At 65.7% G+C, this 57,413-nt stretch carries 51 protein-coding genes (1 of these 51 running past the window's edge); 30 read left to right on the top strand and 21 right to left on the bottom strand.

Features of this window, described 5'->3' with window-relative positions; genetic code table 11:
• From ELY13_RS07310 to ELY13_RS07285, 6 genes are all read right to left on the bottom strand, one after another.
• Positions 1–191, bottom strand: the 5' portion of a protein-coding gene (locus ELY13_RS07310; protein WP_126173248.1) for a M48 family metalloprotease. 1,165 nt of this gene lie to the left of the window's left edge; 191 of the gene's 1,356 nt are visible here — the first part of the coding sequence; its start codon is at positions 189–191; its stop codon lies beyond the left edge, outside the window.
• Between the two features lie 64 nt (positions 192–255).
• Positions 256–705 (bottom strand): DUF2141 domain-containing protein, encoded by a 450-nt coding sequence (locus ELY13_RS07305; RefSeq protein WP_241233588.1) that lies wholly within the window; start codon positions 703–705, stop codon positions 256–258.
• A complete protein-coding gene (locus ELY13_RS07300; protein WP_126173246.1) occupies positions 672–1,379 on the bottom strand; it encodes a sterol desaturase family protein in 708 nt (235 codons plus the stop codon). Before ELY13_RS07300 ends, ELY13_RS07305 begins: the two co-directional genes overlap by 34 nt.
• A 21-nt stretch (positions 1,380–1,400) precedes the next feature.
• Positions 1,401–1,910, bottom strand: coding sequence for an MmcB family DNA repair protein (locus ELY13_RS07295; RefSeq protein ID WP_126173245.1), 510 nt, complete (start codon positions 1,908–1,910; stop codon positions 1,401–1,403).
• Positions 1,911–2,000: 90 nt separating this feature from the next.
• Positions 2,001–2,516, bottom strand: a complete 516-nt coding sequence (locus tag ELY13_RS07290) for a hypothetical protein (protein WP_126173244.1) — start codon at positions 2,514–2,516, stop codon at positions 2,001–2,003.
• Positions 2,517–2,612: 96 nt separating this feature from the next.
• Positions 2,613–3,605 (bottom strand): alpha/beta hydrolase, encoded by a 993-nt coding sequence (locus ELY13_RS07285; RefSeq protein ID WP_126173243.1) that lies wholly within the window; start codon positions 3,603–3,605, stop codon positions 2,613–2,615.
• A 181-nt stretch (positions 3,606–3,786) separates the two neighbouring features.
• On the opposite strand from ELY13_RS07285, the gene ELY13_RS07280 reads away from it, so the two are divergent.
• Positions 3,787–5,307, top strand: coding sequence for a sensor histidine kinase (locus ELY13_RS07280; protein WP_126173242.1), 1,521 nt, complete (start codon positions 3,787–3,789; stop codon positions 5,305–5,307).
• A gap of 102 nt (positions 5,308–5,409) precedes the next feature.
• On the opposite strand, the gene ELY13_RS07275 is transcribed toward ELY13_RS07280, so the two are convergent.
• On the bottom strand, positions 5,410–6,465 hold the full coding sequence (locus ELY13_RS07275; protein ID WP_126173241.1) for a class I SAM-dependent methyltransferase: 1,056 nt from the start codon (positions 6,463–6,465) through the stop codon (positions 5,410–5,412).
• A complete protein-coding gene (lgt, locus tag ELY13_RS07270) occupies positions 6,462–7,340 on the bottom strand; it encodes a prolipoprotein diacylglyceryl transferase (RefSeq protein WP_126173240.1) in 879 nt (292 codons plus the stop codon). The genes ELY13_RS07275 and lgt overlap by 4 nt, the downstream gene beginning before the upstream one ends.
• A gap of 127 nt (positions 7,341–7,467) precedes the next feature.
• Here lgt and ELY13_RS07265 point away from each other — a divergent pair, with 127 nt between their 5' ends.
• Positions 7,468–10,224, top strand: a complete 2,757-nt coding sequence (locus ELY13_RS07265) for a [protein-PII] uridylyltransferase (protein WP_126173239.1) — start codon at positions 7,468–7,470, stop codon at positions 10,222–10,224.
• Here ELY13_RS07265 and ELY13_RS07260 read toward each other — a convergent pair.
• Positions 10,221–10,883: a YggS family pyridoxal phosphate-dependent enzyme gene (locus ELY13_RS07260; protein WP_126173238.1), complete on the bottom strand. Its 663-nt coding sequence runs from the start codon at positions 10,881–10,883 to the stop codon at positions 10,221–10,223. The two genes, ELY13_RS07265 and ELY13_RS07260, sit on opposite strands and share 4 nt — an antisense overlap.
• A gap of 23 nt (positions 10,884–10,906) precedes the next feature.
• Here ELY13_RS07260 and ELY13_RS07255 point away from each other — a divergent pair, with 23 nt between their 5' ends.
• The 4 genes from ELY13_RS07255 to ELY13_RS07240 are packed head-to-tail and all read left to right on the top strand — an operon-like array spanning position 10,907 to position 15,974.
• Positions 10,907–11,443 (top strand): thiamine phosphate synthase, encoded by a 537-nt coding sequence (locus ELY13_RS07255; protein WP_126173237.1) that lies wholly within the window; start codon positions 10,907–10,909, stop codon positions 11,441–11,443.
• A gap of 52 nt (positions 11,444–11,495) precedes the next feature.
• Complete coding sequence (locus ELY13_RS07250; RefSeq protein ID WP_126173236.1) at positions 11,496–13,859, top strand: DNA translocase FtsK; 2,364 nt, start codon at positions 11,496–11,498, stop codon at positions 13,857–13,859.
• The gene (locus ELY13_RS07245; RefSeq protein WP_126173235.1) at positions 13,843–15,450 is read left to right on the top strand and encodes a DUF389 domain-containing protein; all 1,608 of its coding nucleotides are present in this window, start codon (positions 13,843–13,845) and stop codon (positions 15,448–15,450) included. Before ELY13_RS07250 ends, ELY13_RS07245 begins: the two co-directional genes overlap by 17 nt.
• Before the next feature lie 2 nt (positions 15,451–15,452).
• A complete protein-coding gene (locus ELY13_RS07240; RefSeq protein WP_126173234.1) occupies positions 15,453–15,974 on the top strand; it encodes a hypothetical protein in 522 nt (173 codons plus the stop codon).
• Here ELY13_RS07240 and ELY13_RS07235 read toward each other — a convergent pair.
• Entirely contained in the window at positions 15,971–16,459 is a 489-nt protein-coding gene (locus tag ELY13_RS07235) for a VTT domain-containing protein (protein WP_126173233.1), read from the bottom strand. The two genes, ELY13_RS07240 and ELY13_RS07235, sit on opposite strands and share 4 nt — an antisense overlap.
• Positions 16,460–16,599: 140 nt before the next feature.
• On the bottom strand, positions 16,600–16,860 hold the full coding sequence (locus ELY13_RS07230) for a hypothetical protein (RefSeq protein WP_126173232.1): 261 nt from the start codon (positions 16,858–16,860) through the stop codon (positions 16,600–16,602).
• Between the two features lie 151 nt (positions 16,861–17,011).
• On the opposite strand from ELY13_RS07230, the gene ald reads away from it, so the two are divergent.
• Positions 17,012–18,127, top strand: coding sequence for an alanine dehydrogenase (gene ald, locus ELY13_RS07225; protein ID WP_126173433.1), 1,116 nt, complete (start codon positions 17,012–17,014; stop codon positions 18,125–18,127).
• Here ald and ELY13_RS07220 read toward each other — a convergent pair.
• Complete coding sequence (locus ELY13_RS07220; RefSeq protein ID WP_126173231.1) at positions 18,091–18,519, bottom strand: acyl-CoA thioesterase; 429 nt, start codon at positions 18,517–18,519, stop codon at positions 18,091–18,093. The two genes, ald and ELY13_RS07220, sit on opposite strands and share 37 nt — an antisense overlap.
• Positions 18,516–20,591 (bottom strand): S9 family peptidase, encoded by a 2,076-nt coding sequence (locus tag ELY13_RS07215; RefSeq protein WP_126173230.1) that lies wholly within the window; start codon positions 20,589–20,591, stop codon positions 18,516–18,518. The genes ELY13_RS07220 and ELY13_RS07215 overlap by 4 nt, the downstream gene beginning before the upstream one ends.
• A gap of 66 nt (positions 20,592–20,657) precedes the next feature.
• On the opposite strand from ELY13_RS07215, the gene ELY13_RS07210 reads away from it, so the two are divergent.
• The 4 genes from ELY13_RS07210 (at position 20,658) to ELY13_RS07195 (ending at position 25,330) form a co-directional block, all read left to right on the top strand.
• Entirely contained in the window at positions 20,658–22,463 is a 1,806-nt protein-coding gene (locus ELY13_RS07210; protein ID WP_126173229.1) for an aminopeptidase P family protein, read from the top strand.
• A gap of 184 nt (positions 22,464–22,647) precedes the next feature.
• Positions 22,648–23,178 carry an EF-hand domain-containing protein gene (locus tag ELY13_RS07205; protein ID WP_164549736.1) on the top strand — a complete coding sequence of 177 codons (531 nt, stop codon included), beginning with the start codon at positions 22,648–22,650 and terminating at the stop codon, positions 23,176–23,178.
• 17 nt (positions 23,179–23,195) lie between these two features.
• Positions 23,196–23,930, top strand: coding sequence for a response regulator (locus ELY13_RS07200; RefSeq protein ID WP_126173227.1), 735 nt, complete (start codon positions 23,196–23,198; stop codon positions 23,928–23,930).
• Entirely contained in the window at positions 23,927–25,330 is a 1,404-nt protein-coding gene (locus tag ELY13_RS07195; protein WP_338142323.1) for a sensor histidine kinase, read from the top strand. The genes ELY13_RS07200 and ELY13_RS07195 overlap by 4 nt, the downstream gene beginning before the upstream one ends.
• A 17-nt stretch (positions 25,331–25,347) precedes the next feature.
• On the opposite strand, the gene ELY13_RS07190 is transcribed toward ELY13_RS07195, so the two are convergent.
• Entirely contained in the window at positions 25,348–28,020 is a 2,673-nt protein-coding gene (locus tag ELY13_RS07190) for a M1 family metallopeptidase (RefSeq protein WP_126173226.1), read from the bottom strand.
• A gap of 162 nt (positions 28,021–28,182) precedes the next feature.
• Here ELY13_RS07190 and pabB point away from each other — a divergent pair, with 162 nt between their 5' ends.
• The 9 genes from pabB to ELY13_RS07145 all read left to right on the top strand — a co-directional run bounded on the left by pabB (position 28,183) and on the right by ELY13_RS07145 (position 35,754).
• The gene (gene pabB, locus ELY13_RS07185; RefSeq protein WP_126173225.1) at positions 28,183–29,973 is read left to right on the top strand and encodes an aminodeoxychorismate synthase component I; all 1,791 of its coding nucleotides are present in this window, start codon (positions 28,183–28,185) and stop codon (positions 29,971–29,973) included.
• A gap of 56 nt (positions 29,974–30,029) precedes the next feature.
• Entirely contained in the window at positions 30,030–31,145 is a 1,116-nt protein-coding gene (locus ELY13_RS07180; RefSeq protein ID WP_126173224.1) for a pyridoxal phosphate-dependent aminotransferase, read from the top strand.
• Positions 31,142–31,795 carry an RluA family pseudouridine synthase gene (locus ELY13_RS07175; protein WP_126173223.1) on the top strand — a complete coding sequence of 218 codons (654 nt, stop codon included), beginning with the start codon at positions 31,142–31,144 and terminating at the stop codon, positions 31,793–31,795. The genes ELY13_RS07180 and ELY13_RS07175 overlap by 4 nt, the downstream gene beginning before the upstream one ends.
• Positions 31,788–32,192, top strand: coding sequence for an alternative ribosome rescue aminoacyl-tRNA hydrolase ArfB (gene arfB / locus ELY13_RS07170; RefSeq protein WP_126173222.1), 405 nt, complete (start codon positions 31,788–31,790; stop codon positions 32,190–32,192). Before ELY13_RS07175 ends, arfB begins: the two co-directional genes overlap by 8 nt.
• 113 nt (positions 32,193–32,305) lie before the next feature.
• Positions 32,306–32,473: a 50S ribosomal protein L33 gene (gene rpmG, locus ELY13_RS07165; protein WP_126173221.1), complete on the top strand. Its 168-nt coding sequence runs from the start codon at positions 32,306–32,308 to the stop codon at positions 32,471–32,473.
• 78 nt (positions 32,474–32,551) lie between these two features.
• Positions 32,552–33,214 carry a LolA family protein gene (locus tag ELY13_RS07160; protein ID WP_126173220.1) on the top strand — a complete coding sequence of 221 codons (663 nt, stop codon included), beginning with the start codon at positions 32,552–32,554 and terminating at the stop codon, positions 33,212–33,214.
• A gap of 252 nt (positions 33,215–33,466) precedes the next feature.
• Positions 33,467–34,258 (top strand): exodeoxyribonuclease III, encoded by a 792-nt coding sequence (gene xth / locus ELY13_RS07155; protein WP_126173219.1) that lies wholly within the window; start codon positions 33,467–33,469, stop codon positions 34,256–34,258.
• A 62-nt stretch (positions 34,259–34,320) separates the two neighbouring features.
• Entirely contained in the window at positions 34,321–35,337 is a 1,017-nt protein-coding gene (ribA, locus tag ELY13_RS07150; RefSeq protein ID WP_126173218.1) for a GTP cyclohydrolase II, read from the top strand.
• Between the two features lie 90 nt (positions 35,338–35,427).
• Positions 35,428–35,754, top strand: a complete 327-nt coding sequence (locus tag ELY13_RS07145) for a hypothetical protein (protein WP_126173217.1) — start codon at positions 35,428–35,430, stop codon at positions 35,752–35,754.
• 40 nt (positions 35,755–35,794) lie between these two features.
• Here ELY13_RS07145 and ELY13_RS07140 read toward each other — a convergent pair whose 3' ends face one another.
• The 4 genes from ELY13_RS07140 to ELY13_RS07125 form a co-directional block, all read right to left on the bottom strand.
• Entirely contained in the window at positions 35,795–36,064 is a 270-nt protein-coding gene (locus ELY13_RS07140) for a GlsB/YeaQ/YmgE family stress response membrane protein (RefSeq protein WP_126173216.1), read from the bottom strand.
• A gap of 84 nt (positions 36,065–36,148) precedes the next feature.
• Positions 36,149–36,955 carry an undecaprenyl-diphosphate phosphatase gene (locus ELY13_RS07135; RefSeq protein WP_126173215.1) on the bottom strand — a complete coding sequence of 269 codons (807 nt, stop codon included), beginning with the start codon at positions 36,953–36,955 and terminating at the stop codon, positions 36,149–36,151.
• 70 nt (positions 36,956–37,025) lie between these two features.
• The gene (locus ELY13_RS07130; RefSeq protein ID WP_126173214.1) at positions 37,026–39,143 is read right to left on the bottom strand and encodes a M13 family metallopeptidase; all 2,118 of its coding nucleotides are present in this window, start codon (positions 39,141–39,143) and stop codon (positions 37,026–37,028) included.
• Between the two features lie 145 nt (positions 39,144–39,288).
• Complete coding sequence (locus ELY13_RS07125; protein ID WP_126173213.1) at positions 39,289–41,076, bottom strand: ABC transporter transmembrane domain-containing protein; 1,788 nt, start codon at positions 41,074–41,076, stop codon at positions 39,289–39,291.
• A 156-nt stretch (positions 41,077–41,232) separates the two neighbouring features.
• Between ELY13_RS07125 and ELY13_RS07120 the strand changes: the two genes are divergently transcribed.
• The 4 genes from ELY13_RS07120 (at position 41,233) to ELY13_RS07105 (ending at position 49,737) form a co-directional block, all read left to right on the top strand.
• Entirely contained in the window at positions 41,233–42,468 is a 1,236-nt protein-coding gene (locus ELY13_RS07120) for a polyhydroxyalkanoate depolymerase (protein ID WP_126173212.1), read from the top strand.
• Between the two features lie 200 nt (positions 42,469–42,668).
• On the top strand, positions 42,669–47,312 hold the full coding sequence (gene gltB / locus ELY13_RS07115; RefSeq protein ID WP_241233587.1) for a glutamate synthase large subunit: 4,644 nt from the start codon (positions 42,669–42,671) through the stop codon (positions 47,310–47,312).
• A gap of 11 nt (positions 47,313–47,323) precedes the next feature.
• A complete protein-coding gene (locus ELY13_RS07110) occupies positions 47,324–48,760 on the top strand; it encodes a glutamate synthase subunit beta (protein WP_126173210.1) in 1,437 nt (478 codons plus the stop codon).
• A gap of 29 nt (positions 48,761–48,789) precedes the next feature.
• The gene (locus tag ELY13_RS07105) at positions 48,790–49,737 is read left to right on the top strand and encodes a 1-phosphofructokinase family hexose kinase (protein ID WP_126173209.1); all 948 of its coding nucleotides are present in this window, start codon (positions 48,790–48,792) and stop codon (positions 49,735–49,737) included.
• A gap of 44 nt (positions 49,738–49,781) precedes the next feature.
• On the opposite strand, the gene ELY13_RS07100 is transcribed toward ELY13_RS07105, so the two are convergent.
• Positions 49,782–50,306, bottom strand: coding sequence for a MarR family winged helix-turn-helix transcriptional regulator (locus ELY13_RS07100; RefSeq protein ID WP_126173208.1), 525 nt, complete (start codon positions 50,304–50,306; stop codon positions 49,782–49,784).
• A gap of 66 nt (positions 50,307–50,372) precedes the next feature.
• The gene (locus ELY13_RS07095; protein ID WP_126173207.1) at positions 50,373–51,053 is read right to left on the bottom strand and encodes a uracil-DNA glycosylase; all 681 of its coding nucleotides are present in this window, start codon (positions 51,051–51,053) and stop codon (positions 50,373–50,375) included.
• Between the two features lie 80 nt (positions 51,054–51,133).
• On the opposite strand from ELY13_RS07095, the gene ELY13_RS07090 reads away from it, so the two are divergent.
• The 6 genes from ELY13_RS07090 (at position 51,134) to fcl (ending at position 57,002) form a co-directional block, all read left to right on the top strand.
• Positions 51,134–51,751: a ribonuclease D gene (locus tag ELY13_RS07090; RefSeq protein ID WP_126173206.1), complete on the top strand. Its 618-nt coding sequence runs from the start codon at positions 51,134–51,136 to the stop codon at positions 51,749–51,751.
• A gap of 26 nt (positions 51,752–51,777) precedes the next feature.
• On the top strand, positions 51,778–52,422 hold the full coding sequence (locus tag ELY13_RS07085) for an LPS export ABC transporter periplasmic protein LptC (protein ID WP_126173205.1): 645 nt from the start codon (positions 51,778–51,780) through the stop codon (positions 52,420–52,422).
• A gap of 41 nt (positions 52,423–52,463) precedes the next feature.
• The gene (locus ELY13_RS07080; protein ID WP_126173431.1) at positions 52,464–53,021 is read left to right on the top strand and encodes an LptA/OstA family protein; all 558 of its coding nucleotides are present in this window, start codon (positions 52,464–52,466) and stop codon (positions 53,019–53,021) included.
• Positions 53,022–53,177: 156 nt separating this feature from the next.
• Positions 53,178–54,251 carry a GDP-mannose 4,6-dehydratase gene (gene gmd / locus ELY13_RS07075; RefSeq protein ID WP_126173204.1) on the top strand — a complete coding sequence of 358 codons (1,074 nt, stop codon included), beginning with the start codon at positions 53,178–53,180 and terminating at the stop codon, positions 54,249–54,251.
• An 88-nt stretch (positions 54,252–54,339) separates the two neighbouring features.
• A complete protein-coding gene (locus ELY13_RS07070) occupies positions 54,340–55,566 on the top strand; it encodes a glycosyltransferase family 4 protein (RefSeq protein WP_164549735.1) in 1,227 nt (408 codons plus the stop codon).
• 479 nt (positions 55,567–56,045) lie between these two features.
• A complete protein-coding gene (gene fcl, locus ELY13_RS07065; RefSeq protein ID WP_277600644.1) occupies positions 56,046–57,002 on the top strand; it encodes a GDP-L-fucose synthase in 957 nt (318 codons plus the stop codon).
• 160 nt (positions 57,003–57,162) lie between these two features.
• Here fcl and ELY13_RS07060 read toward each other — a convergent pair.
• Positions 57,163–57,413 (bottom strand): transposase (locus ELY13_RS07060; RefSeq protein WP_164549734.1); only part of this gene is annotated, 251 nt, incomplete at its 5' end.

Here is a 57,413-nt window from a genome sequence, read left to right as displayed (position 1 = left end):
ATCTGGGGATCGTTGATCAGCACGACGTCGACCGCGCCCCTTTGCAGGCCCGCGGCTTCGACCAGCGGATCGACCATGTCCTGCAGCAGCTGTTCGGTTTCCGCATCGCGCAGGATGCTTTGGGCAAGGGCCGGCTGGGCGGCGAGCGAGAGCGCCGCGATCGCGGCGAGAATCCGGGCAAGCAGGCGCATCACCGCCGTTGATGGCCCTTGTGCGGCTGAACCGCGGCTGAAGCACGTCCCGGCACCTGCGCTGTCACAGCATGTACCGCATCTGGATCGTCTGGCGCACGGGGCCGGTGCTTACCTGAAATGCGGCGGTGTCGAACCGCGGCGGACCAAACCGCACCGGCGCATCGCGGGAGAAACCGAACCCTTCGCGCGGGATCATTCGCAGCGCGCGGTCGACCTTGCCGTTGCCGTTCTCATCATGCAGCAACGCGATTGCGTAGCGGCCGGGCGGCACTCCGTAGAAATCGAACGTACCGGCCTGCGCTGCGGGGATCGTGAGCCGGTAATCCCCTTGCTCCTCCCGGCAATCCGGGAAGCGATCAGGGGCGGAGCTGAGGCAGGCCAGCACCACGCCTTGCGCGGAGCGCAGCCCGGTGACGGTAACCCCCACCTTCGCAGCCGGGCCCGCGCCGAGCAGCAGGGGCGCGGCAAGGGCAAGAGTCAGGGCGGCGAAAGGCCGCGGTCCGTGCCGCACAGGCGATCCCAGAACCGGAAATACAGACCATAATTGCATCGATACTGCTCATGATGGCGCTGGTGATGACTGGCGGTTATCAGCCAGTCTCCGGCCCGGGAATGGACCAGCGCGCGAGGAAACATTTCCCAGCCCATGTGATTGGTGACGCCCATCACCGTCATCACCATCAACACGGCACCCAGCAACGCAACATGAATGGGCACCAGAAACACGAGCAGCGGGATCACGATCGCCCCGCTCAACGCCTCAATCGGATGGAAGCTCATCGCCGCCCAGGCCGTCGGCGGGCGGCTGGCGTGGTGGACCGCGTGGGCCGCCCGGAACCAGCGCGGGCGATGGAACAGGCGGTGGGTCCAGTAGAACCAGGTGTCGTGGGCGAACAGGTAGATCAGCGGGGCGAGCGGCAGGTACCACAGCGGGTAGTCGTTCCAGCCGGTGTAGATCTGCGTCCAGCCGCGTTCCTGCCAGCCCCAGGCGACGATCCCGGCCGGAATCGCATAGATCGCGGCGGACAGCAGCGACCAGCCGATCTCACGCCGGATCTGGGCATCAAGCCCGGTGTAGAGCCCTGGCCGCACCCGCTTGGTGGCGAGCGCGAACAAGCCGCTTGCCGCCAGATAGCGGACCGCGACGATCAGCGTCATCGCGAGGATCGAGTACAGCAGCACCATGGTAGCTAGATCCTGGCCATTTCAGCCGTCCCGGCCCCATTCGGCACATCCGGGATCGAGCGCGACCAGCTGACGGCGCAGGGCCGTGCGGGCGAGCCGTTCGACTTCCACCTTCCGGCGGGCTGCGGGCAACGGGCGGGACGGGGCCGGGCGGACGAACTCCGCATCATAGGCATCGGCGACGATCACTCCGCAGCAATCGGGGCGGTACGCGTCTTCATCGAGCGGAGACCGATCGAGTTCCGGGGGCAGGCCCCAGAAGAACCGGTCGCAGAAGTCGAGATAGTCGGGCCACTTGCCATCGCCCAGCAAATCCGAGCGGGCAGTCTTGATTTCGACGATCACCACGCGCCCCTTGGCATCGATCCCCATCAAGTCGGCGCGGCGGCCGTTGCGCAGCGGCATCTCGGCAAGGCACCAGATGCCGTTGCGGGCAAACAGGCGCCCGATACCGCGCGCGACAGCCGCCGAACGGCGCTCACCGGGCGAAGGGTCTGAAACGACAAGGGAAAGCACGGCGGAATCGGCCATGCTCTTATGGTGGGGCCGCCTCCCGGCGGGGTCAAGCGGTTCCCCGGCAGGGGCGCAAGGTCCGTGCCGTGCGTCCTGCCGGAAAAGCGACTAGGACGGATCGGCCGGAGCGGTCACCGCTGCGGGGGCAGCAGCCGTTCCCGTAGCCGGAGTGGCGCCCGGAGGCGTCATCTGGCTGACGTCGCGCCGGTACTCCCCTTCCATCGTGATCTCGTTGTAGGGCGTGCTTTCGCTCGGCAGCCGGTAGATCGCGCCGTTCCCGACCGAGAACCACGCCGGCCCGCCTTCGAAGTCTTCAAGCCGGATGCGGCTGCCGTCTTCCATTCGGCTGTAGGTACCGGTGATCGCCTGGCCATTGGCCGTGGTGTATTCGTAGGTGTTGTCCTCGTTCAGCGTGAGGCGCCGGATTTCCCCGTCGGCCCCGGCCTGGCTGTAGCTGCCGCTGTACTGGACCGTGGTTGTCGAATTGACCGGGATCGTCGGCAGTTCCACCGGCACTTCGGCCGTCGGCATCGGCTCGGGCGTTACCTCGTCGGCCGGGGTCGTCTCCCCGCAGGCGGCCAGAGCCAGGACCAGCGGCGCGGCAAGGGCGATCGAAATGCGCATGAATATCTCCTGTTGTTCACCGTTCCTACGAACGGACCCGCCGGGTGGTTTCGATCCCGCGGCGGGTCTGTCCTCTAAAACTTACGTTCTGTACGCCTACCTGGCGAGATTCTTCCCGAAGAAAGGCAGAACCTTCGTGCGCGTGCGCTCCGTCAGCCGGTTGACGTGGTCCCCTGCATAGACTTCCCACTGGTGAGGCACGCCGAACCGATCGAGCTCCTCGTGCATCCAGGTGTCGTCCCGCACGAGGGTGTCCTTGTCCCCGACATCGAGCGCGATCGCCTTCATGGTCTTCAGCCCGGAAACGTACTGCGGCAGCATGGCGATCGGGGAGGCAGCATAGGTCCGCGCCTGCACCAGCGGATCCACCGTCCCGTCCTTCACGCCTGCATCGAAGTAGTTCGGTCCTTCGGGTGAGGGGGACCATGCCGCCAGCGAGGCGAGCGCCGCGGCATCGCCGAAGCTGGCTTTCTTCTGTTCCTCCACGCTCATCGCCGAAAGCCGGTTCAGCTCCTCGGTGGACCAGGTGCGCGGCGACAGGCAGCACGCGCTCATCGCGTAAAGGCTGGAGAATACGTCCGGGTTCTTCTGCCCGATCCGGAGCGTGCCGTACCCGCCCATAGAATGGCCCGCGAGACCGCGGCTCGCCCGATCGGGGATCGTCCGATAGCGGCCATCGACGTAGGACACGAGGTCGCGGGCGACGAATCGCTCCCAGTTGCCGGTGGTCGGGGAATCCGAATACATGGCCCCGCGCTGCCGGGTCATCGCGTCAGGCAGGACGAGGATCAGCTCGTTGCCGGCTGCCGCAGCCTCATTCACCGCATCCTCCATCTTGACGTAGTCGGCATAGGTCTGGTCGGTCAGGGCGAAGCCGTGGAGGAAATAGACCACCGGGTACCGCTTGTCCGGATCGGCATCATAATTCGGGGGCAGGAACACCATGACGCTGCGGTCCGGCGAGTTCCCTTCGTAATTGCCCTCCAGCGACGGCCCGTGAACCGTGACCTTCTCAACCCGCGCCTGTGCGGGCACGGCAGCGAGGGCAAGCGCTGCAAGCGCGCCGAGGCCAGCCAGAAATGTCTTCATTATCCTCTCCCGTCGATGCCGCCGGGTGCGTGCCGATCGGCTTTGGCCGGTTTTTGCCCGTAACACGGTCGATGTCGAGCCGTTTGGAACCACGAGTGGATGCACCCTCCGATCCGGGAGGAGAGCGCCCTTGGAAATGCCGCCGCATTCAGCTAGTTGAATACACAGAGGACTCCATTTGTTGAAAACGCCTGAACTTGTCCCCTGGCCCGGCGGGTCATCTCAATCGCCCGCGACTGGCGAAGGGGAAAGCCGCACCCAGGTGCTGGCGAGTTACGGCCTTGACGAACTGGAAGACGATCCCGAGCTTGAGCGGATCGTTCGCTTCGCCGCGCGATTGTGCGAAACGCCGATCGCGATCATCAGCATGGTCGAAAAAGAACGGCAGCGGTTCCTCGCCCTGAAGGGTCTGAAGGAGAGGGAGACTCCGCGCTCCGTTTCCTTCTGCGCCTACGCAATGCTGGCCGGGGAGGTGATGGAAGTCGCCGATGCCACGCAGGATCCGCGATTCGCGGATAATGCGCTGGTCACCGGAGACCCCAGCATCCGGTTCTATGCCGGGCAACCGCTGGTTTCCGATGACGGTGTACCGCTCGGTTCGCTGTGCGTGATCGACACCGCTCCCCGTCCGCACGGGCTGACGGCCCTGCAGCGCGAAGGCCTGGAAGTGCTCGGGCTTGCCGTGATGCGCCGGCTCGGTAGCCGGCGGGCCGATCTGGAGGCCCGCGCCGAGCTGGAGCAGAGCGAAGCCCAATTGCGAGCGCTGGCCGATTCAATCCCGGCAATCGCCTGGTCGGCCGACGAGAACGGGAAGTTCGACTACTTCAACAAGCACCTGCTGGATTTCACCGGGCGGGAGGAAAACTACCACGGCGAGGCTTTCCACCCGGAAGACCTGAAGGCCGCATCGGTCGCCTGGCAGGAATCGCTGCGAACCGGCGAGCCTTACGAGATCGAGCACCGGATGTGCCGTCACGATGGCGAATATCGCTGGATGATCGCCCGCGCGGTCCCGTTGCGCGATCAGCAGGGGAAGATCATCCGCTGGTTCGGCACTGCAGTCGACATCCACGACCTGCACGCCATGGCCGACGCGCGCGATTTGCTGGCGCGAGAATTGTCGCACCGGATCAAGAACATCTTCGCAGTGGTCTGCGGGCTCATCACGCTTTCGGTTCGCAAGCATCCGGAGCACGCAGAATTCGCCGAAGGCTTGATGGGCCGGATTCGCGCGCTCGGCCGGGCGCACGAATTCGTTCGTCCCGGAGACACCGAGGGGCCGCGTGACACCTTGGGGGGGCTGCTCCAGCAATTGTTCGCGCCCTACGGCTCCGGCGATTACGGGCGGGTGCGCATCGACGGCTACGACTTGCCGATCAATCCGCGCGCGGCAACCCCGCTGGCGCTGGTCTTCCATGAACTGGCGACCAATTCGGCCAAGTACGGCGCGTTGTCGACCGACGCCGGCCATATCGACCTGGACGTGCGCGACGGGGGCGACACGGTGTTTTTCTGCTGGAACGAGGTCGGCGGACCGCCTCCCCCCAAGGACATCGATCAGGCCACGGGTTTCGGCACCCGTCTGGTCGATACCAGCATCACCGGCCAGCTTGGCGGGCAATGGGAGCGCAAGTGGCGCGAAGACGGCTTGCTGGTCGAAATCGAGGTGTCTCGGAAGGTACTGGCTGCCAGCGGCAGCTGAGCGGCTTGGGCGGCTCTGGATCGGAGGCTGCGTCCGATCGCCCGCTCCGGATTTCTGTTCTTCGAAGATTTCAGGAGCCGGAGGTTTTCCGCCGCACTCGCTCTAGCGCGGCGGAAAACCGGCCCCGTCGGGCCAGCCGGGGGCGGCCAGCCCCATTACCTTGAACAGCAGGCCCATCTGGTCATCGCCGGTCAGCCGGTCCTTCGCCTGACGCAACGCTTCCGCCTTGCCCGGCGTAACCTGCGCCAGCGCCTCGGCGCGCTGGTCAATCCCCAGCGCGCGCAGGAACGCGCCGTGGGGCGCCGTGCCCAGCCATTTTGCACCGCCCGCTTCGGCCATCTGGGCCAGAGTGGCGAAATCGACGTGCGCGGTCAGGTCCGCTTCACCCGGCGCGGCCAAGGCGTCGACCTTTCGATGTTGCCGGACTGCTTGCAGGGTCGAGCCGGTGCGGAAGCGATCGTGTCCGTAATCGATGAACAAGGCCGCGCCGCCCTGAGCCACGAGCCGCCCGGCGACCTCGTCCACCACTGCGGCCGCACCGGGGCAGGTTTCCAGCACCGTGCCCGGTTCCGCCTCGCGCCAGTCCTGCGGCACGGCAGCGTCCATCGGCAGCGGGCCGGGCGCATAGGCAAAGCCGTCTTCCGCTGCCGCGACCATCATCTCGCGCCAGCCGCCCTCGATCCTGACCAACTGGCGGATAGGCAAGGCGTCCAGGAACTCGTTGGCCACCAGCAGGATCGGCGCGTCCGTCGGGATGTCCCCCAGATCCGCATGGAAGCGCGCCTGCGGCAGCGCTGCGCGCTGGATCGCCTGCAAGGCCGGGGAGCTTTCGACCAGGTGCACCTCCGGCGATAGCCCGAACCGGCCCATCGCCCGCAGCGCGTCGCGGGCCAGTGTTCCGCGCCCGGGTCCAAGTTCGACATAGCGGACCGGGCCTGGCTTGCCGGCGCGCATCCAGATGTCGGCCAGCCACAGCCCGATCAACTCCCCGAACATCTGGCTGATTTCCGGCGCGGTGACGAAATCGCCCGCCGTGCCGAGCGGGTCCTTCCCGGCGTAGTAGCGGGCGTTCGATTCGCCCATGAACTGCTGCACGCTGATCGGCCCGGAGGTGGCGATCAAGCGGCGGAAAATCTCCGTCAGGCTCGGTCCGCTCATCCAGCGGCGCGCGCCGGATCGGAGGCGGGCGCATCGGCATCGGCATCGACCGGCGGGCGGAGGATCGACCACACGATCAGCCCGATGCCGAGGAGAATCAGCGGAATCGTCAGCCACTGACCCATGTTGAGCCCGGTGCGGGCGGCAAATTCGGCCAGCTGCGCGTCCGGTTCCCGGTAGAATTCGACCGTGAAGCGCCCCAGCGAGATTCCGGTCACGAAGATCCCGGTCAGCAGGCCGACCCGGAAGCGGGCGCGCGTCCGCCAGAAGGCGAACAGCATGATGATGATCAGGACGAAGCCTTCCAGCGCCGCCTCGTACAGCTGACTGGGATGGCGCGGCAGCGGTCCGGCGCCGGGAAAGATCACCGCCCACGACGCGTCCGGCCCGGCCGGGCGGCCCCACAACTCGCCATTGATGAAGTTGGCGATCCGCCCGAACATCATCCCGAACGGCACATTGACCGCGACGTAGTCCGTGACGCGGATGAAACGCAGGTTGCCTTGCCAGGACACCCACGCAATCGCGATGACGGTGCCGATCAGGCCGCCGTGGAAGCTCATCCCGCCTTCCCAGACCTTGAACAGATCGAGGCTGGTCCACAGGTGCGGCTGGTAGAACGTCGCATAGCCGAGCCGGCCGCCGATGATCACGCCCAGTGTGCAGTAGAAGAACAAGTCGTCGACGTGGCGCTGCTCCATCGGCGCGCCGGGTGCCTTCACCATCTTCGACAAGTGCCAGTACCCCAGCACGATCCCGGCAAGATAGGCCAGCGAGTAGAAGCGCAAGGTGAAGAAGCCGAGGTCGATCCCCGGCCTCAGCCCCAGATCCTCCCAACGGATCGCGCTGCTTGCGGTGGCGAGAAAATCGAGCATGCGAATGGGTGTCCCTGGCGTTTCGGCGCCGCTGCGGCTTCGTCCAGCCCGTTTGGCACAGCGGCGGCCGGGGTGAAAGCCCGCGCGGGCGATTGCATGATGCGCAAATGGCCTTATCTCGGAAGGTGTGAGCGTGAAACGCATTCCCAGCCAGCGCGCGGTGATCGACCGCCGCAAGCTTGCCGCCGATATCGCCGCGGCGGTCGAGGCGAAGGGCGCCGAAGATGCGCGTGGCGAGGTACTTGCCCTCCTGCGGGAGGCGCTTGCCGCGGGGCGGGAGGAACTGGCCCGCCGGCTGATCGAAAAGCCATCCGCCGGGCACGAATGCGTCAACGGCCATTCGTTCCTGATAGACCAGATCATCCGCGTGATGCACGATCATGTGATCGAGAACGTCTTCCCCGCGCCGGATCGCTCCCGGGCCGAACGGCTGACGCTGATTGCCGTGGGCGGCTATGGCCGCGGCGAAATGGCGCCACAGTCCGATGTCGACATCGCCTTCATCACGCCGGGAAAGCAGACCCCCTGGTGCGAGCAGGTGATCGAGGCGATGCTCTATTTCCTGTGGGATCTCGGGCTGAAGGTCGGGCATTCCAGCCGGTCGCTCGACGACATGGTGCGCATGGCCCGGCAGGACCTGACGATCCGCACGGCCATCCTGGAAGGCCGCTATCTCTGGGGCGACCAGCCGCTGTTCGATGATGCGAGCCGGCGCTTCTGGGGCGAAGTCGTGCCGGGGACCGAGGCCCAGTTCGTCTCCGAAAAGCTGGAGGAGCGCAACGCGCGCCACAAGCGGATGGGGGATAGCCGCTATGTGGTCGAGCCGAACATCAAGGACGGCAAGGGCGGCCTGCGCGACCTTCAGACGCTCTACTGGATCGGCAAGTACATCCACAAGGTGACCAACGCTGCCGAACTGGTTGACGTCGGGCTGCTGACCCAGGCGGAATACCGCACGTTCCGCCGGGCCGAGGGGTTCCTGCTGGCGGTGCGATCCCATCTGCACGACATCACCGGGCGGGCCGAGGACCGGCTGACGTTCGATTTCCAGCCGCAAGTGGCAAAGCGGATGCAGTTCGCCGACCGCACGGGCAAGAGCGCGGTCGAGCGCTTCATGCAGTACTATTTCCTCCAGGCTCGCCATGTCGGACACCTGACCGGAGTGTTCCTGGCCCAGCTGGACGAACAGATCGCCAGCAAGCGGCGCGCGCGCGGGTTGCTGGCCAGCTTCCGAAGCCGGCCGCGGCACTTCAAGAACTATCTGGTGCAAGGCGGGAAGATCGCCGCGCCGGGAGACACGTGGTTCCAGGACGATCCGGTTCGCTTGCTCGAGGTCTACCAGATCGCCGAGGAGGAAGGGCTGGAGGTCCATCCCGACACGATGCGCATGGCCAGCCGGGATGCCGGGTTGATCCGGGGCGAGGTCCGCAAGGACCCACACGCGAACGAGCTGTTCATGAAGGTGTTGACCGGCCGCTGCGATCCGGAAACGGTGCTGCGCTGGATGAACGAATCCGGCGTGTTCGGCCGGTTCGTGCCCGATTTCGGAAAAGTCGGCGCGCAGATGCAGTTCGACATGTACCACCACTATACGGTGGACGAGCACACGATCCGCGCGATCGGCCTGCTTTCGCGGATCGAGCGCGGCGAATTGTCGGCCGATCATCCGCTGTCCGCCAAGATCATGCGCCAGCTTGCCTCGCGCCGGGTGCTCTATGTCGCGACCTTGCTGCACGACATCGCCAAGGGACGCGGCGGGGACCATTCGGTGCTGGGCGCCGAACTGGCGCTGGAACTTTGCCCGCGCCTTGGGCTGAGCCCGCATGAAACCCGCCTCGTCAGCTGGCTGGTGCGCTACCACTTGCTGATGAGCGCCACTGCCTTCAAGCGCGACTTGTCCGATCCCAAGACGATCACCGACTTCGTCGCCCAGGTGCAGAGCGTCGAACGGCTGCGGCTGCTGTTCGTCCTGACGGTGGTGGACATTCGCGCCGTCGGACCCGGGATCTGGAACAGCTGGAAGCGCCAGCTGCTGGGCGATCTTTACGAACTGGCCGAGGAGCAGCTGCGCCTCGGCCACAAGCGGCGCGGCCGGGCGGAACGGATCGCCGCCAAGCGGGAGAGAGTCTGCGAACTGCTCGGCGGTGGCGCCGTAGTCGACGAGCTGGATGACCGCTTCGACGATTCCTACTGGATCGCCGAGCCCGAGGACATCATCGCGCTGAACCTCAACCACTACGCGGCGGCCCGCGAGCATGAGCACAAGCTTTCAATCCATGCGGAATACTACCCGGCGCGCGGGGCGACGCTGGTGACGGTAATCGCGGACGACCACCCCGGCATCTTCAACCGCATCGCCGGGGCGATCCACCTCGCCGGCGGCAACATCATCGATGCGCGCATCCACACCACGCGGGTCGGCAAGGCCGTCGACAATTTCCTCGTGCAGGACCCGCTGGGCAATCCCTTCCGCGAGGAACCGCAACTGGAACGGCTGCGCACCGCCATCCGGGACGCGCTGGCGAACCGGATCCCGCTGGTCCCGCAACTGGCCAAGCGCCCACTCGCCCGCGCGCGCGCCGAGACATTCGACGTGCCCGCCCAGGTGTTCTTCGACAACAACGCGTCCAACCGGTTCACGGTGATCGAGGTGAGCGCAAAGGATCGGCCCGCGCTGCTCAACCGCTTGTCCCGCGCGCTGTTCGAATCCAAGCTGATGGTCAATTCCGCGCACATCACCAACTACGGGGAGCGGGCGGTGGACACGTTCTACGTCACCGACCTGATCGGCCACAAGGTGACCAGCGCCGAGCGCCGGAAGAAGGTGGAGCAAGCGCTGCTCGACGCGGCCGAGGAACTGGAAGCCGAAGCGGAGAAGGCCTAGCTCCGATCTCCGAACAGGGCGCTGCCGATCCGGACGTGCGTCGCACCCATCAGGATCGCGGTTTCGTAATCCCCGCTCATTCCCATGCTGCGGCCGGCAAGCCCGTGATCGCGGGCCAGCTTGTCGAGCAGGGCGAAGAACGGCGCAGGCTCTATTTCCAGCGGCGGAACGCACATCAGGCCGATCACCGGCACGTCCGCGGCGCGGGCCTGGGCCAGCAGATCGGGCAAGTCGGAGAGCGCGCAGCCGCCCTTTTGCTCTTCCGCACCGATGTTGACCTGGATGAAGCAGGGAACCCGCCGGTCCGCCTTGTCCATCGCCTTGGCCAGCGCGCCGACAAGGCTCGGCCGGTCGAGCGAGTGGACGCAATCGAACAACTCAACTGCATCGTCCGCCTTGTTGGATTGCAGCTGCCCGACAAGATGGAGTTCGGCCGCAGGATACCGCTCCCGCAGTTCGGGCCATTTCGTCTGGGCTTCCTGCACCCGGTTTTCACCGAAGACGGTCTGCCCGGCTTCCAGCAGCGGAAGAATCCGGTCCGCCGGGTGGGTCTTGCTGATCGCGACGAGGGTGATCGCGTCCGCCTCACGGCCCGCGATCGCGGCGGCGCGGGCGATGTTTGCGCGGACTTCATCGAGCGGGGTGGATGCGTTTTCCATTGTTCCCGGGCTATAGCGGGGGAATGTGCCGTTTCCAGCCCCTGCCCCGCGTGTGGTTGTTATCCGATGCGCGGAACGATGCCGGGCTGGAGGATGCGCTGGCCCGCCTGCCGCGCGGCTCGGGCTTCGTCTTTCGCCACTATCACCTTGAGGATCGGGCCCGCCGTGCTCGCTTCGCGCAGCTTGCGCGGATTGCCCGCGCGCGTGGCCACGCGGTGATCCTTGCAGGCGATGCCGCCACGGCGCGGCGCTGGGGCGCCGCCGGGGTGTACGGTCCGGCCGCGCTGGAACCGGCGCGCGGCCTGATCCGGCTCGCCGCCGCGCACGACTTGCGGGAGATCGCCGCCGCCAACCGCGCACGCGCCGATGCGGTGCTGCTGTCGCCGGTGTTTCCCACCCGGTCCCATCCGGGCGCGGCGGCTCTTGGTCCCATGCGGTTCCGCTGGCTGGCGGCGCGCGCGCGGATGCCGGTGATCGCGCTGGGCGGCATGGACCGGCGGGCGGCGCGCAGGCTCGGCTGGCCTCGCTGGGCGGCGATCGACGGACTTTCCCGTTCTTGACGCTGAATGGCTGGAGGGCGATGAGGACAGCCCACGGCAAGAGGACAGAATCATGGCAACGCGCGCAGTTAAGGCGCAGCCGACGGACTGGCGCGTAGCGTTCCGCAATTCGCTGCGTCGCGCCGGCCAGCTTGCGGGAAGCGCCGCGCTGCTCGTGGGCATGGTGTTCCTGGCCCTCGCGCTGATATCCTATCACCAGACCGATCCTTCGCCGTCCACCGCCGCGGGCGGAGCGGCGCAGAACTGGATGGGCTTGCCGGGTGCCTTCGTGGCTGAGCGGGCGCTGTTCCTGTTCGGCCCGGTCTCGGTGCTGCTCCTGCCGTTGCTTTATGCCTTCAGCCGCAAGCTGTGGCGCGACGCCGAAGCGGAAGCGACGCCGCACGGCACCCGCTGGTGGCGCGCCGTCGGGATGCTGCTGGTCGCCATGGCGCTGCTGTGTACCGTGCTGGCGCTGGTGTTCGATCAGCCGGGCGGCTCGCTTCCCGCCTCGTTCGGCGGCATCACCGGCCTGCTGGGCGCGGGTGCGATCCAGGCAGTGGCCGGACGCCTGCCCGAAGCGGCGCAAGTCTGGACCATCCTTGCACTTGGCCTCGTTTGCCTGATCGGTGGAGCGCTGCTTGCGGGCCGCGTCTTCGCCCTCGACTGGGCGCAATTGCTGACCATTCCGCGGACTATCCGCCGCAAACCGCGCGATCCAATGCAGGATGAGCCATACGAGCCTGAAGTCACCTTGCGCGAAGTGGCGCCGGATCGGCGGCCTGAGCGAGGGGCCGAGCGTCGGACCGGGCCGGAGGCAGAGCCCTTCCTCGATGCTGCGCCTCGCAAGGCGCCCGAGATTGCCGATCCCAGCGCCCCGCCGCGCGCCGCCCGCCCCGCCGCGCCGAAGCCGCAGGACCCGTCCCAGCCTTTCGCCCTGCCGAGCCTGGACTTGCTGGAAGACCCGCCGGCGCACGCGGGGCAGAAGGTCGATCGCCAGGCGCTGGAACGCAACGCGCGGCTGCTGGAAAACGTGCTCGACGATTTCAACGTGAAGGGGGAAATCACCGCCGTGCGCACCGGGCCGGTGGTGACGATGTACGAACTGGAACCCGCGCCGGGGATCAAGGCCTCCCGTGTCATTGGCCTGGCAGAGGATATCGCCCGCAACATGAGCGCGGTCAGCGCGCGCGTTTCGGCCATTCCCGGCAAGACGGTGATGGGCATCGAACTGCCCAACGCCGACCGGCAGACCGTCGCGTTCAAGGAACTGGCCGGGTGCGAGGCCTTCGTCGATGCGCGAGCCAGCATGCCGATCATCCTGGGCAAGGATATCGCGGGGGAGCCGATCGTCGCCGATCTGGCCGCGATGCCGCACTTGCTGGTTGCGGGCACGACCGGATCGGGCAAGTCTGTGGGCCTCAACTGCATCCTGCTGTCGTTGCTCTACCGGTTCACGCCCAATGAGTGCCGCCTGATCCTGATCGATCCCAAGGTGCTGGAGCTGAAAAGCTACGACAACATCCCGCACCTGCTTTCCCCGGTGGTGACCGAGCCGCACAAGTCGGTTCGCGCGCTGAAGTGGGCGGTCGAGGAGATGGAGCGGCGCTACCGGATGATGAGCAGCATCGGCGCGCGCAACCTGGGCGGCTTCAACGAACGCGTGCGCGCCGCAGCGGAGAAGGGCAAGCCGCTGGGTCGCCGCGTCCAGACCGGCTTTGATCCTGAAACGGGCGAGGAATTGTTCGAGGAAGAGCAGCTCGATTACGATGTCCTGCCCCAGATCGTGCTGATCGTCGACGAACTGGCCGACCTGATGGTGACCGTCGGCAAGGAGATCGAGGTGCTGATCCAGCGTCTGGCGCAGAAATCGCGTGCGGCCGGCATTCACCTGATCATGGCGACGCAGCGCCCCTCGGTCGATGTCATCACCGGCGTGATCAAGGCCAACCTGCCGACCCGCGTCAGCTTTGCCGTCACCAGCCGGATCGATTCCCGCACGATCCTGGGCGAACAAGGCGCCGAACAGCTGCTAGGCAAGGGCGACATGCTCTACAAGCCGTCCACCGGTGCGGTGGTGCGCGTGCACGGACCGTTCGTTTCCGATGAGGAAGTGGAGCGCGTCGCCACTCACTGGCGCGGACAAGGCGCGCCGCATTACATCGATTCGGTGACCGAGGAGCCGGAGGACGGCGGCATCTCGTTCGAGGACGAGTTCACCGCCTCCGACAACCCGGAAGAGCGCAAGTATCGGCAAGCCTGCCAGATCGTGGTCGAGAACCAGAAAGCCTCCGGCTCCTGGCTTCAGCGGCAGATGGGCGTCGGCTACAACACCGCTGCCAAGTGGATCGAACGGATGGAGGAAGACGGCCTCGTCGGGCCGGCCAACCACGTGGGCCGGCGCGAGATCTATCGGGACCGCGATGGCAACCCTCTCTGATCCGACTCCCTACGAGGAAAAGGGGAACGGCACCGAGGCCGAGGCGCCGTCTTCCAGCGACACGCACGTGCATCTGCTGGCGACGATCCGGGACTGGTGGCGGCGATCGATCGTCAGCGGGATCGATCAGCCATCGGTAATCGAGAAGCTCCACGTCGAATCGTCGATGAGCGCGCGCTATGTCTTCATGGCGTGCATGTCAGCGGGGATCGCGATCCTCGGCCTGCTGCTGTCCTCCCCTGCGGTGGTGATCGGGGCGATGCTGCTTGCTCCCTTCATGGGGCCGCTGCTCGGTGCCGGCTTCGCGCTCGCGGTCGGGGATTTCGACTGGCTCAAGACGTGCGTCCGCAACTTGTTCATCGGCATCGGCTTCGCCCTTATCGTGTGCATCCTGATCGTGCTGGCCAGCCCGCTCGACACCGTGACCGAGGAAATGGCCTCCCGGACCAAGCCGAACCTGTTCGACTTGCTGGTCGCGCTGTTCGCCTCGCTGGCGGGGTCCTATGCGATGATCCGGGGGCGCGAGGGGACGATCGTCGGCGTGGCGATCGCCACCGCCCTGATGCCGCCGCTTGCCGTCGTCGGCTTCGGCGCGGCCACGCTGAACCGGACGGTGTTCAGCGGATCGCTGATGCTGTTGGTCACCAACCTGGTGACCATCGCGTTGTCGGCGTTCGTCATGGCGCGGTATTATGGATTCCGAACCAATCTTTCCGAGCGGCAAAGCCTGCTGCAGAGCATCGGGATCGCAGCGGCCTTCATCGCACTGGCCGTCCCGCTTGGCATCTCGCTCATCGAGATTGCCTGGGAAGCGAACGCCTCGCGCTCGATCAACGGTGTGATCAAGGACCAGTTCGGCGAGGATGCGCGGATCAGCCAGATCGATATCGACTACGAGGCCGAGCCGGTGCAGGTCAGCGCGACCGTGCTGACGCCGGAATTCCGCCCGCAGGCGCAAGCCTTGGCGGAACGCAGCCTCAGCCGGCTGCTGGGCCGTCCTCTTGTCGTGGAGATCGATCAGTTCCGGGTCAGCACCGATCCCCGCGCGGCCGAGGCTGCCCAGCTTGCCCGGGCGCGCGAGGCGGAGCAGGCGGAGACGACCGAACGGCAGATCGATGAACTGAGCGCCCGGCTGGGCCTGGTTGCCGGAGTCGAGCGCGAGAACGTGACCATTGATCGCGAGAACCGGCGCGCCCTGGTCGATGCCCAGCCGATCGAAGGCACTACGCTGGCGGGATACCGGGCGCTGGAGCAGCGGATCACGGGGACGATGCCGGGCTGGACCATCCGGATGCGGCCTCCCACCCGGCCTCTGCCGACCGTACGATTCGAAGGCGGCAACCTGACGCCCGAAGGCCGCGAAGCAGCGAGTCTGATCGCCTGGGCGGCGGCGAGGACCGGCACCCCGGTCGGGCTTTCCGGTCCTGCGGGGGCCGTGGAACAACTGGCCCAGCTGCTGGAGCGGCAAGGCGTCACCGTGCGGATCGTCGAGGTGGAGGAGCAGGAAGTGCCCGATGACGGCGGCGCGGCGGAGGACGGGGAAATACCCGACGCTGTCGTCGTGCCGAACTGGGTTCTGGAACTCGGGTAGGGATGGCGCGGCTCAAGGTCTTTCGCGCCGTAGCGGGGTTCGAAAACGCCTACGTCGCCGCGCCGAGCCGAAAGGCGGCGCTGGAAGCCTGGGGCGCGGAGCATGACTTGTTCGCCCGCGGCCAGGCAGAGGAGATCAAGGACCCGGAGCTGACGAAGGAGCCGCTGGCGCACCCCGGCAAGGTGATCCGGGTATCGCGCGGCGGGCTCGAGGATCAGCTGAAGGCACTGGGCCCCACGCCCGGGCGGAAACGCCGCAAGGCTGCGCCGAAAGCGAAGCCGGCCAAGCGCAAGCCCCCGCCGTCCCGCACGAAAGTCGATGCCGCCGAACGCGCGATCGAGCGGGAGCGGCAGCGGCAGGCGGAAAAGGAAGCGGCGCTGGAGGAAAAGCGTGCTGCGCTCCTGCGCCAGATCGAGGATGCGCGGGAGAAGAGCCGAAAGCGGACCGTGCAATTGGAGCAGCGGCGGGATGCGGCGAAGGACGCCTACCAGCAAGCGCTCCGTGAATGGAGCGACAAGGGCTAGATCGCCGAAGCGGCCGTGGCGGTGAACGCGATGATCGGCAGGAAGCCGAGCAGGGTCGCCAGCGCAAAGGGACCGGCGCGGACGGGCGTCAGCGCGCTCGCCCCGGTGACGAGGAAGTGCGGCGCGCCGGCGATTCGCAAGCCGATGATGTAGAAGATGCCGCGGTCGGCGAAATGCTCATCGAACCGGTCCAGCTTGCTGCCGAGCTTGGCGTGGACGCGGTCACGCAGGGAGTACCGCGCCAGCAGGAACAGGAGCTGACTGCCCAGCAGGGCTCCTGTCACGACGACCAGCATCCCCGCCCATCCTCCAAGCAGCACGCCGGAAGAAAAGGCCAGCGGGATGATCACGCCGGGAACGCAGGCGGCAACGAGTGCGGTCGTGAGCATCGTAATGCCCATCGCCAGCAGAAGCGGGTTCTGCAGCAGGTCTGCCAGCCAGGGGAAAGTGTCGGCCCAGCCAAGGACCGTCTCGGTGAATCCCATGTTGCACTAGCGAGCAGATCGGACGGAAGTTCCCGCAATCGTTGCATAATCCGGGGCAATCGTGATGAATCGCCCCGGTGCCGATTCCGGGCCGGAACATGGGCCTTATTTCATCGCGCTGCCGTTCCGGTCCGCCGCTGCTATCCCTTGTTCTTATCTTCTGCATTGTTCTGCGGGTCGCGGTAGGTGCCACGCGTGGTCTTGTCGGATGCGGCGCTCTGGTGCGCCGGATCGAGCGAACGGTCGCGGGTGACGTCGCGGCTCTGCATGTCCTCGGGGGTGGGCTCGCTCACTTCGCGCTGACCGCCGGCGCCGAAGGTCCGCGCGTCCTGGCCGTAGGCGAGATCGCCCTCGCCGCTTTGCAGGGCATCGTTCTCGCGTCGTTGTTGCTTGTCTGTCATGATTGTCCTTTCGTCTGTTCTCCCAAGGGAAACGCCTGCCGGGGAGGGCCGATCCGCGTTTGAGGCGTGGCGAGCGATGCGGGCGGCAGCGCGTTGCAGTTGCCGCGCCTTCGTTTCATTTGTAACGAGTCCGCCAAGGAGAGACATGGCCATGCTGATCGGTACCCCCCGCGAAGTGAAGAACAACGAATTCCGCGTCGGCCTGACGCCGGAAAGCGCCACCGAACTGACGGCCCATGGCCATGAGGTCTGGGTCGAAACCGGTGCGGGTGAGGGGATCGGCGCTTCGGACGAGGAATACCGCGCAGCCGGTGCGGTGATCAAAGATAGCCCGAAGGAAATCTTCGACGCCTGCGAGATGATCGTGAAGGTCAAGGAACCGCAGCCGCAGGAACGCGCAATGCTGCGTGAAGGGCAGATCCTCTACACCTACCTGCATCTCGCGCCCGATGCGGAGCAGACCGCCGATCTCATCAAGTCCGGCGTGACGGCGATCGCCTATGAGACGGTCACCGGTCCCGGCGGCACTCTGCCGCTCCTCAAGCCGATGAGCCAGGTCGCCGGCCGGATGAGCGTGCAAGCCGGTGCGACGGCGCTGGAAAAGGTCCACGGCGGCCGCGGCGTCCTGCTTGGCGGCGTGCCGGGGGTAATGCCGGGCAAGGTCGTGGTAATCGGCGGCGGTGTGGTCGGGTTCAACGCGGCGCAGATGGCCGTGGGCCTTCACGCCGACGTCACGATCCTCGACCGTGATCCCGAAGTGCTGGAGAAGCTCGGCATTCATTTCGAAGCTCGGGCGAACACGCGGTTTTCGAACCGGGCGAACATCGCCGAAGTGCTGGCGGAGGCAGACCTGATCATCGGCGCCGTGCTGATCCCCGGTGCGGCCGCGCCCAAGCTGGTGACCCGCGAGATGCTGAAGCTGATGAAGCCGGGCGCCGTGCTGGTGGACGTTGCGATCGACCAGGGCGGCTGTTTCGAGACCAGCCACGCGACGACGCACGACAACCCGACTTACGTCGTGGACGGGATCGTGCATTACGCGGTTGCCAACATGCCGGGTGCGGTGGCGCGGACGAGCACCTATGCGCTGAACAACGTGACCCTGCCCCACGCGCTGAAAATCGCCGGGCTCGGGTGGAAGGAGGCGATGCGCCGCGATCCGCACCTCGCCCATGGGCTCAACGTCCATGCCGGACGCGTGACCTACGGCGCGGTGGCCGAGGAACTCGGCTACGACGTGCTGACGCTGGAAGACGCGCTCGGCTGATCGAGAAACGGCGCGGCCACCTCGGGCGGGACGCGGGCCGGTTTCCCGGTTGCGCGGTCGATCATCGCCCAGGTGGTCCGCGCCCGCACGATCGCCTTTCCGCGCGCGTCGGCAAACGTTGAGTGACGATCGAACCGCGCGCCGGAAGGGCCTTCGCGGATCTCGGTACTGCCCTGCGCGCTCTCGCCTTCGGCAATGTTGCCGCAGTATTCGATCTCGTGCCGGGCAACGAGCCAGATATAGGCCCGCTGGTGTTCCGGCGGTGCGACCGCTTCCCAGTGGGCGGTGGCCAGCTGTTCCATCCACCGGACCCACACCGCGTTGTTCACGTGCCCGTTCTCGTCGATATCCTCCGGGCGCGCGGTGAAGGTCAGAGTGAAAGGGCTGCTCACCCCTCGACGCCCAGTTGCCAGAGGATGAAGGCGAATTCCTCCGCCGTTTCGCGCAACGATTCGAACCGGCCCGACTTGCCGCCGTGGCCTGCGCCCATGTTGGTCTTGAGCAGCAGCTCGTTGTCGTCGGTTTTCACCTCGCGCAGCTTGGCGACCCACTTGGCCGGTTCCCAATACGTCACGCGGGGATCGTTCAGCCCTGCGGTCACCAGCAGCGGCGGGTAATCCTGCGCGCGGACGTTGTCATAGGGGCTGTAGCTGCGGATCAGCTCGAACGCGGCCTGATCCTCGATCGGGTTGCCCCATTCGGGCCATTCGCCGGGGGTCAGCGGCAGGGAAGCATCGAGCATCGTCGCCAGAACGTCGACGAACGGCACATGGGCGACAACCGCGCCCCACAAGTCCGGATCGGAATTGATCACCGCGCCCATCAGCTCACCGCCAGCCGATCCGCCGGAAATGCTGATCCGGCCCTTTTCGGTAAAGTCGCGTGCAATCAACCCTTTTGCGACGTCGACGAAGTCGGTGAAGGCGTTGGTGCGGCTTTCCAGCTTGCCCGCCTTGTACCAGGCGCGTCCGAGATCGTCTCCGCCGCGGATGTGCGCGATGGCATAGGCAAACCCCCGATCGACCAGCGAAAGCCGCGTGGTCGAAAAGCCCGGCGGGATCGCGATGCCGTACGCGCCGTAACCATACAGGTGAAGCGGGCCAGCGCTTGTGCGGTCCTTTCGGTACATCACGCTGACCGGGATCATCGTGCCGTCGCGCGCTGCAATTTCCAGCCGCTCGGTCGCATAGAGATCGCGGTCGTAACCGGAGGGAATTTCCTGCACCTTGAGCAAGTCCAGCCGCCGATCGGCCACATGGTAATCGTAGGTGCTGGCCGGGCTGATCATGCTTTCGTAGGACAGGCGCAGCTGCTCCATGTCCCATTCGGGATTGTTGGCGAGCGAGGCGGTGTAGCTCGCTTCCGGAAACTCGATCGGCTCAACCCGGGAAGGATCGTCGTAGAAACGGAGTTCGATCCGGTCGAGCCCGCCGAGACGCCCTTCGGTCACGTAGAACCGTTCGAACAAGTCGAACCCCGTCAGGTAAAACTCGTCCGATCCTTGGATCACGGTCGTCCATTCGCCCGGCCGGTCCAGCGGCGCGGTGGCAAGGCGGAAGTTCTCGTGCGTGTCGTTCGCGTGGATGAACAGCGTGCCCTCACGCTCGTCCACGTCATATTCGACGCCTTTCTCGCGCGGGCGCACCAGCAGGGGTTCGGCCAGCGGATCGTGGGCGGGGATCAGGCGGATCTCGCTCGTTTCATGGTCGCCCGAAGAAACGATCACCCACTTCTCGTTGGCCGAAAGGCTGGCTGAGACGCGGAAGCCCTCGTCATCCTCGTGGTACAATTCGACGTTGTCGGACAGCGGCTTGCCCAGCCAGTGCAGGCGGGCGTTGTCGGTCCGCCATTGTTCGTTCGCCAGCGAATAGACCAGCGCCGTGTCGTTCGCCGCCCAGATGAGGGCGGACAGCGTGCCGGGTATCTCGTCCGGCAGCAGCTCACCGGTCTCGAGATCCTTGATCCGGGCGGTGAAGCGTTCCGATCCGTTGTCATCGATCGCATAGGCGAGCAGGCGCCCGTTCTGGCTGACAGAAATCGCGCCGAGGCGGAAGTATTCCTTTCCTTCGGCAAGCGCGGTTTCGTCCAGGATCAGCTGGTCCGCGCTGCCATCCTCCGGCGCGCCCACCGGGCGGCGCCACCATTTCTTGTACTCGGCCCCTTCCTCATACTCGATCCAGTAGAGGAAATTGCCGTCCTTCTGCGGCACGGATTGGTCCGCTTCCTTGATGCGAGCGCGCATTTCCCGGAACAGGGACTCGATCCGATCCTTGCGCGGGGCCATCCGGGTTTCGAACCAGGCGTTCTCCGCTTCAAGGTAGGCGAGCACTTCCTTGTCATCGACCTTCGGATAGCCGGGATCGCGCAGCCAGGCGTAATCGTCGGACACGGTAATGCCGTGGTGAGTGACGCTGGCGGGTTTCTTTGCGGCGCGGGGCGGAAAAGCAGGTGTGGTATCGGTCATCACAGGGACCTATGTTGGCCCGCACTGTCTCGCAAGTCCCCGACTTCCAGCAATCAAGGACCCGCCATGTTGATGCAAACGCACGAAGCCCGCCTAGAAGCCCTGCGCAAGGAACTGGACCGGCGCGGGCTCGACGGGTTTGTCGTGCCGATCTCCGATGAACATATGAGCGAATATGTCGGTGCCTATGCCCAGCGGCTGGAATGGCTGACCGGGTTCGGCGGCTCGGCCGGATCGGCCGCGGTGCTCGGCAACACGGCCGCGATGTTCGTCGATGGCCGCTACACCCTGCAAGTCCGCGATCAGGTGGACGGGCGGCTCTATGAATACAAATCCGTCCCAAAGGACAGCATGGCCGACTGGCTGGTCGAGAATGCACGCGAAGGCGCGCGGATCGGGTTCGACCCCTGGCTCCATTCCCGCGGCTGGGTGCGCAGCGTCGGGGCGGCGCTGAAGGAGGCCGGTGCCGAACTGGTGCCGGTCGAAGGCAATCCGATCGATGCCGTGTGGCAGGACCGCCCGCAGGCGTCGGTCGCACCCGCCTTCGTGCAGGACGAAGCGCTGGCGGGCCGTTCCAGCGCCGACAAGCGCGGCGAAGTGGCCGAGTGGCTGAAGGCGCGCAAGCTTGACGCCGCGGTGATCTCGGCGCTGGACTCGGTGGCCTGGCTGCTCAACGTCCGGGGCACCGACATCGAGCGGACGCCGGTCGCGCTGTCCTATGTCCTGACGCACAGTGACGGAACGGCGGACTGGTTCATCGCGCCCGAGAAAGTCCCGGCGGAAGTCGCGGCCCATCTCGGCAATGCAGTGCGGGTCCGCCCGCGCGAGGAATTCGTGCCGATGCTGGAAGGACTTGCAGGCAAGCGCGTGGCGGTCGATCCCGATCGCGCGGTGGCGGCGATCTTCAAGACGCTGGACGGCGCCGGAGCGAAAGTCCTGGCGATGACCGATCCCACGGTGCTGCCCAAGGCGGTGAAGAACGCCACCGAGCAAGCCGGCCACCGCGCGGCGCAGGCCCGGGACGGCGCGGCGATCACTCGCTTCATGCACTGGCTTTTCAAGGAAGCGCCCCAGGGCGAGGTGGACGAGCTTTCCGCAGCGGCCCGGCTCCAGCAATTCCGCGAGGAATGCGGCGACTTGCGCGACTTGTCGTTCGACACGATTTCCGGCGCCGGGCCGAACGGGGCAAGCCCCCATTACCGCGTGAACGAAGAGACGAACCGGAAGCTTGAACCGAACAGCGTCTATCTGGTGGATTCGGGCGGGCAGTACCCGGACGGGACGACCGACATCACCCGCACCGTGTGGGTTGGGCCGGGCGATCCGCCGCAGGAGGTGAAGGACCGCTTCACCCGGGTGCTGAAAGGCCACATCGCGCTGGACATGCAGACCTTCCCGCAAGGGACCAGCGGCGCGCAGCTCGACACGCTGGCCCGGCAATTCCTCTGGTCCGCCGGGCTCGATTACGCGCACGGGACCGGGCACGGGGTCGGCAGCTTCCTGATGGTGCACGAAGGGCCGCAGCGGATCGCCAAGCCGCGCGGCGGGCAAGCGGGCACCGATCAGGAATTGCTCGAAGGCATGATCCTCTCGAATGAGCCGGGCTATTACAAGGCCGGGGAATACGGCATCCGGATCGAGAACCTGGTGCTGGTGGAGCGGCGGGACATTCCCGGCTGCGAGGGCGAATGGCTGGGGTTCGAAACCCTGACGCTTGCCCCCATCGGCCGCACGATGGTCGCCCGCGAATTGCTGAGCGAGGCGGAAATCGCCTGGTGGAACCGGTACCACGCCCGCGTGCTCGACGTACTCGTCCCGCAACTGGAGGGAGAAGCGCTGGTCTGGCTCCAGGGGGAATGCGCCCGGCTGTAGCGCTTTCGGGCGAATGAATGCGGGCATCGTGCTGCGACAAATTGCGACACTTTGCCCGTCTTCCGGCAAACCCGTGCGACAAGCGCGCTTTAGAACCCGTCTCATGAGCAACGGGGTGCCTGCTCCTCTCCTCCCTTTGGACAGGTGCCCCGTTGCTCTCCCGAAAAGAGTATGGAGTTCGCTCATGCGTAAGTTTTCCCTTTCCCTTGGTCTGGCCGCGATGGTGCTGGGCGGCGCGGCATACGCGCAGTCGGCGTCCCCTGCCGGCGGGGACATCACCCGCGCCCAGGCCCAGCAGACGGCCGCGCAGGCTTTCGACCGGATGGACGCGAACAGCGACGGCACGATCAATCAGGCCGATCGCGAAGCGCGTCAGAAAGCCCGCTTCGATCGGCTGGATACCGATCGCAACGGGGCGATCAGCTACACCGAGTTTTCCGCCAAGCGTGACCGGCGCAAGGCTTCGTCCGCCGAGGCTGGACAGCACCGCGAGCGCGGACAGCGGGGCCACTTCGGCCGTGCTGGCAGCTGGGGCATGCGCGGCATGAAAGCCGGGCACGACGGCTCGGTCAGCAAGGCGCAGTTCGTGGCCGCGGCACTGCAGCGCTTCGATCAGGCCGATGCCGATCGCAGCGGAACGGTCACTGGTCAGGAACGGCAGGCCGCGCGCAAGGCGATGCGCGACCAGTTCCGCCAGCAGCGTCAGGCGAGCTGAAGGAAAGGGCGCCTGCCATGAACGAAACGGCGCCCATCCGGCTGCTGCTCGTCGACGATGAGCCGAGCCTGCGCGAACCCCTGGCGGAGTACCTCACTCGCCAGGGGTTTGCCGTGCGCGAGGCGGAAGACGCCGCCAAGGCCCGGACCGCCTTGCTGGAACAGACGACCGACCTGGTCCTGCTCGACATCATGATGCCGGGCGAAGACGGCTTGTCGCTTTGCCGCCACCTGATCGAGACGAAGCAGCTTCCCGTCATCCTCCTGACCGCCAAGGGGGAGCCGATGGAGCGGATCATCGGGCTTGAAGTCGGGGCCGACGACTACGTCACCAAGCCCTTCGAACCGCGTGAGCTGGTCGCCCGGATCCGATCGGTCCTGCGCCGCGCCGGACGGACCGCCCCCGCGCCGGAGCTGGACGCACTTTACGAATTCGAAAACTGGCGGCTCGATCCGCTGAAGTACAAACTGACCGACCCGGAAGGCACGACCGTGCCGATTTCCTCGGTCGAATTCCGCCTGCTCAAGGCGTTTCTCGATCACCCGCGCCAGGTGCTCGACCGGGATCGGCTGCTCGACATGGTTCAGGGGCGCGAGGCGCACTTGTTCGACCGGGCAGTCGACAATCAGGTCAGCCGCCTGCGCCGCAAGCTTGAAGTCGACAGCCGCGATCCCAAGCTGATCCAGACCGTGTGGGGCGGCGGGTATCGCTTTGCCGCCGACGTGCGCCGCGTGGCAGCGGACAACGCGTGATCCGCCGGGTCCTGCCGCGCAGCCTGCTGGGCCAAATGCTGCTGGCGGTCGCGCTGGCCCTGCTGGTGGCGCAGGGCTTGTCCGCCGTCCTGCTCTACCGCGCCGCCGAGCAGCGGCGGGAAATCGGATCGGCCAATGCGCTGGCGTTCCAGCTGGTCGCGGAACCGCGCTTCGATTTCCGCCAGGCCGATTCCCGGTTTCCCCGCAACAGCGGGCATCGCCGGTGGCAAAGACTGCGGGTTCAGCGAACCGAATCCAGCCCGCTGCTGCCGGGGGAAGAAGGGCAGTCCTACCGCGAGGAACTGATACGCGAAATCCTGATCGGCCAGGGCATCGACCCGGCGGAGCTGGTCGTCACCACCCGCCCCGTAAAACGGGATGCCTACGTAATGCAGCGCTTGCGGGAGAGGCACGGGGCGCAGCTCCCGGATTGGGCGGAAGGACGCCTGCTGCTGGCCGCGCTGCGCCGCCCGAACGAGGATCACTGGACCGTGGCGCGCCTCCCGATGGAAGAACGCGAACCGCGCCAGCTGGGGCAACTGATCGCGCACACCGTGGTGCTCTACATCGTGCTGGTCGGCTTGCTGGCGCTGCTGCTGCGCCGGATCACGCGCCCTCTTGCCGCCTTGACCCAGCGGCTGGACACCTTTGCCGAAACCCGCGCGATCGACGGCCAGCTGTCGCCCAGCGGCCCAGAGGACACGCGCCGGCTGATCGCGGCGCACAACGCGATGGAAGCGCGGATCATCGCGCTGCTGGATGAAAAGGACGTCATGCTCGGCGCGATCGGGCACGATCTCAAGACTCCGCTCGCCGCCTTGCGGGTACGCATCGAATCGGTGAGCGATCCGGCGGAACGAGCGAAAATGGCCGCTTCCATCGAGGATATTACCCGCTCGCTCGACGACATCCTCTCGCTCGCCCGCGTGGGCCGGGCAACCGACCCGCTGGAGCGGACCGAGCTGGCCGCGCTGACCGACTCGGTGGTCGAGGAGTTCGAGGACATGGGCGATCCGGTGGAACTGGAGGATACCCAGCGCGTCGCCTTGCCGCTGAGGGCCACGTGGCTGCGCCGGGCCTTGCGCAACCTGATCGGCAACGCGCTGCGCTATGGCGAGCGGGCGCGGGTCTCCGTCCGGCGCGAAGGAGACGAGGCGGTGATCCGGATCGAGGATGACGGCCCCGGCATCCCCGAAGGCGAGATCGAGCGGATGCTGCTGCCTTTCACCCGGGGCGATCCCTCGCGCAGCCGGGGGACGGGCGGGGCGGGCCTTGGCCTGACCCTGGCCCGCGCGATTGCGGAACAGCACGGCGGCACGCTCACCCTTACCAACCGGACAAGCCCCGATGGCAGCGTGAGCGGCCTTACCGCTATGCTGCGGTTCCCGCTGGTCTCCTGATCAGCGAAGCCTTCCGATCAGCGCAGCTGTGCGACCGCCGCGTTCACTTGCGCCTGACGCGCCTGCTTGAGCGCGGCGCAATTGCGCACCCGCTCAAGCGCCCGTTCCAGCGAAAGCTCCCCCGGCGTGCCGGCGAAGACCGGGCGGAAGCGGGCGGCGATCTGGTCGGCCCGCTCGATCGAGCAGAAACCGCCGAGGGGTGACGGCAGGTTGCGCATGTAGAAAATGCCGGAGCCGCCCATCAGCTCATCCAGGTTGCGGTCGATCCATTCGTAGCCGAGATCGCGCGTTTCAGGCGTGCCGACGATGCTGAGGATCGTCCCCAGGCGTTCCGGCTGGCGCAGGCGCGGATCGCGCGCTTCGTCCAGAAACCAGCGAGCGATGTCCGGATTGCCCGATCCGCCGATGCGGTCCAGCGCCGTCGGCCGGAATACCGGATCCTGCGAATCGAGCGCCGATTGGAGCAGGGCTTTTGCAGCGGGAAGCCCGCCTTGCTGCAGCTTGGCTTCCAGCGCGGTGCCAAGGAACGCGCGGTCGAGCGCGGAGGTGTCGCCGGCAAGGTATGCATCCGCTGCCTGGATCAGCGTCCGCTGGATCTCCGGATCCCCGGCAAACGCGAGGCGGCTGACCACCAGCTGGCGATGCTGGAGCACATCGGCATCCGCGCCGGCATAAGCGCCCGCTCGGGGATCGAAACCGAGGGCGGCAAGATCCTTGCGCGCCGACTGGCCGAGCCATGCGCGGTAGGCGGCCAGCGCCTGATCGTTGAAGAAACCCTGCTGCTGCAAGCGCGAGAGCAGGTTCGTTGCGGAATTGCGGGCATAGGAATCCGAGTTTTGCGACAGCTGGCCGGCAAGGGCGATCACTCGCCCGATATCGGCGCGCCCCGCCAGGAAGCTGGCCCCAAGGCTGTCGGACAGCGCCAGCGCCTCGGCCCCTGGAAGAGTATCGGCTTGCGCGATCAGGGCATCCCAGCCCTCGTTCGGCAATTCGAAGCGGTAGTAGCCGGTGCCGCCGGCGTTCGGCACCAGTGGGCCGGTGCCATTGATGCGGAAGGCCATGCTCTTGTCGGTCAGCAGCTGGCATTCCCGCGTCTCGCCCTGCCGCATGCACACCGGCACGCCCCAGCGCGTATCCGGAGCATCGGCGCCGAGTACGGAATAGCGGCTCTGGCTGATCGTGTAGTTGCCGTCCGATCCCGTGATCGTGATCAGGGGTACACCCTGCTGGTCGGTGAAGCTCTGCATCGCGGCGGTAATGCGCGGATCGCCGGCGGTCTGGGCCATCGAGGCAAAGAACTCCTCGCTCGTAGCGTTGCCGTAGCGGTGCTGCGACAAGTAGCGGCGCACGCCCTGCTTGAACTTTTCGTCGCCCATGAATCCGGCGATCATCGCGACCACGTGGCCGCCCTTGCCATACGTGATCGTATCGAACGCCGCATCGATCTGCCCGTTGGTCTCGATCGGCTGGTGGATCGGCCGCCCGGCAAGCAGGGCATCGGTGTTCATCGCCTGAAACCCTTCGGCCAGCGCGCCCGCGCCGATCCCGAGGTCGGGCCGCCACTCGTTCCCGATGCGGTAGCCCATCCAGTTGGCGAAGCTTTCGTTCAGCCAAATGTCGTCCCACCACGCAGGGGTGACGAGATCGCCGAACCACTGGTGGGCCAGTTCATGGGCCACCACCATGCCGAACCGCCGCTTCTGGCTTACGGGATCGTTCTCGTTCACGATCAGCAGGCTGTCTTCGTAAAGATCGGCCCCAGCGTTCTCCATCGCCCCCGGCATCAGCGGAGAGGTGATCTGGTCCAGCTTGGGGAAGGGGAACGGCCCGCCGAAGTAATCTTCCAGATGGGCGACGATCTCCTTGGAATTCTGCAGCGCGAAGTCGAGCTTGCCTTCGTGCTGCCGGCTGGCGACGATCCGCAGCGGGAGCGGGCGGTCGCGTTCCGGGGTCGGCGGCACGGCGCTGTCGGTGGTGACGAACGGGCCGACCATCATCGCCAGCAGATACGTCGGCAGCGGTAGGGTCGGCGCGAAACGGTGGACGTCCCAGCCGTTTTCCCGCGTGGTGGAGACGATCGGGGCGTTGCTGACCGCCATCTGGCCCGGCCGCGTGCGCAGCGTCACGTCGAACGGCACCTTGAATCCCGGCTCGTCGAACGAAGGGAACACGGAGCGCGCGTCGATCGACTGGAACTGGCTCCAGCCGTACCAGTCATCGTCGATCCTGGCGTGGAACAAACCGGAAGCGCTCTCATTGAACGCGCCGGTGTAAGTGAGGGCCAGCGTCACCGGCCCGGCGGGCAGTTCCTGCGGGAAGACAAGGCGGGCAACGCCGGTTTCATCCAGCTGGTGCCACTGCCCGGCATAGGTGCGGCCCCCAGCAGTCGCGGTGGCGGATTGAATGCCGAGGTCGCGCCCGTGCAAGTCGATGAAGCGGCTTGGCTGCTTGAGGGACACGTCGATTTCCGTCCGGCCGGAGAACGTGTCGAGCGCAGGATCGACATATGTATCCACCCGGTAGGCCTGCGGAACGGCCATTCCGGTCAGCTTCCCACGCGGCACCGGGGCCAGCGCGGCGATGGCCGGATTGGTCGCCGCCGCGCTCTGCCCTGCCTCCTGCGCAAGGGCCGGGGTTCCCAGCAGAAGGCTGCCCGACAGCAGGAGAGAGGCGAGGAAGCGCGCGCGCATAGGGAACCTTTCGGAAGACCAAAGCGCGAATAGGCACGATGCGTGCCCTTGTTTCAACCGTTACTTTCGGCAGGGCGGGTAGGGGGGGCAGCAGGTCCGGCTGCGAGCGCGGCAGGCAAGTCAACCGATAGACACGGAGCGATTTGCCGGTAATCAGGCCCGATGCCCGCACCCGACCCCTTTGTCCTGCTTGACGACGCCCGTGAAACCGGCGCGAGCGAGGCACATCTGTTCGAGCGTCCGCGTGAGGTGTTCGTCGCGAATCGGCCGGAGGACGTCCTCCCCGTGCTGGAGGCCGCCGATGCCGCGCGGCAGGCGAGCGGGGGGACGCTGGCAGGCTATCTGGGGTATGAGGCAGGACTAGCGCTCGAAGGCAAGCTGATGCCGCTGGCACAGCGGCGCTGGGGCGCGGCAGGCCCGCTGGTCTGGTTCGGCTTGTTTGACGAACCGAAGCGTATCGCCGCCGCCGATGTGCCCGTCTGGTTGGCGGAGCGCGGCGGACATGGGCCGGCCTCGATCGGCCCGATGGAGCCGCAGGTATCAACCGGGGCCTACCTTGCCGCGTTCGAGCGCCTGCAACAGGCGATCCGTGCGGGCGATATCTACCAGGCCAATCTGACCTTCCCGCTGGCCGGAGCGGCGCGCGGCGATCCGCTGGCGATCTACGCCGCGATCCGGCCAGCCGCGAAGGCGGGATATGGCGGAGTGATCTTCGACGGATCGCACTGGCTGCTGTCGTTCAGCCCGGAATTGTTCTTCACCCTGCACGGCCGCGCCGCGAAGGTGAAGCCGATGAAAGGCACCCGGCCGCGCGGAAGCAGCGAGGCGGAAGACGCCGCGCTTGCTGCGGAGCTCGCCGGATCGGTCAAGGACAAGGCCGAGAACCTGATGATCGTCGACCTGATGCGCAACGACTTGTCGCGCGTGGCCGAGGCGGGATCGGTGCAAGTCGACCAGCCGTTCGCGATCGAGACGTATCCGACCGTGCACCAGATGGTGTCCACCGTACGCGCCACCTTGCGGGACGGAAAAGGCGCGATGGACGTGATCCGCGCCCTGTTTCCCTGCGGATCGATCACCGGCGCGCCGAAGATCCGGGCGATGGAACTGATCCAGCACGTGGAGCGCGATCCGCGCGGGCCCTACTGCGGTGCCATCGGGCGCATCGATGGAAACGGCGACGCTGCCTTCAACGTCGCAATCCGCACGATCCGCCTCACTCCGGGGGAGAACCAGCGCCACAAGGCCGTGCTCGGCGTGGGCGGGGCAATCGTCGCCGACAGCGAAGGCATGGAGGAATGGCGGGAATGCCTGGTCAAGGGCGGGTTCGTGCGCGGCGAGGCAAGCGGGTTCGACTTGATCGAGACGATGCGCGCCGAAGGCGGCGTGGCGCTGCTCAACCTTCATCTCGACCGGATCGGGGCGAGCGCCGAAGCGTTCGGCTTCGCGTTTGAGCGGGACCTGGTGCGGGAACGGATCGCGGCACTCGCGGGCACCCTGGACGGTCCGTCACGGCTGCGGCTGGTGCTGTCCCGCGGCGGGGCGACGATGCTTGAAGCCGCTCCTGCTCCGGCCCGAATGCCTGAGCCGCTGGGCTGCATCGCCCTGCCGCTGCCGGTGGTCCCGGGCGACTGGAGGCTGCGGCACAAGACCTCCGACCGGGGCTTCTACAACGAAGCGCTGATGGTAGCGAAAACCCGCGAGGCGGATGAGGCGATCTTCGTGCGCAGCGACGGATGCATAACCGAAGGCAGCTTCACCAACCTGTTCGTCGAACGGGACGGAAAGCTGCTGACCCCGCCGCTGGAAGCCGGTTTGCTGCCGGGTATCTTGCGCCGCTCCCTGATCGATCAGGGGCAGGCGGAAGAAGCCGATTTGACGCTGGATGATCTGGCGGGCGGGTTCTTCGTTGGCAACGCGCTGCGCGGCCTGATGCGGGCAGTGTTGAAATGACCCAGCCGCACCTCTCTCCCGCTCTCCAGCGCATGGCGCCCTCGGGAACGACGGCCATGACCGACCGTGCCAGCGCCCTGCGGGACGAAGGGCGCGACATCATCTCGCTTTCGGTCGGGGAGCCGGACTTCGCGACGCCCGACCATGTGATCGAGGCGGCAAAGGCCGCGCTGGATGCCGGACAGACCCGTTACACGCCCGTTACCGGCACTGCGCAGCTGAAACAGGCGGCCGCACTGCATTTCCGCCGCGATCTCGGCATTGCGGCCGATCCGGCAGACGTGATCGTCAGCGCCGGGGGCAAGCAGGCAATCTTCGAAGCGCTGGTCGCGACCGTCGGCGAAGGCGATGAAGTGATCATCCCGGCGCCGTGGTGGGTCAGCTATCCGCAGATCGTCCGCTATGCCGGAGGCACGGTGGTGCCACTGATCACGCAGGCGGAGCGGCGGTTCCGCTTCGATGCGGCGGAACTGGAGGCGCTTGTCACCCCGCGCACGCGGTGGCTGCTGCTCAACAGCCCCGGCAACCCGACCGGCGCGGTCTATCCGGCAGACATGCTGCTGGAGATTGCCGAAGTGCTGCGCCGCCACCCGCAGGTGCTGGTGCTGTCGGACGACATCTACGCGCCCCTGAGCTACACAGGGCAGCCGCACGCCACGCTCGCGGCGTTGTGCCCCGATCTGGCGGACCGCGTCTGCACCGTCTCCGGCGTGTCGAAAAGCCACGCGATGACGGGTTTCCGCATCGGGGTGGCGACCGGCCCGGCCTGGCTGATCGAGGCGATGGGGCGGCTGCAGTCCAATTCCAGCGGCAATCCGGCATCCATCGCACAGGCAGCGGCTGTCGCGGCCTTCGAAGGACCGCAGGACTTCCTGCAGCAATGGAGGGAGCGATTCTGTCAGCGGCGGGACAGGGTGGTGGGTGCGATCAACGCGATCCCCGGCTTGTCCGCGCCGGTTCCCGATGGGGCGTTCTATTGCTTCATAGATGCCGCCCCGCTGATGGAGCGATTCGGCAACGACGAAGCACTGGCGCTTCATCTGCTGGAACATGGGGTGGCGGTTGTCGCCGCGAGTGCCTTCGGCGGCCGCGACGGGTTCCGAATCAGCTTTGCCGCCGACGATGCCGTGCTGGAGGAAGCCATGAAGCGAATCGCCGGAGCGCTGGCATGATCCCGATCCTGTTCGAAGATGCCGAGGCGTTGGTGATCAACAAGCCGGCAGGCCTGCCGGTCGATCCGCCGCGTTCGGGAGGCGATTCGCTCGCCGGCCGCGCGGAAGAGCTTCGATTCGGCTTCGCGCGCCCGCCGGTGGCGGTCCACCGGCTCGACACCGATACGTCCGGCTGCCTGCTGCTGGCCCGCAATCCAAAGGCCCTGAAACGCTTCGCCCGCGCATTCGAGGAGCGGGTGGTCGAGAAGGTCTATCTCGGAATTCTCGCCGGAGAGCTGCAAGACGAGAGCGGCACGATTGAACTCTCGCTGGCAAAGATCAGCAGCGCCCGGGAAGGCTGGCGGATGATCGCGGCCCGGAAGGGCAAGCCCGCGGTCACGCACTGGACCCGTTTGGCGGCGAAGGACGGGTTGACGCTGGTCGAGTTCCGCCCGGAAACCGGCCGCACGCACCAGATTCGCATTCATGCCCGCGCAGGGCTGGGGATCCCCTTGCTGGGAGACCCAGTCTACGGCGCCCGCGATTCACGCGTGCGCCGCACCATGCTGCATGCAAGGGCGCTGGTCGTCCCGCGGGAGAACAAGGACGCCATCACCGCCGAAGCGCCGCTGCCGGCTGATTTTGCCGCGCTGGGGCTGATGGATGGATGAACTCACCGCCCGCGCGCTCGATCTGGCTCAGGAAAGTTTCATCGCCGCGTCGGGACCGGGCGGGCAGAACGTCAACAAGGTCGCCACGGCGGTCCAGCTGAGGCTGGATGTCTTCGCCCTGCGCTTGACGCCCCCGGTGTTTCACCGCCTGAAGCAGCTGGCCGGCACCCGGATGAATTCCCGGGGTGAGATCGTGCTGACCGCCCGCCGTTTCCGCACGCAGGAAGCCAACCGCACCGATGCGCGCGACCGGTTGGCCGAATTGATCGAGCAAGCGCAGGTCGAGCCGAAAAAGCGCGCCAAGACGCGGGTCAATCGCATTGGCAAGGAAGCGCGGATCCGGTCGAAGAAGGCACGCGGCAGCGTCAAGGCCACTCGCGGGAAGGTGGACTGGTAGCTTGACTTTTCCACCGGTTTGACCCAAGGCGCGGCCCGGAAAGGGCGGCGTTTCACGCCGCCTTGTTGTTTTTCGCCTTCCGTACGCCGGAAGGCCGATCTCAGGAATTCGAAATGGCGAAGCCCGCAACCGTCAAGATCAAGCTGGTCTCCACCGCCGATACCGGCTTCTTCTACGTGACCAAGAAGAACCCGCGCAACCAGACCGAGAAGCTGAGCTTCCGCAAGTACGATCCAGTTGTCCGCAAGCACGTCGACTTCAAGGAATCGAAGATCAAGTAATCGGATCGGCGGTTTTCCTGATGACAGGAACCGCCAGGTTCAGCGCGAGTTCAATGCGCCATGCCTAGAACTCGCGCTATGAAACCGATCACTTCCTTCCTGCGCGCCCCGTCGCGCGCCGTGCTTTCCGGCTTGCTGCTGGCGGCCGTCCCCGCAACCCTGGCTTTGCCCGCGGTGCCTGCCGCGGCGCAGTCGTCCACACTGGATCAGGTGGTCGGCGCGCTGCGCGGCATCAAGACCCTGCAGGCCGACTTCACCCAAAGCGACCGCAGCGGTCAGACGCTGAACGGCAAGCTGACGTTGAAGCAGCCCGGCAAGATTCGCTTCGACTATGGCAAGAGCGCCGACATGCTCGTCGTTTCGGACGGCAAGGCGCTGACGCTGGTCGATTACGAGGTGAATCAGGTCCAGCGCTGGCCGATCAGCAATTCGCCGCTCGGCGCGCTGCTCGACCCCAACCGGGACGTGAAGCGGTACGGCCAGCTGATCGCCACCAGCAATCCCAACGTTGTCAGTGTCGAGGTCAAGGACCCGAAGAAGCCGGAATACGGCGTGATCACGCTGATCTTCGTCAAGGACCCCTCCGCGCCCGGGGGGCTGGAGCTGTCCAGCTGGGTCGCACTCGATTCGCAGAACAAACGCACCACGGTTCGGCTGTCCAATCAGAAGTACGGGGTCTCCGTACCCGACCGGGCGTTTTCCTTTCGCGATCCGCGGGTTACAGGGCGCAGGCCGGGCTGATCCGGATGACAGCCTTGTTCATTACGCGTAAATTCCGAATCGCTTAAAGCAGTCAGACAAGGCGGTGAGGAGGCGGGTTTCCCCCCTGTTGCCCTGGCCTTATAATCGCCGCCTTGCCTAGCGTGACGAACGCTCAAGAGGAACCCCTGCCCCATTGCCCCCGGGGTGGGGGTTTTTCATTTCCATGGAGGAGGTTGGCGATCCGTTCCCGTCCGGATGGACGGCGCCGGAATCCGGACCTAAAGCGCGCTCATGGTCACCATCGCCAGCTGGAATATCAACTCGGTGCGGCTCCGCATCGATCAAGTGCAGCGGTTCCTTTCCGAACACGCGCCCGACGTCCTGTGCCTGCAGGAGATCAAGTGCCAGGAACACCAGTTCCCGCACGCGGCATTCGAGGCGCTCGGCTACGCGCACTGCGTGGTCCATGGGCAGAAAGGCTATCACGGAGTCGCTACCGTCAGCCGCATCCCGCTACGCGAAGTTTCGCGGCACGACTGGCAGGACAACGGCGAAGCCCGCCATGTCGGCGTCGAACTGCTCGGCCCCGGACAAGGGCTGGTGGTGGAGAATGTCTATATCCCCGCCGGCGGGGATATTCCCGATCGGGAGAAGAACGCCAAGTTCGGCCAGAAGCTCGATTTTCTGGCGCGGATGACTCGCTGGGCCGATTCGCTGGATCGCCCGACGCTGATCGCGGGCGACTTCAACATCGCCCCGCTCGATTGCGATGTCTACGACCACAAGGCGCTGATCAAGGTGGTCAGCCACACGCCGCTGGAAGTCGAAACCTTGGGTGCGTTCCGGGACGCGCACGGTTGGGTGGATCTGGCGCGCGCGCACATTCCCGCGCCTGAGCGGTGTTACAGCTGGTGGAGCTATCGGGCCTACTGGCGCAAGAAGGATCAGGGGCGGCGGCTCGATCACATGTGGGCCTCACCCGAGCTCGCTCCGCAGGCCCGTGCGCACAAGGTGGTGGAGGAAACCCGCGACTGGGACCAGCCTTCGGACCATGTGCCGATCGTCACGGAGTTCGATCTCTGATCGACAAGCCGGAGCCAACCGCGCCTTCGCCTGAGCGGCGCGTCGCGCAGGCAGTCGATGCCTTGCGGCATGGCTGGCCCATCGCGCTCAGCGGCGCGCCGGTTTTGCTGCCGGTCGAAACCGCGCTCGAACCGCAGGCGCAGGCTCCGCTCCTGCTGATCAGCGCGGCGCGGGCGGTCACGCTCAAGCTCGCAAACCAGCGGGAAGCGGCCGATCCGCATGGGCCGGTGCTGGTGCGCGGAGCCGATCCGTTCGATCTTGCCGCCGCACGGCCAATTGCCGATCCCGCGCTCGATCTTGCCACGCCGTTGAAAGGGCCGTTCCGGGCCGAAGCGCTGGAATGGCAGGACCGAGCGGAGGCCGCGCTCGAACTGGCACGGCTGGCCGGTATCCTGCCCGCCTTCATGGTCGGCCCCGATCCTGTGGGGGAGCCGCAGCCGGTTGCCGCCAGCGATCTCGTGTCTTGGCGCGATCCGCGCCATCTGGCGATCGCCACGCGCGCGAATCTTCCGATCGAAGCGGCCGAGGACGTGGAGATCATCGCCTTTCGGGCCGCTGGCGACATGCGGGAGCATGTGGCGCTGATCGTCGGGCAGCAGACGGCTGCTCGCGCTCCCTTGGTCCGGCTCCATTCCGAATGCCTGACGGGGGATATCCTTGGCAGCCTGAAGTGCGATTGCGGGCCGCAGCTGCGCGCGGCCCTGGCCGCGATGGCGCAGGAGGCGGAGCAGGGCGGCTGGGGCGTATTGTTGTACCTAAGGCAGGAAGGACGGGGGATCGGCCTCATCAACAAGCTCAGGGCTTATCGCCTGCAGGATCAGGGCTTCGATACCCTTGAAGCCAACCGGAGGCTCGGCTTGCCGGAGGAAGCGCGCGATTTCCCGGTTGCGGCGCGGATGCTGGAGCTGCTGAGCGCCCCTGCGGTCTGGCTGATGACGAACAATCCGGAAAAGGTCGCAGCGCTTGAGGCGGCGGGGATCACGGTTGAACGCCGCGTTCCGCACCAGCTGCCGCCTAATCCGCACAACACCCGCTATCTGGCGACGAAGCGGGACAGGGCGGGGCACCTGCTCGACTGAACGAATCGGATTTTCCCGGCTGCGCCAATAGGCTAGGGGCGCGTCCTGCGCGCGAACCGGGCGCGCATGCCACAAAAAGGGTTCCTTCGAATGAAAATCGTCAGCACCATCCTTGCTGCAAGCCTTGCCATGACGCTCGCAGCCTGCGGCGGGTCGGATGAAGTCGCGGAAGAAACCACCGCCGGCACCGTTGAAGTCCCTGCCGATGAGGCAATGACCGGAGTCGAAGCGCCGGTAATCACAGATACGGCGCCGGTGGTGACCGATACGGGCACCACCACGGCACAGGAAGCCTCCGAGCCTGTGGCCGATGCGGGCGATCCGACGCAGACGACCGCCGATGAGGCTGAGCGAGTCGCCGATGAAGCGGCTGCGGCAGCTGAAGCGGCCACCGATTCGGTAGCCGGCGAGTTTTGACAAGCAGGGCGGGCGGTATAAGCCGCCCGCCCTTGTTCGCTCAGCGCGCTACCTGCCTGCGGAACAGGTTGAGCGCGACGATTGCCACGATCGCTCCCAATACGGAAAGCAGCAGTGCGGCAACGCTGTAGACGCCAGCCGCCAGGTCGCCCCGGCCCAGTAGCGGACTGACGAAGACCCCCGCGATCAGCGCGCCGCCGACACCCGCCGCTGCGTTCAGCAGGATGGCCTGGTTTTCCTCGGCCCGCATGACGATCGAGCCAAGCCAGCCGAACACGGCTCCCACTACGATCAGAAAGATAACGCCCATTGCGAGTAGTCCTTGCAGTCTATGCAGAAAGGACTCTTTGCGGCGGCGGTTGGTTCCCTGTTTGCGACGAACCGTGGACGATACCTAGAAGCTGAACAGCGCGATCGCGAACAGACCGATGACGATCCGGTACCATGCAAACGGCGCGAACCCGTGCCGGCTGACATACGCGACGAAGGCGCGGATTACCGCCAGGGCGACGAGGAACGAGACCACGAAGCCGACGCCGATTTCCCACCAGCCGACCGGGCCGACGGCTCCCATCCCCTCGCTCTTCTCCGAGACCTCAAGGATCGAGGCGCCGAGCATCGTCGGCACCGCAAGGAAGAAAGAGAATTCGGCCGCGGTCTTGCGTCCGACGCCCATTCCAAGCGCGCCCATGATCGTCGCGCCGGAGCGGCTGACCCCGGGAACCATTGCAAGGCATTGGGCAAACCCGACGCCGATGGCGGTTTTCAGCGGCATTTCGGAGACCGGCTCATCCGGGCCGGGGGTCACCAGCTTCTCGATCACCAGGATGGCGATGCCGCCGATTACCAGCGCCCAGGCGACCACCGCCGGGCTGGCGAGCAGGATATCGATATAGTCCTTCAGCAACAGGCCGAGGACGACCGAAGGCAGCAGGCCTACCGCGAGGTTGCGGGCGAAGCGCAAGGCGGCGGGCTGGAGCTTCAGCACGCCGATCCCTGCATCCCAGAAGGTCTTCCAGTACAGCACGACCACCGCCAGGATCGCGCCTAGCTGGATCACGATGTTGAACATCGCCCACTGCGCGGAGCTGTAGCCGAACAGCTCGGATGCGAGGATCAGGTGCCCGGTCGAGGAGACGGGCACGAACTCGGTAAGTCCCTCGACGATGCCGAGAAGGATGGCGGTAAGGGTCAGGTCCATTGGCACGCGGTCATGACGGAGCCGGCGCGCAAGTCAAGCTGCGCCCGCTCCGCCCGATCGTAAAATCCGCTTACCAGATGTGCACGCGCTCCTCCGGTGGGAGGTACAGGGCATCGTCGCGGGTGACGTTGAACGCCTTGTACCAGGCATCCTGGTTGCGGACCGCGCCGTTGACCCGGAATTCCTCCGGGGAGTGCGGATCGACAATCAGCCGCTGGCGGGCTGCCGCTTCGCGCTGGGCGGAGCGCCAGACTTGGGCCCAGGCGATGAAGAACCGCTGGTCTCCGGTCAGGCCGTCGATCACGGGGGCTTCCTGGCCGTTCAGCGACATGCGGTAGGCGCGGTAGGCCAGGCTGAGACCGCCGATATCACCGATGTTCTCGCCCAGCGTCAGACGGCCGTTCACGCACGTCTTGCCATCATCATACGGGCAATACTCCCCGTACTGCGCGACCAGCTGGTCACCCAGCTTGGTGAACTGCGCCAGATCCTGCGGCGCCCACCAGTTGCGCAGCGTGCCGCTGGCGTCCGATTTTGCGCCTTGATCGTCAAAGCCGTGACCCATCTCATGGCCGATGACACCGCCGATCGCGCCGTAGTTCACCGCCGGGTCGGCGGAGATGTTGAAGAAGGGCGGCTGGAGGATCGCGGCGGGAAAGACGATCTCGTTGAACACCGGGTTGTAATAGGCGTTCACGGTCTGCGGCAGCATGCCCCACTCTGTCTTGTCGACCGGCCCGCCGAGCTTGCTCAGGGCGTCCTGCTGTTCCCAGGCCGCCGCCGCAAGCCGATTGCCCAGCGGATCGTTGGCGGCAACCGTCAGGCCTTCGTATGTTTCGAACTCATCGGGATAGCCGATCTTCGGGGTGAAGGCGTTCAGTTTGGCAAGCGCCTGTTCCTTCGTCGCAGGCGTCATCCACTCATTTTCGCCGATGCTGGCGGCCATTGCCTTGCGCAGGTTGGCCACGAGATCGGTCATTGCCGATTTGCTCTCAGCCGGGAAATACCGTTCCGCATAAGCCTTGCCGACGACTTCGCCCAGCTGGCTTTCGGTGGCGGCGATCGCGCGTTTCCAGCGGGGCTGCTGCACTTCCTGCCCGTTCAGCAGCTTGCCGTAGAGGGCAAAGTTCGCCTCATCGATGTCGCTCGGCAGGACCGCAGAATGGCTGGAGAGGAACTGCGCGGCCATGAAGGCCTTGACCGTGGCAAGCGGGGTGTCGGCCAGCAGCTCCATCATCGCGGGCAAGCCGCCGCCGATCTGCGACAGGGTTGCGGCGTCGAGACCCAGAGTTTTCACTTCGTCCGCCGTGGGGGGCAGCTGCCGGACGAGGAACTGGGGCTGGTCGCCAAAGCCGCCCGCGGTCAGCAGGCGCGCAACCGGGAACTCCGGAGCGAGCGCGGCGAGTTCATCCCGGCTCAGCTTGTTGTAAGTGAGGTCACGGTTGCGCAGCACGGTCCGCGCCCATTCAAGCTCCGCCACGCGGTGTTCGAAGGCATAGACCGATGCAGCGGCCGCCTGCGGGTCCTGGTACCCGGCCTTGCCGAGCAGGAAGGCCAGATAGCCCTTGTAGGCCTGCTGGATCTCGCGGTTCCGCTCATTATCCGCGAGGTAGTAATCGCGGTCCGGCAGGCCGAGACCGTCAAAGCCGACGCCGACGATGTAGCTGTTCGGGTCCTTCTGATCGACCGTGACGCCTGCGCCGACGAGGCTGGGATAGCCAGGCTTGGCGAACAATTCGGTCAGATCGCCCAGATCTCGCGCGCCGTAGATCTGCTGGAGATAGGGCTGCGCCGGGGCAAGACCGGCGTCGTCGATTGCACCGGTGTTCAGGAAGGCATTGTAGGCGTCGAGAATCCGGCGTTCCCCGGTTCCCGCAGCCGGCGGATTGGCGGCCAGTTCATCGACCAGCGCCTTGACGTCGTTCTTCGACTTTTCGCCCAGCGCGTTGAACGCGCCGTAGCGGGAGAATTCCGGCGGGATCGGATTGGCGTCGACCCACTTCTGGTTCACGTAGGCGAAGAAGTCCTCCCCCGGATCCGCGGCGGGATCGAGGGTAGAAGGATCGACCCCCCAGGTGCCGTAGCTCATCTGCGGAAGAGGGGTTTCGCTGGCCGCTTGTGCGAGGGCCGGAGTGGCAAGGCCAAGGGCCGCGGCGGAGATTCCGGCGGCAAGGAGGTGCTTGATCATCGGGCAGCCTTTCAAATTCGGGACTTTGGCGTCTGCGGGCTCAGGGGGGCGCCGGACGTAGACTTAGCGCAACCGAGGCGCGGCCGGACGCCGCTCATCGGTTTCATATGATACCTTATCGATTAATCGGCGCTGAGTAACCATTTCATGCGGCGAGGGTATCGAACTGCAGCGCCGCCAGGCGGGCATAGAGCCCACCGGCTGCGGCAAGATCCGCATGGCGGCCTTGTTCGACGATCCGCCCGTCGTCCATCACCACGATCCGGTCCGCGGCGCGCACGGTAGCGAGGCGGTGGGCGATGACCAGCGTGGTGCGGTCCTGCATCAGGCGGTCGAGCGCGTCCTGCACCAGCCGCTCGCTTTCGGCATCGAGCGCGCTGGTGGCTTCGTCCAGCAGCAGGATCGGCGCGTCGCGCAGCAAGGCACGTGCAATCGCGAGCCGCTGACGCTGTCCGCCCGAAAGCCGAGCCCCGCCTTCGCCCAGATAGGTATCAAGCCCTTGCGGCAGGCCCTTCAGGAATTGCTCCGCGTTGGCATCGCGGGCGGCTTGCCAGATGGCGTCGTCGCTTGCCGCCCAGTTGCCGTAGCGCAGGTTGTCGCGCGCGCTGGCGGCAAACAGGATGCCTTCCTGCGGCACGAACGCAATCCGCTGGCGAACGTCGGCGGGGTCGGCGTGGATCAGCGGAATGCCGTCGATCTCCACCACGCCGGCCTGGGGATCGTAGAAGCGCTCGGCCAGCTGGAACAAGGTGGACTTGCCCGCCCCGGAAGGCCCGACGATCGCCACGGTCTCTCCCGGTTCGATCTGCAAGGTGAGATCGGTGACGGCCGCTTGTTCGGGCCGGGTGGGATAGCGGAAGGTGATGTCGCGGAAGGCGAGCGCGCCGCGCACGGGCTGCGGCAACGGCCGCGGATCGACGGGCGGAGCGACGGCGGGGTGTTCCTTCAGCAGCTCGTTCAGCCGGCTGGCCGCTCCCGCGCCGCGCAGCAAGTCGCCGTAGACTTCGGCAAGGGAGCCGAACGCGCCGGCCACCAGCACGCCCGTCAGCACGAAGGCGGCGATAGTGCCGCCGCTCAGGGTGCCTTCGGCCACCTGGATCGCGCCGCGCCAGAGCAGCGCGGTGATCGCGCCGAAAATGAAGGTGATGACGATCCCGGTCATCAGCGCCCGCAGCAGGATCCGGCGGCGGGCGGTGTCGAAGCTAGCTTCCACCGCGGCGGCGAAGCGATCCCGTTCGCGATCTTCCTGGTTGAAGGCCTGGACGATCTTCATCGCGCCGAGCACTTCGGACACCATCGCGCCGACATCGGCGATCCGGTCCTGGCTATCGCGCGAGACGCTGCGCACCTTGCGCCCGAACCACACGATCGGCAGCAGCACCAGCGGAATGGCAATCACCAGCAACCCGGTAAGGCTGGGGGCGAGATAGAACAGGTAGGCTGTCCCGCCGATCGCCATCAGCGCGTTGCGCAGCGCGACGGAGATCGTCGTGCCCACGACGTGCTCGATCTGCGCGGTGTCGGCCGTCATCCGCGAGGATATCTCGCCGGGGGAGTTCTCTTCGAAGAAGCCGGGCGACAAGCGCAGCAGGTTGCGCTGCACGGTCACGCGGATATCCGCGACCACCCGTTCCCCCAGCCAGCTGACGAAGTAGTACCGGCATGCGGTGCCGATCGCCAGGACCAGCACGATCAGGAACAAGTAGCGGAACCAGCGGCCGATCGCTTCCGGATCCACGCCGGTGGCAAAGCCCTGGTCGATGATCAGCCGAAAGCCTGAAGGGATCGCCAGCGTCGCCGCCGCCGTCACCGTCAGCGCGATCAGCGCAAGGGCCATTCGCCCGGGATAGCGCGAAGCCGCATGGAAGATCATCCGGAGCGGACCAAGATTGTCTGCCGGCTGCACATGCGGGCGCGTAGAAGAGCGAGCCATGCGGCGGGCCGTTAGACCATCTCGTCAACGGATTGAAGCGCTTCATGGCACGATCGGCGGGTTGGCCCGTTGGTTATTGCATTGCAACACCGGCTTTCGCATCGCACATGAGGGTGAAGGTCATGGGCCGCAACCGGCCCCAGACGGGAACGACACATGCTTTACGATGCCTATGAGTTCAACCGCTCCCTGATGGCCAGCGCCAGCGCCTGGGCAGAGGTGGGGGCCGAACTCCTGTCCAATCCCAGCTTGCCGATCGGCTATTTCGGAATGGGCCCGGCGGTCGCCAGCGCGCTGCAGGTCTTCGCTCATCTCTACGGCGATCGCGGCAAGCCGACCTTCAACATCCACAGCGTGGAAGTGGACGGCAAAAGCCACTCCGTCCGGGAGGAAGTCGTACTGGAAAAGCCGTTCGGCGGATTGCGGCGCTTCCGGCGCGAAGGCTTGCCGGAAGATGCGCCCAAGCTGCTGATCGTCGCACCGATGAGCGGGCACTACGCCACATTGCTGCGGGGAACCGTGGGCCGGATGGTCGAAAATCAGGACGTGTGGATCACCGACTGGGCCGACGCGAAGATGGTGCCGTTGAGCGAGGGGCACTTCAATCTGGACGATTACATCGATTACCTGATGGAATTCCTCGAATTCCTCGGCCCGTCGACGCACATGCTGGCGGTGTGCCAGCCGTCGGTGCCCGCATTCGCCGCGGCCGCGATCATGGGGGCGGAAGGCAATCCCTGCCGCCCGGCGACGCTGGCGATGATGGGGGGGCCGATCGACACGCGGGCGAGCCCGACCTCCGTCAACGACGTGGCGATGCAGAAGCCGCTGTCGTGGTTCCGGAACAACGTGACTGCCACCGTGCCGATCAACCATCCGGGCGCCGGGCGGCTGGTCTACCCGGGGTTCCTGCAACTGGCGGGCTTCATCTCGATGAACCTCGAAAGCCACGTGATGAGCCATTACGAGATGTTCAAGCATCTCACCCTTGGCGATCAGGAGAGCGCGGCGGCGACGAAGCGGTTCTATGACGAGTATCTCTCGGTCTGCGACATGACGGCCGAGTTCTACCTCCAGACGATCGAGGAAGTGTTCCAGCGGCACTCCCTGCCGCGAGGCAAATTCGTCCATCGCGGCAAGGCTATCGACCCCACGGCAATCCGGGATACGGCGCTGCTGGCGATCGAGGGTGAGCGGGACGACATCTCCGGCATCGGGCAGACCCGGGCCGCGCTCGATCTCGCGCCCAGCTTGCCCGAGGACAAGAAGAAGTATCACCTTGCGGCCGATGTGGGCCACTATGGAATATTCAACGGCAGCAAGTGGCGCCACCGGATCGCCCCGGTCGTCGAGGCGTGGATCAGGGCCCATCCCGGCACCGGCCGCGCCTGATCCGATCGAACGAAGGGCTCCAAACCCGGCAAGGCACTGAAGGTTCCTGCCGGGGACGAGTCTCTTGCAATACGACGTTCTGATCGTCATTGGGGGCGCTCGCGACATTTTAGAGAACACCCTGCCGGGGTGAGTCGCGCTTCATTGCCGAATCGGCGGTGGGGCGCCCGTCTTGCCCGGTCCGGAACAGGATGAATGAGTTGACCGATCTACCGCCGGCCCAGGGCCTTTACGATCCGCGCAACGAACACGACGCATGCGGCGTGGGCTTTGTCGCCCACATCAAGGGTGAGAAAAGCCACGCGATCGTGACCCAGGCGCTGGAGATCCTGGCCAACCTCGATCACCGCGGCGCGGTCGGCGCGGATCCGCTGCTGGGCGACGGCGCCGGCATCCTGATGCAGATCCCCGATGCGCTGTACCGCAAGTGGGCCGAGGCCGAAGGCATCGACCTGCCGCCGGCGGGCGATTACGCTGTGGCGATGTGCTTCCTGCCGCAAAGCCGGGAAGCCTGCCGTTTCGTGGTCGAGCAATTCGAAAAGTACATCGCCAAGGAAGGTCAGCGCCTGATCGGCTGGCGCGACGTGCCGACCACCGAGGCCGGTCTTGGCAAGGCCGTGCTCGCCTCGATGCCGCTGATCCGCCAGTGTTTCGTCGCGCGGGGGGAAAACTGCGCCGATCAGGACGCGTTCGAACGCAAGATCCTGGCGATCCGCAAGCAGATCCAGAACCCGCTGCAGGATATCGCCGCCAAGCACGGCATGCCGGACATCGCCAAGCTCTACATGCCGAGCTTCTCCAGCCGGACGGTGGTCTACAAGGGGCTGCTGCTGGCGAACCAGGTCGGTAGCTTCTACGACGACTTGCGCGATGAAGACTGCGTGTCCGCGCTCGGTCTGGTGCACCAGCGGTTTTCGACGAACACGTTCCCGAGCTGGAAGCTGGCGCAGCCGTTCCGGTTCATTGCCCACAACGGGGAAATCAACACGGTTCGCGGCAACGTGAACTGGATGAACGCCCGCCGCCGCACGATGGAGTCCGATCTTCTCGGGTCCGATCTCGACAAGATGTGGCCGATCATCCCGCACGGGCAATCGGACACGGCGTGCCTCGACAACGCGCTCGAGCTGCTGATCGCCGGCGGCTATTCGCTTGCGCACGCCATGATGATGCTGATCCCGGAAGCCTGGGCGGGCAACCCGCTGATGGATCCGGCGCGCAAGGCGTTCTACGAATATCACGCTGCGCTGATGGAGCCGTGGGACGGCCCGGCGGCAGTCGCCTTCACCGATGGGCGGCAGATCGGCGGCACGCTGGACCGCAACGGCCTGCGTCCTGCACGCTGGTGCGAGACCAGGGGTGATCTGGTCTACATGGCTTCCGAAAGCGGCGTCCTGCCGTTCAAGGAGCAGGACATCGTCCGCAAGTGGCGGCTCCAGCCCGGCAAGATGCTGCTGCTCGACCTTGAGCAGGGCCGCATCATCGAGGACGAGGAGCTGAAGGCCGATCTCGCCAACGCGAAGCCGTACGGGAAGTGGCTCGACCAGGCGCAGTACAAGCTGCAGGACCTTGAAGCGATCGAGACCGACCAGGAAGCCGTGCGCGCACCGGAGGAAAGCCTGCTCAACCGGCAGCAGGCGTTCGGCTACACGCAAGAGGACGTCGTCCGGTTCCTGGAGCCGATGGCGATCAACGGGGATGATCCGATCGGGTCGATGGGTACGGATTCGCCGATCGCGGTCCTCTCCAGCCGTTCGCGCCTGCTGTACGATTACTTCAAGCAGAACTTCGCGCAGGTCACCAATCCGCCGATCGACCCGATCCGAGAGGAACTGGTGATGAGCCTGACCTCGATGATCGGGCCGCGTCCGAACCTGCTGGGCCACGATGCCGGCACGCACAAGCGGCTTGAAGTGGAGCAGCCGATCCTGACCAACAAGGATCTGGAGAAGATCCGCTCGGTCGAGACGGTGCTCGACGGCGCGTTCCGTACCGCGACCATCGACATGACCTGGGATGCCGCCAGCGGGGCCGAAGGCCTTGAAATGGCGATCAAGGAAATGTGCTGGGCCGCGACCGAGGCCGTGCTGCAGGACCGCAACATCCTGATCCTGTCGGACCGGGTGCAGAACAGCGGCCGTATCCCGATGCCTGCCTTGCTGGCGACGGCCGCGGTGCACCATCACCTGGTCCGCCAGGGGCTGAGAATGCAGACCGGCCTCGTGGTCGAGACCGGCGAGGCGCGCGAGGTGCACCACTTCTGCGTTCTGGCCGGTTATGGCGCGGAAGCGGTGAACCCCTATCTCGCGTTCGAGACGATGGAAGAGATCCGCCGGGACAAGTTCCCGGAAGTCGAGCCGAAGACGGTCGAGAAGAACTACGTCAAGGCCATCGGCAAGGGCATCCGCAAGGTCATGTCCAAGATGGGCATCTCCACCTACCAATCCTATTGCGGGGCGCAGATCTTCGACGCGGTCGGTCTGTCGAGCGCGTTCGTGGAGAAGTACTTCACCGGTACAGCAACGACGATCGAGGGTGTCGGGCTGCTGGAAGTCGCGCAGGAGGCCGTACGCCGCCACGCGAGCGCTTATGGCGAGAACCCGATCTACAAGAACATGCTCGATGTCGGGGGTATCTACCAGTACCGCCTGCGGGGCGAGGATCACGCTTGGACACCAAGCACGGTGGCCAATCTCCAGCACGCCGTTCGTGGCAACAACTGGAAGAACTACGAGGAATTCGCGCGCGCCATCAACGAGCAATCGGAACGGCTGCTGACGATCCGCGGGCTGATGGACCTGAAGAAGGCGGCAGAACCGCTGGACTTGTCGGAAGTCGAGTCGGCTGAGGAGATCGTCAAGCGCTTCTCCACCGGCGCGATGAGCTTCGGCTCGATCAGCCGGGAGGCGCACACCACGCTCGCCATCGCGATGAACCGGATCGGCGGCCGTTCGAACACCGGTGAGGGCGGGGAAGAAGCCGATCGCTTCGTGCCGATGCCCAACGGCGATTCGATGCGCAGCCGGATCAAGCAGGTCGCCTCCGGCCGGTTCGGCGTGACGACCGAATACTTGGTCAATTCCGATGACATCCAGATCAAGATGGCGCAGGGCGCGAAGCCGGGCGAAGGCGGCCAGCTTCCCGGCCATAAGGTGGACAAGAACATCGCCGCCGTGCGTCATTCGACGCCGGGCGTCGGCCTGATCAGCCCGCCGCCGCACCACGACATCTACTCGATCGAGGATCTGGCGCAGCTGATCCACGACCTGAAGAACGTGAACCCGGTGGCGCGGATTTCGGTCAAGCTCGTCTCCGAAGTTGGGGTCGGCACGGTTGCCGCGGGCGTTTCGAAGGCGCGTGCTGACCACGTGACGATTTCGGGCTATGAAGGCGGGACCGGCGCTTCGCCGCTGACCAGCCTGACCCATGCCGGCTCTCCGTGGGAAATCGGCCTGGCCGAGACCCAGCAGACCCTGCTGCTCAACGACTTGCGCAGCCGCATCGCGGTGCAGGTCGATGGCGGCCTACGCACCGGGCGCGACGTTGCGATCGGCGCGCTGTTGGGCGCGGACGAATTCGGCTTCGCCACGGCGCCGCTGATCGCGGCCGGGTGCATCATGATGCGCAAGTGCCATCTCAACACCTGCCCGGTCGGCATCGCGACCCAGAATCCGGAGCTGCGCAAGCGCTTCACCGGCACGCCCGAAGACGTGATCAACTACTTCTTCTTCGTGGCCGAGGAACTGCGGCAGATCATGGCTGAAATGGGCTTCCGCACCGTTGAGGAAATGATTGGCCGGGTCGACCGGATCGACATGCGTCCCGCCCTGAACCACTGGAAGGCGCAAGGGGTGGATCTTTCCCGCCTCCTGCACCAGGTCCCCCCGGTGGAGGGCAAGGCCCTGTTCCACACCGAAGAGCAGGATCACGGTCTGGGTGCGGCGCTGGACGTCGAACTGATCGCAGCCTCGATCCCGTCGATCGAGAGCGGCCAATCGCTGGTGCTCGACCGCGAAATCCGCAACGTTCACCGCACGGTCGGCGCGATGCTTTCGGGCGAGATCGCCAAGGCATACGGTCATTCCGGGCTCGCGCCGGAGCAACTGCGGGTGAACTTCACCGGCGTCGCGGGCCAGAGCTTCGGCGCCTGGCTGGCGCACGGGGTCACGCTCGACCTCGTCGGGGACGCGAACGACTATGTCGCAAAGGGCTTGTCCGGTGGGCGGGTGATCGTGCGCCAGCCGGAAGGCGTCGACCGGGATCCGACCCAGAACATCATCGTCGGCAACACCGTGCTGTACGGCGCGATCGCGGGCGAAGCGTTCTTCAACGGCGTTGCCGGAGAACGGTTCGCGGTCCGCAACTCGGGCGCGGTTGCCGTAGTCGAAGGGACGGGCGACCATGGCTGCGAGTACATGACCGGCGGCGTCGTTGCCGTGCTGGGCAAGACCGGGCGCAACTTCGCGGCCGGGATGTCGGGCGGCATTGCCTACGTCTATGACGAGGACGGCTCGTTCCGTGAGCGTTGCAACCTCGAGATGGTCGACCTCGAACCCGTCGCCGCAGCTCCGGACGAGGACGAAGGTACCGGCTATCCGCAGCAGCGCGCGCCGGGCGTGTGGGACAACGGCATGGGCGACATGCTGCGGCACGACGCCGAGCGGCTGCGCATCCTGGTGGAGCGGCACAAGCTGCACACCGGATCGCCGCGCGCCGCGATGCTGCTCGACGATTGGGACACCAGCCTCCGCAAGTTCGTCAAGGTGATGCCGCGCGATTATGCGCGTGCCTTGCAGCAGATGGAAGCCGAGCGGGAAGAGGCTGCCTCGCTGGCAGCCGAATAAGGGTTAAGAAGATGGGCAAGGAAACCGGATTCCTGGAGATCGACCGGGAAGATCGCACCTACGCGGATCCGAAGGAACGGATCAGCCACTATCGGGAATTCGCGCTGCCGATTCCCGACGACAAGCTGCGCAACCAGGCGGCGCGCTGCATGAACTGCGGGATTCCGTACTGCCACAACGGCTGTCCGGTGAACAACATGATCCCCGATTGGAACCACCTCGTCTATGAGGCGGACTGGAAGGACGCGCTGGACAACCTCCTGTCCACCAACAACTTCCCTGAGTTCACCGGCCGGGTCTGCCCCGCGCCGTGCGAAGCGGCTTGCACGCTGAACATCATCGACAAGCCGGTAACGATCAAGTCGATCGAGGGCGCGATCGCGGACAAGGGCTGGAAAGAAGGCTGGATCGAGCCGCAGCCGCCGGAAAAGAAGTCGGGCAAGAGCGTGGCCGTGATCGGTTCCGGCCCTGCGGGGCTCGCGTGTGCCCAGCAGCTGGCGCGCGCCGGTCATTCGGTGACGGTGTTCGAGAAGTCGGACCGGGTCGGCGGCTTGCTGCGCTACGGCATTCCCGACTTCAAGCTGGAAAAGCACCTGATCAATCGCCGCGCGGTGCAGATGGAAGCCGAAGGCGTCGCGTTCCGCACCTCGACCGAAGTCGGCGTGGATGTCTCCATCAAGTCGCTGAAGGAAAACTTCGATGCGGTAGTGATGGCGGGCGGGGCCGAGCAACCGCGCGGGCTCAACATCCCGGGGGCCGAGCTTTCGGGCGTGCGGATGGCGATGGAGTTCCTGACCCAGCAGAACAAGCGCAACGCCGGGGATGACGAACAGCGCGCCGCCCCGCGCGGCACGCTGATCGCCACTGGCAAGGACGTGATCGTCATCGGCGGCGGCGATACCGGTTCCGACTGCGTCGGCACGGCCAACCGGCAGGGCGCAAAAAGCGTGACCCAGATCGAGATCATGCCCAAGCCGCCGCAAAGGGAAGACAAGAAGCTGACGTGGCCGAACTGGCCGATGAAGCTGCGCACGTCCTCGAGCCACGAAGAAGGCGCGGTGCGCGACTGGGCCGTGCTGACCAAGGATGTGGTCGGGGAAGACGGCAAGGTCACCGGGCTCCGGTGCGTGCGCGTGGAATGGGTCGATGGACAGATGCAGGAGATTGCGGGCAGCGAGTTCGTTCTCCCGGCTGACCTGATCCTGCTGGCGATGGGCTTCACCGGCCCGCGCAAGGCCGGGCTGATCGAGCAGGCCGGCGTCGACCTGACGGACCGCGGCAACATCGATGCCGACACGGAAAGCTACCGCACGAGCCAGGAGGCGATCTTTGCCTGCGGCGACATGCGCCGGGGCCAGAGCCTGATCGTCTGGGCGATTCGCGAAGGCCGGCAATGTGCGCGCGCGGTCGACGAGGCGCTGATGGGAGCGAGCCAGCTTCCGCGCTGACGCGGTAGCTGGACGGGAGACGAGCGCTAATGGTGAAGATCGCCACGCTGACGATGAATCCGACAATCGACGTCGCTTACGAGGTCGAGAGGATCGTTCCGACGCACAAGAACCGCACGGACAGCGAACACTACGATCCGGGCGGCGGCGGGATCAACGTCGCCCGGGTATTCGGACGGCTCGGCGGGATAGCGGAGTGCTACTATCTCGCCGGCGGGCCTGCGGGGGTGCTGCTCGACAGCTTGCTGAACCTGCGGTGTTTCGAACGGCACCCGATCCGCATTTCCGGCAGCACCCGAATCAACGCCAACATCATCGAGCACACGACGGGCCTCGAATACCGGTTCGTGCCCCCGGGGCCGACGGTTACGGCGGAAGAGTGCGAGACGTGCCTTGCCGCTCTGCGCCAGCTGGATTGCGAGTATCTCGTCCTCAGCGGTTCGCTGCCGCCTGGCACGCCGAGGGACTTCTACGCCACGATCACGCGAATGGTGGCCGAACAAGGCATCCGCACCGTGCTCGACAGTTCGCGTGAGCCTTTGCGGGAAGGATTGGCTGGGGGCGGGATCTATCTCGTCAAGCCGAGCCAGGGCGAACTGAGCGCGCTGGCCGGGCGCGAACTGCGCGATCATGCGGACATCCGGGATGCCGCCCGTGCCATCATCAAGGCAGGTCAGGCGGAGATCGTCGCGGTCACCATGGGCGACGAAGGGGGCATGCTCGTCTCCGCTTCCGACAGTTTCTTCCTGCCCGCCATTCGGGTGGAAGCGAAAAGCGCCACCGGGGCCGGCGACAGCTTCCTGGCCGCGATGCTGTACCGGCTCGCCAGCGGCGATGCGCCGCGCGAGGCGTTCCGCTATGGCATGGCTGCCGGTAGCGCGGCAGTGCTTTCTCCCGGCACCGACTTGTGCCAACCGGCCGACATCGAACGCTTGTACGCCCGGTACCTGGAAGCGCCGGGCGTCGACGGGGTCTGAATTTACCGTACCGCCGCCGTCGCAAGGCAGCCGCTAAACCGGCTCTAGGCCTCGTCCTGCTCGATCGCTTCGATTGCGCGGTCGAGCAGGGCAAGCAGCGAGGCGACGTCTTCCTCGCCCAGGGCCACCTGAATCGGGCCTTCCTGTGCGGAAGCGGCGGCGAACATCCTGGCGAGCTGGTCCTGTCCCTCAGGCGTCAGGGTCAACCTGTTCCGCCGCCGGTCCCGCGAAGACCGGTCGCGCGCGGCGAGACCGCGCCGCTCCAGTTCATCGACGATCCCCACCAGAGCGGACTTGGTCAGGCCCGCCTTGTCCGCGAGCTGCGTCTGGGACGATCCGGGATTGGCCGACATCAGCGCCAGAACCGTGTGCGACCCGGTCGGCAGGCCGAAGTCCGTCAGTGCCGCCATTGAGCGAGCGCTGAGCGCGTTGCGCAGCAGGCGAACGCGCGGGCCGATCGAGTGCGCAAGGACGCCCCAGTCGAGACGGGCCCCTGCATCGGCACCGGCTGTCTTCCCAGGGGACACCTTTTCGGAAGGTATTGTCTTTGAGGGCGTCTCTGCGGCCATGGCATTCCGTCCCAGAAACGGTGCGGCTTTGCAACTGTCCCGGGGCAGGTCAGCCCCCACAACGAGCTACCAGTCGATCGTCCCGCGGCCGTGGCTTTTCAGAAAGGCATTGGCTGCGCTGAACGGACGTGAACCGAAAAAGCCCGTGCGGGCCGAAAGCGGACTTGGGTGAGCCGACGCCAGTACGAGGTGCCGAGCGCTTTCCCGCAGTTCGGGTACGCGGTCCGCCTTCTTGCGCGCGTGGTTGCCCCACAGGATGAATACCGTGGGATCGGGGCGCGCGGCCACGGCGGCAATCGCCGCATCGGTGATTGCGTCCCAGCCGCGTCCAGCGTGCGAACCCGCTTTTCCCGCCTCGACCGTGAGCGAGTTGTTGAGCAGCAGCACACCGTGCTGGGCCCAGCGTTCCAGGTTGCCGTGGTCGCGCCGCCCGATGCCGAGGTCGCTTTCCAGTTCCTTGTAGATGTTGACCAGCGAAGGGGGCACGCGAATTCCTTCGGGCACGGAAAAGGCCAGACCGTGCGCTTGTCCGGGTCCGTGGTATGGATCCTGCCCCAGGATTACGACCCTGACTTCCTCAAGGGGGGTCAGTTCCAGCGCGCGCAGGCGCTGCCCGCGCGGCGGGTAGACCGCCTTGCCCGCGCCTTCTTCCTGCGCCAGCCAGCCGCCCAGCTTGCGGCTTTCCGGGCTGGTCAGCACCGGTTCCAGCGCCGGGCGCCAGGAAGGGGGGATCGCCTCGCTTGCCATGCAGGCATGGCTAGCGGGGAATGGACCCTTGTGCCAGCGGCCCTTTCCCTCTGCCCCCAATGCGCCTAAGGCGCCCGGCGATGGCCGTATATTTCCATGAAGAAGATTTGCCGGAAGGCGTGCTCGCCCCCGGCCCGGTGGCAGTCGATACCGAAGCGATGGGGCTTGTCACCCCGCGCGACCGGCTGTGCCTCGTCCAGATTTCCGATGGCAAAGGGGATGAGCATCTCGTCCGCTTTGCGGTCGGCAGCGCGTTCGACGCGCCGAACCTGAAGGCCGTGCTGGCCGATCCTGCGCGGCTGAAGTTGTTTCACTTCGCCCGCTTCGATCTTGCGGCGATCGAATACTACCTCGGCGTCACTGCGGCCCCGGTGTTCTGCACCAAGATCGCCAGCAAGCTGACCCGCACCTACACCGACCGGCACGGGCTGAAGAACCTGGTCAACGAGATGCTGGGTGCGGAAATTTCCAAGCAGCAGCAGTCGAGCGACTGGGGCGGACCGGAACTCAGCGAGGCGCAGCGGGATTATGCCGCTTCCGACGTGCGTTTCCTGCACAGGCTGCACGAAATTTTCGTGCAGCGGCTGGAAAGGGAAGATCGCACGGAACTGGCACAGGCCTGTTTCGATTTCCTTCCTGCCCGTGCCCGCCTGGATATCGCCGGCTGGGGCGACAAGGACATCTTCAGCCACGAGTAAGCCGTGGCGGCCAAAAGTGCAGGACAATGACCGCCAGAGCCGACCGAATCCGAAACCGCCGTCGCGCCTTCGCCGCGCCCGGGGGCACGCACGACCGGATTGTTCGCTGGCTGGCGATCGGACTGCCGGCGCTGGTCGGCGTCGTCACGGCCTTCATGATCATCACGCCGCTCAGCCCGCGCGGGGAAGTGAGCTTCCTGCTCGACCGCAACAAGGTGGCCACGGCCGACAACCGATTCCGAGTGGCGGACGCGATGTACCGCGGGGAAGATGCGAAAGGCCGGCCGTTTTCGCTTCGGGCCGGTGAAGCGGTCCAGCCGAGCGCTGCCGATCCCGTCGTCCGGCTGCGCGAACTTGTCGCGCGCATCCTTCTGCCGGAAGGTCCTGCGGTGCTCAGCGCGAACGCGGGCCTCTACAACACTCGTCAGAACGAGGTGAAGGTCGACGGGATCGTTCGCTTCATGGCGGCGGACGGGTACCGGATGACCGCGCGCAACGTGGTCGCCGATCTGGCCGAAAAGACGCTGTTCGGCAACGGCACGGTCGAAGGGGAAATCCCGGCGGGCACTTTTCGGGCCGACACCATGAGGGCCGATCTTGCCGAGCGGACCATCGTGCTGGAAGGGGACGCGCGGATGCGCATGATTCCAGCCCAGTTGCGGAGGCCGTAATGAGTGGCAATTCCCGGCGCGCGTCCCTATCTCACGGACACATGACCCGCAGCCCGCTTTCCCGCCTTGCCGCGCGCGGCCTTTTGGCCGGCCTGCTTGCCGGCGCCGTCGCCAGCGCTGGATTCGGCTCGTTGGCGGGGGCACAATCGATTGCCGGGTTCAATTCGAACCAGCCGGTGAACTATGCGGCGGACCGCATTGAACTGCAGGACAGGCAGAACCGTCTTACCCTGACGGGCGGCGTTGTGATCACGCAAGGCGATCTGCGGCTGACGGCCCAGCGGATGGTGGTCGCCTATACCGATACCGGCGGCCTGCAGATTCAGCGCATCGACGCGGTCGGCGGCGTCGTGGTAACCCGGGGAGACGAAACGGCGCAAGGAGCCGCGGCAGTCTATGACTTCGAGCGCCGGGTGATCGTGATGTCGGGCGGCGTTCGCTTGCGCCGGGGCACCGATACGCTGAACGGTGGACGCTTGACCATCAACCTGGGGACCGGGCGATCAACGGTCGATGGCCAGTCCGCGGTGGTCGAGGGCGCTCCGGGAGGCGGAAATGCCGGTGGCCGGGTGACAGGTACTTTCCGCGTTCCGGAATAACCGGAAGGGCGTAAGCGAGAATAAACCAAAGTAAAATTGCTGCACCCAGCCCTGCGGGATGGGCCGCAAAAGGATTTGGTCGCAGAATCTTGCCAACGGGTCGGAAATCGCTATCATCTTCGCAGCTGCAACATGGTTGAGCAAGGCCTTCCAAGCATGTCGAATAATTCGCGCAAGTGCGCACTCATCACGGGGATTACCGGGCAAGACGGGGCTTATCTGGCCCAGCTCCTGCTCGAAAAGGGATATGAGGTTCACGGCATCAAGCGCCGTTCCTCCTCCTTCAACACCGGCCGGATCGAAGATATGTATCAGGATCCGCATACCCCGGGCGCCCGGTTTCACCTGCATTATGGCGACCTGACGGACTCGACCAACCTGATCCGGGTGGTTCAGGAAACCAAGCCGACGGAAATCTACAACCTCGCGGCGCAAAGCCACGTTGCGGTGAGCTTCGAGACGCCGGAATACACGGCGAACGCCGACGGCATCGGCACGCTTCGCCTGCTGGAAGCCATTCGCATCCTCGGGATGGAAAAGACGACGCGGTTCTATCAGGCGTCCACGTCGGAGCTGTACGGGCTCGTCCAGGAAGTCCCGCAGCGCGAGACCACTCCGTTTTACCCCCGCTCGCCTTATGGCGCGGCGAAGATGTACGGGTACTGGATCGTGGTGAACTATCGCGAAGCCTACGGCATTCATGCTTCGAACGGGATCCTGTTCAATCACGAAAGCCCGCTGCGCGGCGAGACGTTCGTTACCCGCAAGATCACGCGCGCTGCCGCAGCAATCAAGCTCGGCCGGCAGGAGAAGCTGCACCTCGGCAACCTGGACGCCAAGCGCGACTGGGGCCATGCTCGCGAATACGTCCGCGGCATGTGGCTGATGCTGCAGCAGGACGAGCCGGACGATTACGTTCTTGCGACCGGCGAAACCACCGAAGTGCGCGAATTCGTGCGCTGGGCCTTCGAGGATGCGGGAGTGCCGGTGGAATTCCGCGGTGACGGTGTGAACGAAAAGGGATACTGCCAGGCCACTGGCAAGTGCCTGATCGAAATCGATCCGCGCTACTTCCGTCCGACCGAAGTCGACCTGCTGATCGGCGATCCGACCAAGGCGAAGGAGCGGCTCGGCTGGTCGCATGACACGTCGGTGCGCGAGCTTGCCCGTGAAATGGTGGCGGCCGACATGGAAGTGATGAAAAACGCTTCCATCGGCAAGGATGCATGAAGGCAGAAGTTCTGTCGGGCCCGCTTCGGCGGGCCCCATAACTCTAGAAGGCGCGGCTCCCGAAAGCGACCGCAAGCCGCTGCGTGTCGTGTTCGATTATCAGACCTTCGTCGAGCAGCGGCGGGGAGGCATCTCCCGTTACATTTCGATGGTCGCGCCGCTTCTCGCGGACCATAGCTGCCTTCCGCGGATCGTTGCACCGCTGCACGTCAACCTTCACGTGGAGGGCGTGCCCGCCAGCATGCGGATCGGAATTGCGCTACCGCGTTTTCGCGGCGCGATGCGGGTCGCGGCCAAGGCGTCCAGCGCGGCATCGCTCCTGCTGATTAGGGCCGTTCGGCCCGATGTTGTTCATGAAAGCTACTACGCGGTTCGCTCGCCGGCTCCCAAAGCCGCGCGGCGCGTGCTGACCGTGCACAACATGATCCGCGAGCTGTTTCCGGAGAATATCCGGCCGAACGACGACACGCGGGTGCGCAAGGCGGCTGCTGTCAATCGCGCGGACCTGATCCTGTGCGTATCGGAAAACACCCGCAGCGATCTCATCCGCTTCTTTCCGCACGCGGAATCTCGCGCGCAAGTCACCCATCTCGGCGTCGATCGTCCGGATGCCGACGGATCCTCGCCCCGGCAGCATGGTCGGCCCTACCTGCTCTACGTCGGGCACCGGGCCGGTTACAACAATTTCGGCGGCCTGTTCGATGCCTATGCCGGATCACTGATGCTGCGGGATGGGTTTGACCTGATCGCGGCGGGCGGCGGGCCGTTCGGTCCTGCGGAGCAGGAACGCATCGCCGCATCCGGACTGGAGGCGCACGTCCACCATGTCGTGCCGAGCGACGAGGAACTGCAGCGGCTTAATGCAGGTGCGGCGGTGTTTGTGTACCCCTCGCTCAACGAAAGTTTCGGAATTCCTCCGCTGGAGGCAATGGCCAGCGGCTGCCCCGTCGTGTCGGTGAATACGAGTTCGATCCCCGAAGTGTGCGGCGATGCTGCGGAGCTGGCGCCAGACGGTTTTGTTGAGGCGTTGCGCGCGGCGATCGAAAAGGTCGCGTTGTTGCTCGAGAGGACAGAGGCGCTTCGGGCCACGGGTATGAGCGCATCAAGAAGCTTCCGTGGGATGCCTGCTGCGCGAACCGCATCCTTGGACTGGGAGGGGAGCTGGTGTGACATGTCTCGACTGGCGATTGCTTGCGGCATCTTTCCCACAGGCCGGGCGGGTCTCGGCCGAAAGGCTCCCGCGGACGTGGCGAATGTGACTCGCAACGATCACGCTGGCCCGCTAACCGAGATCGAGAAGGAATGCGCGGCATGAGCGGAGAAGTTCAGATCGCGGAGCTGGTGACCTGCTTCAGCCGCGGGGACCTGATGCTTGCCTGCCTGGAGACCTTGCGCGGACACACATACACACTTCAAGTCGGAGAATCTCTTCCTCATGGATGACGGTTCCACCGATGGAAGGGGCGAAGCCGTACCCCGCAGCAGCGGAAGAAAAGCTGGGCAAGATCGGACGAGCTTCAAGCACATCTACAGCCATCTCGGTTACGGCTTGCGGGCGCAGAAGCAAGGCGTCCCGGGGATGACGGTTGACGAGGTTCTCTCCCGCATGGAAAAGCTTCGGCTGAGATTGCGGCAGGACAAGAAGGTCCACGCCAACGAGTGGAGGCGCTTTGTCGACCTGCACGGCAGGGGTGGACCGACCCGTTTGCTTTACCAAATTGCGCCTCACGCGAATTCTGCTGAACGACCCAACCGGCATTCCACTCAAACAATAAACGCGGAGTAAAGACGGCAGTGACCTTCTCCCTTACTGGAAAACGAGTTTACGTCGCGGGTCATCGCGGCATGGTTGGTTCGGCGATCGTGCGCCGTCTCCAGTCGGAGGGTTCCGAAATCCTGACGGCCGACCGGTCGGTCGACCTGCGCGAACAGCAGGACGTGCGCGGCTGGTTCGAGCAGAACCGACCTGACGTCACGGTTCTGGCCGCGGCAAAAGTCGGCGGAATTCTTGCCAATGACCGCTATCCGGCCGAATTCCTTTACGACAACCTGATGATCGAGGCGAACGTGATCGAAGCGTCACGACAAGCCCAGGTCGAAAAGCTGCTGTTCCTCGGCTCCTCGTGCATCTACCCCAAGTTCGCCGATCAACCGATTGCCGAGGATTCCCTGCTAACGGGCCCGCTGGAGCCAACCAACGAATGGTACGCGATCGCCAAGATCGCCGGGATCAAGCTGTGCCAAGCCTACCGCCACCAGTATGGGTGCGATTACATCTCCGCGATGCCGACGAACCTTTACGGGCCCGGCGACAACTTCGATCTCCAGTCTAGCCACGTCATGCCTGCCCTGATCCGCAAGGCTCATGAAGCCAAGCTTGCGAGCAGCGAGAGCATCACTGTCTGGGGCACCGGATCGCCAAAGCGGGAGTTCCTGCACGTCGACGATCTTGCTGACGCCTGCATTCACCTGCTGAAGACCTATTCGGGCCACCAGCACGTCAACGTCGGTTATGGCAGCGACGTCTCCATTCTCGAACTCGTCGAACTCGTCAACGAGGTGGTCGGCTTCGAAGGGCAGGTCGAAAAGGATTTTTCCAAGCCGGACGGCACCCCGCGTAAGCTCATGGACAGTTCGCGCCTTGCGGCGATGGGCTGGACACCCCGTATCGACTTGCGGCAGGGTATCACGCAGACTTACGCGCACTTCTTGGACGCCGCGGGACAAGCAGGGTCGACATCGTCGGTCTGAACTACAAACGCTAGCCGGTCGGTATCGGCCGTACACGTCCACGATGGCCGAGAACCTGGCGACGTGCGGACATGAGGTCCTCCGGGTAGCCCCACAAGCCACATGGACACATCGAAAAACCTCTCGCCTTTGCTGCCGACCTAAGCTCAGGACTCATTGATCATAGCCAGAAGATGACGGTTGCAGCGATGCAGATGGCGGACATGAAGGTATGGGCACATCTGTCGTAGCGAGTGTGTATGCGACGCCAGTCTTTAAGCCTGCCGAGCATATTCTCGATCTTGTGCCGCTGGCGATAAAGCACAGAGTCGTGCTGGATCTGGACCTTTCGGTTCTTCTTTGATGGGATGCAGGCGGTGATGCTGCGGTCTGCAAGCGCCTTGCGGAACCAGGCGGCGTCGTAGCCTCGAT

Source organism: Altericroceibacterium xinjiangense, from assembly GCF_003958635.1.
Taxonomy (GTDB): Bacteria; Pseudomonadota; Alphaproteobacteria; order Sphingomonadales; family Sphingomonadaceae; genus Altericroceibacterium_A; species Altericroceibacterium_A xinjiangense.
This window is presented reverse-complemented; position numbering and strand designations above follow the sequence as displayed.

Bases quoted from the DNA above. Each gene is read 5' to 3' on its own strand.
- xth (WP_126173219.1), top strand. From the start codon at position 33,467: ATGGTCACCATCGCCAGCTGGAATATCAACTCGGTGCGGCTCCGCATC.
- ELY13_RS07215 (WP_126173230.1), bottom strand. From the start codon at position 20,591: ATGACCGATACCACACCTGCTTTTCCGCCCCGCGCCGCAAAGAAACCC.
- ELY13_RS07200 (WP_126173227.1), top strand. From the start codon at position 23,196: ATGAACGAAACGGCGCCCATCCGGCTGCTGCTCGTCGACGATGAGCCG.
- ELY13_RS07295 (WP_126173245.1), bottom strand. From the start codon at position 1,910: ATGGCCGATTCCGCCGTGCTTTCCCTTGTCGTTTCAGACCCTTCGCCC.
- ELY13_RS07100 (WP_126173208.1), bottom strand. From the start codon at position 50,306: ATGGCCGCAGAGACGCCCTCAAAGACAATACCTTCCGAAAAGGTGTCC.
- ELY13_RS07110 (WP_126173210.1), top strand. From the start codon at position 47,324: ATGGGCAAGGAAACCGGATTCCTGGAGATCGACCGGGAAGATCGCACC.
- ELY13_RS07095 (WP_126173207.1), bottom strand. From the start codon at position 51,053: ATGGCAAGCGAGGCGATCCCCCCTTCCTGGCGCCCGGCGCTGGAACCG.
- ELY13_RS07130 (WP_126173214.1), bottom strand. From the start codon at position 39,143: ATGATCAAGCACCTCCTTGCCGCCGGAATCTCCGCCGCGGCCCTTGGC.
- ELY13_RS07250 (WP_126173236.1), top strand. From the start codon at position 11,496: ATGGCAACGCGCGCAGTTAAGGCGCAGCCGACGGACTGGCGCGTAGCG.
- ELY13_RS07105 (WP_126173209.1), top strand. From the start codon at position 48,790: ATGGTGAAGATCGCCACGCTGACGATGAATCCGACAATCGACGTCGCT.
- ELY13_RS07245 (WP_126173235.1), top strand. From the start codon at position 13,843: ATGGCAACCCTCTCTGATCCGACTCCCTACGAGGAAAAGGGGAACGGC.
- ELY13_RS07190 (WP_126173226.1), bottom strand. From the start codon at position 28,020: ATGCGCGCGCGCTTCCTCGCCTCTCTCCTGCTGTCGGGCAGCCTTCTG.
- ELY13_RS07300 (WP_126173246.1), bottom strand. From the start codon at position 1,379: ATGGTGCTGCTGTACTCGATCCTCGCGATGACGCTGATCGTCGCGGTC.
- ELY13_RS07290 (WP_126173244.1), bottom strand. From the start codon at position 2,516: ATGCGCATTTCGATCGCCCTTGCCGCGCCGCTGGTCCTGGCTCTGGCC.
- ELY13_RS07205 (WP_164549736.1), top strand. From the start codon at position 22,648: ATGCGTAAGTTTTCCCTTTCCCTTGGTCTGGCCGCGATGGTGCTGGGC.
- ELY13_RS07080 (WP_126173431.1), top strand. From the start codon at position 52,464: ATGACCCGCAGCCCGCTTTCCCGCCTTGCCGCGCGCGGCCTTTTGGCC.
- ELY13_RS07180 (WP_126173224.1), top strand. From the start codon at position 30,030: ATGACCGACCGTGCCAGCGCCCTGCGGGACGAAGGGCGCGACATCATC.
- ELY13_RS07175 (WP_126173223.1), top strand. From the start codon at position 31,142: ATGATCCCGATCCTGTTCGAAGATGCCGAGGCGTTGGTGATCAACAAG.
- ELY13_RS07140 (WP_126173216.1), bottom strand. From the start codon at position 36,064: ATGGGCGTTATCTTTCTGATCGTAGTGGGAGCCGTGTTCGGCTGGCTT.
- ald (WP_126173433.1), top strand. From the start codon at position 17,012: ATGCTGATCGGTACCCCCCGCGAAGTGAAGAACAACGAATTCCGCGTC.
- ELY13_RS07285 (WP_126173243.1), bottom strand. From the start codon at position 3,605: ATGAAGACATTTCTGGCTGGCCTCGGCGCGCTTGCAGCGCTTGCCCTC.
- ELY13_RS07255 (WP_126173237.1), top strand. From the start codon at position 10,907: ATGTGCCGTTTCCAGCCCCTGCCCCGCGTGTGGTTGTTATCCGATGCG.
- ELY13_RS07120 (WP_126173212.1), top strand. From the start codon at position 41,233: ATGCTTTACGATGCCTATGAGTTCAACCGCTCCCTGATGGCCAGCGCC.
- lgt (WP_126173240.1), bottom strand. From the start codon at position 7,340: ATGCTCGATTTTCTCGCCACCGCAAGCAGCGCGATCCGTTGGGAGGAT.
- pabB (WP_126173225.1), top strand. From the start codon at position 28,183: ATGCCCGCACCCGACCCCTTTGTCCTGCTTGACGACGCCCGTGAAACC.
- ELY13_RS07125 (WP_126173213.1), bottom strand. From the start codon at position 41,076: ATGGCTCGCTCTTCTACGCGCCCGCATGTGCAGCCGGCAGACAATCTT.
- ELY13_RS07210 (WP_126173229.1), top strand. From the start codon at position 20,658: ATGTTGATGCAAACGCACGAAGCCCGCCTAGAAGCCCTGCGCAAGGAA.
- ELY13_RS07235 (WP_126173233.1), bottom strand. From the start codon at position 16,459: ATGGGATTCACCGAGACGGTCCTTGGCTGGGCCGACACTTTCCCCTGG.
- ELY13_RS07090 (WP_126173206.1), top strand. From the start codon at position 51,134: ATGGCCGTATATTTCCATGAAGAAGATTTGCCGGAAGGCGTGCTCGCC.
- ELY13_RS07135 (WP_126173215.1), bottom strand. From the start codon at position 36,955: ATGGACCTGACCCTTACCGCCATCCTTCTCGGCATCGTCGAGGGACTT.
- ELY13_RS07240 (WP_126173234.1), top strand. From the start codon at position 15,453: ATGGCGCGGCTCAAGGTCTTTCGCGCCGTAGCGGGGTTCGAAAACGCC.
- ELY13_RS07160 (WP_126173220.1), top strand. From the start codon at position 32,552: ATGAAACCGATCACTTCCTTCCTGCGCGCCCCGTCGCGCGCCGTGCTT.
- arfB (WP_126173222.1), top strand. From the start codon at position 31,788: ATGGATGAACTCACCGCCCGCGCGCTCGATCTGGCTCAGGAAAGTTTC.
- gmd (WP_126173204.1), top strand. From the start codon at position 53,178: ATGTCGAATAATTCGCGCAAGTGCGCACTCATCACGGGGATTACCGGG.
- rpmG (WP_126173221.1), top strand. From the start codon at position 32,306: ATGGCGAAGCCCGCAACCGTCAAGATCAAGCTGGTCTCCACCGCCGAT.
- ELY13_RS07085 (WP_126173205.1), top strand. From the start codon at position 51,778: ATGACCGCCAGAGCCGACCGAATCCGAAACCGCCGTCGCGCCTTCGCC.
- ELY13_RS07230 (WP_126173232.1), bottom strand. From the start codon at position 16,860: ATGACAGACAAGCAACAACGACGCGAGAACGATGCCCTGCAAAGCGGC.
- ELY13_RS07260 (WP_126173238.1), bottom strand. From the start codon at position 10,883: ATGGAAAACGCATCCACCCCGCTCGATGAAGTCCGCGCAAACATCGCC.
- ELY13_RS07275 (WP_126173241.1), bottom strand. From the start codon at position 6,465: ATGAGCGGACCGAGCCTGACGGAGATTTTCCGCCGCTTGATCGCCACC.
- ELY13_RS07145 (WP_126173217.1), top strand. From the start codon at position 35,428: ATGAAAATCGTCAGCACCATCCTTGCTGCAAGCCTTGCCATGACGCTC.